The 56519-nt window shown below is 70.0% G+C and carries 51 protein-coding genes (2 of these 51 only partly in view); 34 read left to right on the top strand and 17 right to left on the bottom strand.

Annotation, left to right across the window (positions count from 1 at the left end):
- From BLW78_RS04265 to BLW78_RS04210, 12 genes are all read left to right on the top strand, one after another.
- Nucleotides 1-886: the 3' portion of a chlorophyllide a reductase iron protein subunit X gene (locus BLW78_RS04265; RefSeq protein ID WP_042669531.1), read on the top strand. 119 nt of this gene lie to the left of the window's left edge; only the last 886 of its 1005 coding nucleotides appear in the window; its start codon lies off the left edge, out of view; it ends in the stop codon at nucleotides 884-886.
- Between the two features lie 5 nt (nucleotides 887-891).
- The gene (bchY, locus tag BLW78_RS04260; RefSeq protein WP_091676923.1) at nucleotides 892-2421 is read left to right on the top strand and encodes a chlorophyllide a reductase subunit Y; all 1530 of its coding nucleotides are present in this window, start codon (nucleotides 892-894) and stop codon (nucleotides 2419-2421) included.
- Entirely contained in the window at nucleotides 2421-3887 is a 1467-nt protein-coding gene (bchZ, locus tag BLW78_RS04255; RefSeq protein WP_091676920.1) for a chlorophyllide a reductase subunit Z, read from the top strand. The genes bchY and bchZ overlap by 1 nt, the downstream gene beginning before the upstream one ends.
- 35 nt (nucleotides 3888-3922) lie before the next feature.
- Nucleotides 3923-4144, top strand: a complete 222-nt coding sequence (locus BLW78_RS04250; protein WP_026604760.1) for a hypothetical protein — start codon at nucleotides 3923-3925, stop codon at nucleotides 4142-4144.
- Nucleotides 4145-4271: 127 nt separating this feature from the next.
- On the top strand, nucleotides 4272-4508 hold the full coding sequence (gene pufB / locus BLW78_RS04245; protein WP_012319767.1) for a light-harvesting antenna LH1, beta subunit: 237 nt from the start codon (nucleotides 4272-4274) through the stop codon (nucleotides 4506-4508).
- 10 nt (nucleotides 4509-4518) lie between these two features.
- Nucleotides 4519-4710 (top strand): light-harvesting antenna LH1, alpha subunit, encoded by a 192-nt coding sequence (gene pufA, locus BLW78_RS04240; RefSeq protein ID WP_020091993.1) that lies wholly within the window; start codon nucleotides 4519-4521, stop codon nucleotides 4708-4710.
- Between the two features lie 80 nt (nucleotides 4711-4790).
- On the top strand, nucleotides 4791-5615 hold the full coding sequence (pufL, locus tag BLW78_RS04235; protein ID WP_020091994.1) for a photosynthetic reaction center subunit L: 825 nt from the start codon (nucleotides 4791-4793) through the stop codon (nucleotides 5613-5615).
- Nucleotides 5616-5695: 80 nt separating this feature from the next.
- On the top strand, nucleotides 5696-6676 hold the full coding sequence (gene pufM / locus BLW78_RS04230) for a photosynthetic reaction center subunit M (RefSeq protein WP_020091995.1): 981 nt from the start codon (nucleotides 5696-5698) through the stop codon (nucleotides 6674-6676).
- A 10-nt stretch (nucleotides 6677-6686) separates the two neighbouring features.
- The gene (pufC, locus tag BLW78_RS04225; RefSeq protein WP_056528659.1) at nucleotides 6687-7790 is read left to right on the top strand and encodes a photosynthetic reaction center cytochrome PufC; all 1104 of its coding nucleotides are present in this window, start codon (nucleotides 6687-6689) and stop codon (nucleotides 7788-7790) included.
- A 109-nt stretch (nucleotides 7791-7899) separates the two neighbouring features.
- The gene (locus BLW78_RS04220) at nucleotides 7900-8043 is read left to right on the top strand and encodes a DUF3096 domain-containing protein (RefSeq protein ID WP_012319762.1); all 144 of its coding nucleotides are present in this window, start codon (nucleotides 7900-7902) and stop codon (nucleotides 8041-8043) included.
- Between the two features lie 165 nt (nucleotides 8044-8208).
- Nucleotides 8209-10899, top strand: a complete 2691-nt coding sequence (gene ppdK, locus BLW78_RS04215; RefSeq protein WP_091676917.1) for a pyruvate, phosphate dikinase — start codon at nucleotides 8209-8211, stop codon at nucleotides 10897-10899.
- A gap of 192 nt (nucleotides 10900-11091) precedes the next feature.
- Nucleotides 11092-11343, top strand: coding sequence for a hypothetical protein (locus BLW78_RS04210; RefSeq protein WP_020091998.1), 252 nt, complete (start codon nucleotides 11092-11094; stop codon nucleotides 11341-11343).
- Between the two features lie 82 nt (nucleotides 11344-11425).
- On the opposite strand, the gene BLW78_RS04205 is transcribed toward BLW78_RS04210, so the two are convergent.
- The 3 genes from BLW78_RS04205 to BLW78_RS04195 form a co-directional block, all read right to left on the bottom strand.
- Nucleotides 11426-12940 (bottom strand): peptidoglycan L,D-endopeptidase MepK, encoded by a 1515-nt coding sequence (locus BLW78_RS04205; protein WP_091676914.1) that lies wholly within the window; start codon nucleotides 12938-12940, stop codon nucleotides 11426-11428.
- Nucleotides 12941-13082: 142 nt separating this feature from the next.
- Nucleotides 13083-15107 carry a L,D-transpeptidase family protein gene (locus BLW78_RS04200; RefSeq protein ID WP_091676912.1) on the bottom strand — a complete coding sequence of 675 codons (2025 nt, stop codon included), beginning with the start codon at nucleotides 15105-15107 and terminating at the stop codon, nucleotides 13083-13085.
- A gap of 246 nt (nucleotides 15108-15353) precedes the next feature.
- On the bottom strand, nucleotides 15354-16838 hold the full coding sequence (locus BLW78_RS04195) for a sigma-54-dependent transcriptional regulator (protein ID WP_020092001.1): 1485 nt from the start codon (nucleotides 16836-16838) through the stop codon (nucleotides 15354-15356).
- A gap of 250 nt (nucleotides 16839-17088) precedes the next feature.
- Between BLW78_RS04195 and BLW78_RS04190 the strand changes: the two genes are divergently transcribed.
- The 7 genes from BLW78_RS04190 (at nucleotide 17089) to recJ (ending at nucleotide 26115) form a co-directional block, all read left to right on the top strand.
- Entirely contained in the window at nucleotides 17089-18960 is a 1872-nt protein-coding gene (locus BLW78_RS04190) for a M3 family oligoendopeptidase (RefSeq protein ID WP_091676909.1), read from the top strand.
- Between the two features lie 109 nt (nucleotides 18961-19069).
- The gene (locus BLW78_RS04185; protein WP_020092003.1) at nucleotides 19070-20431 is read left to right on the top strand and encodes an ABC1 kinase family protein; all 1362 of its coding nucleotides are present in this window, start codon (nucleotides 19070-19072) and stop codon (nucleotides 20429-20431) included.
- A 122-nt stretch (nucleotides 20432-20553) separates the two neighbouring features.
- On the top strand, nucleotides 20554-20847 hold the full coding sequence (locus BLW78_RS04180) for an aa3-type cytochrome c oxidase subunit IV (RefSeq protein WP_020092004.1): 294 nt from the start codon (nucleotides 20554-20556) through the stop codon (nucleotides 20845-20847).
- Nucleotides 20848-21054: 207 nt separating this feature from the next.
- On the top strand, nucleotides 21055-22284 hold the full coding sequence (locus BLW78_RS04175) for a Re/Si-specific NAD(P)(+) transhydrogenase subunit alpha (protein ID WP_091676906.1): 1230 nt from the start codon (nucleotides 21055-21057) through the stop codon (nucleotides 22282-22284).
- Nucleotides 22285-22308: 24 nt separating this feature from the next.
- The gene (locus BLW78_RS04170) at nucleotides 22309-22764 is read left to right on the top strand and encodes a proton-translocating transhydrogenase family protein (RefSeq protein ID WP_020092006.1); all 456 of its coding nucleotides are present in this window, start codon (nucleotides 22309-22311) and stop codon (nucleotides 22762-22764) included.
- Between the two features lie 4 nt (nucleotides 22765-22768).
- Nucleotides 22769-24166, top strand: a complete 1398-nt coding sequence (locus BLW78_RS04165; protein WP_020092007.1) for an NAD(P)(+) transhydrogenase (Re/Si-specific) subunit beta — start codon at nucleotides 22769-22771, stop codon at nucleotides 24164-24166.
- A gap of 131 nt (nucleotides 24167-24297) precedes the next feature.
- Nucleotides 24298-26115 carry a single-stranded-DNA-specific exonuclease RecJ gene (gene recJ / locus BLW78_RS04160; protein ID WP_091677205.1) on the top strand — a complete coding sequence of 606 codons (1818 nt, stop codon included), beginning with the start codon at nucleotides 24298-24300 and terminating at the stop codon, nucleotides 26113-26115.
- A gap of 12 nt (nucleotides 26116-26127) precedes the next feature.
- On the opposite strand, the gene BLW78_RS04155 is transcribed toward recJ, so the two are convergent.
- The 4 genes from BLW78_RS04155 to BLW78_RS04145 form a co-directional block, all read right to left on the bottom strand.
- Complete coding sequence (locus tag BLW78_RS04155) at nucleotides 26128-26622, bottom strand: CAP domain-containing protein (protein WP_091676903.1); 495 nt, start codon at nucleotides 26620-26622, stop codon at nucleotides 26128-26130.
- Nucleotides 26623-26775: 153 nt separating this feature from the next.
- Complete coding sequence (locus BLW78_RS04150; RefSeq protein WP_091676900.1) at nucleotides 26776-27849, bottom strand: HD-GYP domain-containing protein; 1074 nt, start codon at nucleotides 27847-27849, stop codon at nucleotides 26776-26778.
- A 109-nt stretch (nucleotides 27850-27958) separates the two neighbouring features.
- Complete coding sequence (locus BLW78_RS31280) at nucleotides 27959-28105, bottom strand: hypothetical protein (protein WP_170855083.1); 147 nt, start codon at nucleotides 28103-28105, stop codon at nucleotides 27959-27961.
- A 398-nt stretch (nucleotides 28106-28503) separates the two neighbouring features.
- Nucleotides 28504-29196 (bottom strand): GntR family transcriptional regulator, encoded by a 693-nt coding sequence (locus BLW78_RS04145; RefSeq protein WP_020092012.1) that lies wholly within the window; start codon nucleotides 29194-29196, stop codon nucleotides 28504-28506.
- A gap of 478 nt (nucleotides 29197-29674) precedes the next feature.
- Between BLW78_RS04145 and oxlT the strand changes: the two genes are divergently transcribed.
- Complete coding sequence (gene oxlT, locus BLW78_RS04140) at nucleotides 29675-30952, top strand: oxalate/formate MFS antiporter (RefSeq protein ID WP_020092013.1); 1278 nt, start codon at nucleotides 29675-29677, stop codon at nucleotides 30950-30952.
- Nucleotides 30953-31065: 113 nt separating this feature from the next.
- A complete protein-coding gene (locus tag BLW78_RS04135) occupies nucleotides 31066-31737 on the top strand; it encodes a class II aldolase/adducin family protein (protein ID WP_091676897.1) in 672 nt (223 codons plus the stop codon).
- 12 nt (nucleotides 31738-31749) lie between these two features.
- Here BLW78_RS04135 and BLW78_RS04130 read toward each other — a convergent pair whose 3' ends face one another.
- Nucleotides 31750-32682 (bottom strand): methionyl-tRNA formyltransferase, encoded by a 933-nt coding sequence (locus BLW78_RS04130; RefSeq protein ID WP_091676894.1) that lies wholly within the window; start codon nucleotides 32680-32682, stop codon nucleotides 31750-31752.
- 189 nt (nucleotides 32683-32871) lie between these two features.
- Entirely contained in the window at nucleotides 32872-34149 is a 1278-nt protein-coding gene (frc, locus tag BLW78_RS04125) for a formyl-CoA transferase (protein WP_020092016.1), read from the bottom strand.
- 471 nt (nucleotides 34150-34620) lie between these two features.
- Between frc and BLW78_RS04120 the strand changes: the two genes are divergently transcribed.
- A complete protein-coding gene (locus BLW78_RS04120) occupies nucleotides 34621-34899 on the top strand; it encodes a hypothetical protein (protein ID WP_012319741.1) in 279 nt (92 codons plus the stop codon).
- Nucleotides 34900-34904: 5 nt separating this feature from the next.
- Here BLW78_RS04120 and BLW78_RS04115 read toward each other — a convergent pair whose 3' ends face one another.
- Nucleotides 34905-35597 (bottom strand): hypothetical protein, encoded by a 693-nt coding sequence (locus BLW78_RS04115; protein WP_091676891.1) that lies wholly within the window; start codon nucleotides 35595-35597, stop codon nucleotides 34905-34907.
- 438 nt (nucleotides 35598-36035) lie between these two features.
- Between BLW78_RS04115 and BLW78_RS04110 the strand changes: the two genes are divergently transcribed.
- Genes BLW78_RS04110 through BLW78_RS04100 form a run of 3 tightly spaced genes read left to right on the top strand, consistent with a single transcriptional unit; the run spans nucleotide 36036 to nucleotide 39429 of the window.
- The gene (locus tag BLW78_RS04110; RefSeq protein ID WP_091676888.1) at nucleotides 36036-37916 is read left to right on the top strand and encodes an MHYT domain-containing protein; all 1881 of its coding nucleotides are present in this window, start codon (nucleotides 36036-36038) and stop codon (nucleotides 37914-37916) included.
- The gene (locus BLW78_RS04105) at nucleotides 37916-38368 is read left to right on the top strand and encodes a response regulator (protein ID WP_020092019.1); all 453 of its coding nucleotides are present in this window, start codon (nucleotides 37916-37918) and stop codon (nucleotides 38366-38368) included. The genes BLW78_RS04110 and BLW78_RS04105 overlap by 1 nt, the downstream gene beginning before the upstream one ends.
- Nucleotides 38365-39429 carry a sensor histidine kinase gene (locus BLW78_RS04100; RefSeq protein ID WP_020092020.1) on the top strand — a complete coding sequence of 355 codons (1065 nt, stop codon included), beginning with the start codon at nucleotides 38365-38367 and terminating at the stop codon, nucleotides 39427-39429. Before BLW78_RS04105 ends, BLW78_RS04100 begins: the two co-directional genes overlap by 4 nt.
- Before the next feature lie 10 nt (nucleotides 39430-39439).
- On the opposite strand, the gene BLW78_RS04095 is transcribed toward BLW78_RS04100, so the two are convergent.
- On the bottom strand, nucleotides 39440-40003 hold the full coding sequence (locus BLW78_RS04095) for a TetR/AcrR family transcriptional regulator (RefSeq protein ID WP_020092021.1): 564 nt from the start codon (nucleotides 40001-40003) through the stop codon (nucleotides 39440-39442).
- A gap of 139 nt (nucleotides 40004-40142) precedes the next feature.
- Between BLW78_RS04095 and BLW78_RS04090 the strand changes: the two genes are divergently transcribed.
- From BLW78_RS04090 to BLW78_RS04075, 4 genes are all read left to right on the top strand, one after another.
- Entirely contained in the window at nucleotides 40143-41204 is a 1062-nt protein-coding gene (locus BLW78_RS04090; protein WP_244526765.1) for an efflux RND transporter periplasmic adaptor subunit, read from the top strand.
- On the top strand, nucleotides 41201-42298 hold the full coding sequence (locus BLW78_RS04085; RefSeq protein WP_091676883.1) for an efflux RND transporter periplasmic adaptor subunit: 1098 nt from the start codon (nucleotides 41201-41203) through the stop codon (nucleotides 42296-42298). The genes BLW78_RS04090 and BLW78_RS04085 overlap by 4 nt, the downstream gene beginning before the upstream one ends.
- Before the next feature lie 22 nt (nucleotides 42299-42320).
- Nucleotides 42321-45386 (top strand): efflux RND transporter permease subunit, encoded by a 3066-nt coding sequence (locus BLW78_RS04080; protein WP_020092024.1) that lies wholly within the window; start codon nucleotides 42321-42323, stop codon nucleotides 45384-45386.
- A gap of 178 nt (nucleotides 45387-45564) precedes the next feature.
- The gene (locus tag BLW78_RS04075) at nucleotides 45565-45786 is read left to right on the top strand and encodes a hypothetical protein (protein WP_012319732.1); all 222 of its coding nucleotides are present in this window, start codon (nucleotides 45565-45567) and stop codon (nucleotides 45784-45786) included.
- Nucleotides 45787-45801: 15 nt separating this feature from the next.
- Here the strand turns inward: BLW78_RS04075 and BLW78_RS04070 are convergent, their stop codons facing one another.
- Nucleotides 45802-46179, bottom strand: a complete 378-nt coding sequence (locus BLW78_RS04070; RefSeq protein WP_020092026.1) for a 4a-hydroxytetrahydrobiopterin dehydratase — start codon at nucleotides 46177-46179, stop codon at nucleotides 45802-45804.
- A gap of 184 nt (nucleotides 46180-46363) precedes the next feature.
- Here BLW78_RS04070 and BLW78_RS04065 point away from each other — a divergent pair, with 184 nt between their 5' ends.
- From BLW78_RS04065 to BLW78_RS04045, 5 genes are all read left to right on the top strand, one after another.
- Nucleotides 46364-47344, top strand: a complete 981-nt coding sequence (locus BLW78_RS04065; RefSeq protein WP_091676880.1) for an ABC transporter substrate-binding protein — start codon at nucleotides 46364-46366, stop codon at nucleotides 47342-47344.
- Between the two features lie 60 nt (nucleotides 47345-47404).
- Nucleotides 47405-48142, top strand: coding sequence for an ABC transporter permease (locus tag BLW78_RS04060; protein ID WP_056528723.1), 738 nt, complete (start codon nucleotides 47405-47407; stop codon nucleotides 48140-48142).
- On the top strand, nucleotides 48123-48857 hold the full coding sequence (locus BLW78_RS04055; protein ID WP_091676877.1) for an ABC transporter ATP-binding protein: 735 nt from the start codon (nucleotides 48123-48125) through the stop codon (nucleotides 48855-48857). Before BLW78_RS04060 ends, BLW78_RS04055 begins: the two co-directional genes overlap by 20 nt.
- Nucleotides 48858-49431: 574 nt before the next feature.
- Nucleotides 49432-50649 (top strand): MFS transporter, encoded by a 1218-nt coding sequence (locus BLW78_RS04050; RefSeq protein ID WP_091676874.1) that lies wholly within the window; start codon nucleotides 49432-49434, stop codon nucleotides 50647-50649.
- A gap of 34 nt (nucleotides 50650-50683) precedes the next feature.
- Nucleotides 50684-51571: a LysR family transcriptional regulator gene (locus BLW78_RS04045; protein WP_091676871.1), complete on the top strand. Its 888-nt coding sequence runs from the start codon at nucleotides 50684-50686 to the stop codon at nucleotides 51569-51571.
- A gap of 9 nt (nucleotides 51572-51580) precedes the next feature.
- Here BLW78_RS04045 and BLW78_RS04040 read toward each other — a convergent pair whose 3' ends face one another.
- The 5 genes from BLW78_RS04040 to BLW78_RS04020 form a co-directional block, all read right to left on the bottom strand.
- Entirely contained in the window at nucleotides 51581-51913 is a 333-nt protein-coding gene (locus BLW78_RS04040; RefSeq protein ID WP_091676868.1) for a sulfite:cytochrome C oxidoreductase subunit b precursor, read from the bottom strand.
- Nucleotides 51914-51924: 11 nt separating this feature from the next.
- A complete protein-coding gene (locus tag BLW78_RS04035) occupies nucleotides 51925-53142 on the bottom strand; it encodes a molybdopterin-dependent oxidoreductase (RefSeq protein WP_091676865.1) in 1218 nt (405 codons plus the stop codon).
- 495 nt (nucleotides 53143-53637) lie between these two features.
- Complete coding sequence (locus tag BLW78_RS04030; RefSeq protein WP_091676862.1) at nucleotides 53638-54153, bottom strand: DUF2165 family protein; 516 nt, start codon at nucleotides 54151-54153, stop codon at nucleotides 53638-53640.
- A gap of 71 nt (nucleotides 54154-54224) precedes the next feature.
- Complete coding sequence (locus BLW78_RS04025; RefSeq protein ID WP_091676859.1) at nucleotides 54225-56141, bottom strand: hypothetical protein; 1917 nt, start codon at nucleotides 56139-56141, stop codon at nucleotides 54225-54227.
- A gap of 145 nt (nucleotides 56142-56286) precedes the next feature.
- Nucleotides 56287-56519, bottom strand: partial view of a HesB/IscA family protein gene (locus BLW78_RS04020; protein ID WP_020092036.1) — the 3' portion only. 94 nt of this gene lie beyond the right edge of the window; 233 of the gene's 327 nt are visible here — the last part of the coding sequence; its start codon lies off the right edge, out of view; it ends in the stop codon at nucleotides 56287-56289.

Below are 56519 nucleotides of genomic sequence, written 5' to 3'. Positions count from 1 at the left end.
GATCTACGGCAAGGGCGGCATCGGCAAGTCGTTCACCCTCGCCAATCTCAGCTACATGATGGCCCAGCAGGGCAAGAAGGTCCTGCTGATCGGCTGCGACCCGAAGAGCGATACGACCTCGCTCCTCTTCGGCGGCAAGGCCTGCCCGACCATCATCGAGACGTCGACCAGGAAGAAGCTCGCGGGCGAGTCGGTCGCGATCGGCGACGTCTGCTTCAAGCGCGACGGCGTCTACGCCATGGAGCTCGGCGGTCCCGAAGTCGGGCGCGGCTGCGGCGGCCGCGGCATCATCCACGGCTTCGAGCTTCTGGAGAAGCTGGGCTTCCACGAGTGGGGCTTCGACTTCGTCCTCCTCGACTTCCTCGGCGACGTGGTCTGCGGCGGCTTCGGACTGCCGATCGCCCGGGACATGTGCCAGAAGGTCATCGTCGTCGGCTCGAACGACCTGCAGTCGCTCTACGTCGCCAACAACGTCTGCTCGGCGGTGGAGTATTTCCGCAAGCTCGGGGGCAATGTCGGCGTCGGCGGCCTCGTGATCAACAAGGACGACGGCACCGGCGAGGCCCAGGCCTTCGCGGAGGCGGCCGGCATCCCGGTCCTGGCCTCGATCCCGGCCGACGAGGACATCCGCCGCAAGAGCGCGAATTACGAGATCATCGGCAAGCCGGACGGGCGCTGGGGCACCCTGTTCGCGGAACTCGCCGCCAATGTCGCGGAGGCCGCGCCGCACCGCCCGACGCCGCTCTCGCAGGACGGGCTGCTCGGCCTGTTCTCCAGCGAGACCACCGGCCGCGACGTCGTGCTGGTTCCGGCGACCCACGAGGACATGTGCGGCGTCGCCCACGTGTCCAAGCCGTCCCTCGAAGTCGTGTACGACGAGGTCTGACGCGCATGGCCGTCTCCCTCGACATCGCCGATCTGCGGGCCCGCAAGGCGCCGGCCACCGTCGACCTCGCCGCGGCGCAGAGCGACGGCCTGGGTTGCCACGCCGGCAAGGACGCGATGGTGGCGGCCGCGGAAGCCGCCGGCCTATCGGAGACCCTGGCGCAGCTGCGCGAGGATTATCCCCAGGGCCCGCACGACCAGCCGCAGAGCATGTGCCCGGCCTTCGGCTCGCTGCGGGTCGGTCTGCGGATGCGCCGCACGGCGACGATCCTGTCGGGCTCGGCCTGCTGCGTGTACGGCCTGACCTTCACGTCGCATTTCTACGGGGCGCGGCGCAGCGTCGGCTACGTGCCGTTCAACTCCGAGACGCTCGTCACCGGCAAGCTGTTCGAGGACATCCGCGAGGCGGTCCACGCGACTGCGAAGCCGGAGGATTACGACGCCGTCGTCGTCATCAACCTCTGCGTCCCGACGGCCTCCGGCGTGCCGCTGCGCCTGCTGCCGAAGGCGATCGACGGCGTCCGGGTGATCGGCATCGACGTGCCGGGCTTCGGCGTCCCGACCCACGCGGAAGCGAAGGACGTGCTCGCCGGCGCCATGCTCAAGGTCGCCCGCGCGGAGGCCGAGCAGGGGCCCGTCGCCGCCCCCCGCGGCGGCCGTTCCGAGCGCCCGAGCGTCGCGCTGCTGGGCGAGGTCTTCCCGGCCGACCCGGTGGTGATCGGATCGCTCCTGGAGCCGCTGGGTTTGGCGGCCGGCCCGGTCGTGCCGACCCGGGAATGGCGCGAGCTCTACGCCGCCCTCGACTGCGCGGCGGTGGCGGCGATCCACCCGTTCTACACGGCGTCGATCCGCGAGTTCGAGGCGGCGGGCCGCCCGATCGTCGGCTCCGCTCCCGTGGGCGTCGACGGGACCGCCGACTGGCTCGACCGGATCGGCGAGGCCTGCGGCGTGCCCCGCGCCACCGTCGAGGCGGCCAAGAACCGGATCCTGCCCGGCATCCGCGGCGCGCTCGGCGCGATGCCGATCAAGGGGCGGATCACGCTCTCGGGCTACGAGGGATCGGAGCTGCTCGTGGCGCGCCTCCTCGTCGAGAGCGGCGCCGAGGTCCCCTATGTCGGCACCGCCTGCCCGCGCACGCCCTGGTCGGAGGCGGATCGCGACTGGCTCGAGTCTCGCGGAACGGAGGTCCGCTACCGGGCCTCCCTCGAGGATGATCTGTTCGCCTTCGAAGCGCTGAAGCCCGATCTCGCCATCGGCACGACGCCGGTGGTGCAGCGCGCCAAGGAGCGCGGCACGCCGGCGCTCTACTTCACCAACCTGATCTCGGCGCGCCCGCTGATGGGCGCGGCCGGCGCCGGGTCGCTCGCCACGGTGATCAACGCCGCCCTCGGCAACAGGGCGCGGTTCGACGCCATGCGCGACTTCTTCGAGGGCGTCGGCACCGGCCACGCCGCGGGTGTCTGGCAGGAGGTGCCGCAGAAGCGCCAGGGACCGAAGATCGAGGGCCCCAAGAAGCCGATCGGGGAGATGGCCTGATGCTCATCCTCGATCACGACAGGGCCGGCGGCTACTGGGGCGCGGTCTACGTCTTCACGGCGATCAAGGGCCTGCAGGTCGTCATCGACGGCCCCGTGGGCTGCGAGAACCTGCCGGTCACCTCGGTTCTGCACTACACCGACGCGCTGCCGCCGCACGAGCTGCCGATCGTGGTCACGGGCTTGGCCGAAGAGGAACTCGGCCGGCACGGGACCGAGGGCGCGATGAAGCGCGCCCACGCGACCCTCGATCCGGGTCAGCCGAGCGTGGTGGTCACCGGCTCGATCGCCGAGATGATCGGCGGTGGCGTGACCCCTGAGGGCACCGGCCTCCAGCGCTTCCTGCCGCGCACCATCGACGAGGACCAGTGGCAAGCGGCCGACCGCGCCATGCGCTGGCTCTGGCAGGAATACGGCGCCAAGAAATTCGCCAAGAAAGGCATCCCGGCCCGGCCCGAGAAGAAGCCCGGCGAGAAGCCGCGGGTGAACCTGATCGGCCCGGCCTACGGCACCTTCAACATGCCCTCCGACCTCGCCGAGATCCGGCGGTTGGTCGAGGGGATCGGCGCCGAGGTGAACCTCACCTTCCCGCTCGGTGCGCACCTCGCCGACGTGCCGAAGCTGGTCAACGCCGACGCCAATATCTGCCTCTACCGGGAGTTCGGGCGGCTGCTCTGCGAGGATCTGGAGCGCCCGTACCTGCAGGCGCCGATCGGCATCCTGTCCACGACCAAGTTCCTGCGCTCGCTCGGCGCGATCCTGGGCCTCGATCCCGAGCCGTTCATCGAGCGGGAGCGGCACACCACGATCAAGCCGGTCTGGGACCTCTGGCGCTCGGTGACGCAGGACTTCTTCGGGACCGCGAGCTTCGGCATCGTCGCGACCGAGACCTACGCGCGCGGCGTGCGCCACTTCCTCGAAGACGAGATGGGCCTGCCCTGCCACTTCGCCTTCGGGCGCTCGGCGGGTCTGAAGCCCGACAACGCGGCCGTCCGCGCCGCCGTCGCGGCCAAGCCGCCGCTGGTGCTGTTCGGCTCGTTCAACGAGCGGATGTACCTCGCCGAGTGCGGCGCCCGGGCGACCTACGTCCCGGCCTCGTTCCCAGGCGCGATCATCCGACGGCACACCGGCACGCCGTTCATGGGCTACGCCGGGGCGACCTACCTGGTCCAGGAGGTCTGCAACGCCCTGTTCGACACCCTCTTCCACATCCTGCCGCTCGCCCGCGACATGGACAAGGTCGAGGCCACTCCCACGCGGCGGCACGCCGAGCTGCCGTGGGACGAGGCCGCCCGGCAGGCACTCGACGCCCTCGTCGAGGCCCAGCCGGTGCTCGCCCGGATCTCCGCGGCCAAGCGCCTGCGCGACGCCGCCGAGCGGGCTGCCCGGGACACCGAGGCCGCCGCCGTAGCGCCCGCCCACGTGGCGCGGGCCCGGGCCGCCCTCGCGGGAGGAGTGCCCGCATGAGCCGCCTTTCCGTTTCACCCAGAGGAGACCTGACGATGCGAACGATGGTCCCGACCGGCCGCCAGCACCAGGAAGCGTTTCAGTTCCGGCTGATCCTGGCGGCGACCTACCCGTTCTTCCTCGCCGCCGCGGCGCTGAACCGGTTCCGGCCCAGCCGCGAGACGGCCCGCCCGGGCCTCGCGCCGGCGCGCCGCTCGGTCTTCGGCGAGGCCCGCGCCATGGCGGTTCAGGCGATCCCCTTCGCCTTCATGGGCTGAAACGCCCCTGAGCGAGACGCTTCCGTCCGGTCACGCGGGGGAAGTCGGGCCGTGACAGCCGAAAGGCATCGCGGCTGAACCCGTCGCGCCTCGCCAGAGGCGCGGCCAACACACGGAGGTCTGAACGATGGCGAGTGGACCCGTCACAACAGAAAGACCGAGCAGCCTGTCCGGGCTGACGGAACCGGAAGCCAAGGAGTTCCACGCGATCTTCCTGACGAGCTTCCTCATCTTCACGGCGATCGCCGTGGTCGCCCACATCCTCGTCTGGCTGTGGCGTCCGTGGCTCCCCGGACCGCAGGGCTACGCCTCTCTCGAGGGCGTTCGCGATGCGGCCCACGCCCTCGTCACGATGATCGGCTGAGGAGGATCGGATGCACAAGGTTTGGTTGCTCTTCGATCCGCGGCGCACGCTGGTGGCTCTGTTCACCTTCCTCTTTATCCTGGCGCTGCTGATCCACTTCATCCTGCTCTCGACCGACCGGTTCAACTGGCTGGACGGCCCGAGAAACAACAAGGCGGCCCAGAACACCATCACGCTCGCGCTGCCGCAGATGCCGGCCTGAGTGCCGGTCCGGACCGCGGCGCGCGAGGGCCGCGGTCCACCAACCTTCTTCTTCTCCGGCCTGACTGAGGAGCAGCCGCCATGGCGATGCTGAGCTTCGAGCGCAAATACAGGGTTCGCGGCGGCACCTTGCTCGGAGGCGACCTGTTCGACTTCTGGGTCGGGCCGTTCTTCGTCGGTTTCTTCGGCGTCGTCGGCATGTTCTTCACGGTGCTGGGCACCGCGCTCGTCATCTACGGCGCCGCGATCGGACCGACCTGGAACATCTGGCAGATCAACATCGCGCCGCCCGATGTCAGCTACGGCCTGAGACTCGCGCCGCTGAAGGATGGCGGGCTCTGGCAGATCATCACCATGTGCGCGCTCGGCTCGTTCGTCTCCTGGGCGCTGCGCGAGGTCGAGATCTGCCGCAAGCTCGGGATCGGCTACCACGTCCCCGCGGCCTTCGGGATGGCGATCTTCGCTTACTTCACCCTCGTGGTGATCCGGCCGCTGCTGATGGGCGCCTGGGGCTACGGCTTCCCGTACGGCATCCTCAGCCATCTCGATTGGGTGTCCAACACCGGATACCAGTATCTCCACTTCCACTATAATCCGGCCCACATGCTGGCCGTGACGTTCTTCTTCACGACGACGCTGGCCCTGGCGATGCACGGCGGCCTGATCCTGTCGGCGACCAACCCGAAGAAGGGCGAGACCGTCAAGACGCCCGAGCACGAGGACACCTTCTTCCGCGACACGATCGGCTACTCGATCGGCACGCTCGGCATCCACCGCCTCGGCCTGTTCCTGGCTCTCTCTGCAGGGTTCTGGAGCGCGGTCTGCATCGTCATCAGCGGGCCGTTCTGGACGCAGGGCTGGCCGCAATGGTGGGGCTGGTGGCTCAACCTGCCGGTCTGGCGGTGACAGGTCGGACGCGATCGGAACGAGGGGACTAACGCGGGTCGCCGCCGCCCAGCGCGCGGCACTCCGGGGGAGGGCAGGCCATGGCCTATTACCAGAACATCTTCACGCAGGTTCAGGTGCGCCCGCTCGTGCCGGATCAGGGCGTTCCGGTCGCGGTCGACGAGCGGGTCGGCAAGCCGTTCAACAGCTACCTGTTCGGGCTGATCGGCAACAGCCAGGTCGGGCCGATCTACATCGGCTACATCGCGGCCCTGTCGATCACCTGCGGGGTGATCGCCTTCGAGATCATCGGGCTCAATATGTGGGCCTCGGTGAACTGGGATCCGGTCCAGTTCGTGCGGCAATTGCCGTGGCTCGCCCTCGAGCCCCCCCTCCCGAAGTACGGCCTGAAGGTCCTTCCGCCCCTGAACGAGGGCGGGTGGTGGCTCATCGCGGGCTTCTTCCTGACGGCCTCGATCCTGCTGTGGTGGGTCCATCTCTACAAGCGGGCGCGGGCGCTCGGCCTCGGCCTGCACGTGCCGTGGGCCTTCGCGTCGGCGATCTGGCTCTACCTCGTCCTCGGCTTCATCCGGCCGGTGCTGATGGGTTCGTGGTCGGAAGCCGTGCCGTTCGGCATCTTCCCGCACCTCGACTGGACCGCCGCCTTCTCGCTCCGCTACGGGAACCTGTTCTACAACCCGTTCCACATGCTCTCGATCACGTTCCTCTACGGGTCGACGCTGCTGTTCGCGATGCACGGGGGCACGATCCTGGCCTGCTCGCGCTACGGCGCGGAGCGCGAGATCGACCAGATCGTCGACCGCGGCACGGCCACCGAGCGCGCCGCCCTGTTCTGGCGCTGGACCATGGGCTTCAACGCCACGATGGAATCTGTCCACCGCTGGGCGTGGTGGTTCGCCGTGCTGACGACGCTGACCGGTGGCATCGGCATCCTGCTCACCGGGACCGTGGTCGACAACTGGTACCTCTGGGCGGTCAAGCACGGCGTCGCGCCCTCGTACCCGCAGGTCTACGGCCCGATCGTGGATCCCGCCCATCTCGCACCCGGCATGAAGCCGTGAGGAGGCCGTCATGAAGACGATTCTGGCGGTGGCCGGCGGCGCACTGGCCCTCTTCCTCACCATCGCGATGTTCGGCGGCGCCGGCTGGACCCACCCGCCGATGGCGAACAAGCAGACCGGCTTCCGCGGGACGGGCATGGACCTGATCCGCACCCGCGCCGGCAACGAGGCGCTGGCCGCCGCGAACGTCGCCCCGACCCCGGCCGATCCGGCCGATGCGGGCGGCGACAAGGCCTCGGCCGTCTACCAGAACGTCCAGGTTCTGGGCGATCTCTCGGCCGAGCAGTTCAACCGGCTGATGGTGTCGATCACCGAGTGGGTGGCCCCGCAGCAGGGCTGCACCTACTGCCACAGCACCGAGAACATGGCGTCCGACGAGCTCTACCAGAAGCGCGTCGCCCGGCGGATGCTCCAGATGACCCAGTACATCAACTCGTCCTGGAAGGAGAACCACGTCCATCAGGCGGGCGTGACCTGCTACACCTGCCACCGCGGCAATCCGGTGCCGGCCAATATCTGGTTCGATCATCCGGTCCAGGGAGCGGGGCGCTTCATCCCGCGCAACAACAGCCAGAACCTCGCCTCCGCGGAGGTCGGCAACACCTCGCTGCCCTACGACGTCTATCAGGCCTTCTATCAGCACAAGGAGACGTCTGAGGATGCGGTCCGGGTCAACGCCACGACGGCGCTACCAGAGACCAAGGGCAAGCCGATCCAGGACGCCGAGAAGACCTTCGCGATCATGATCAGCATGTCGCAGTCTCTCGGGGTCAACTGCACCTTCTGCCACAACACCCGGTCGGTGGCGCAGTGGGACACCAGCACGCCCAACCGTGTCCATGCCTGGTACGGCATCCGGATGGTTCGTGACCTGAACCAGGATTATATGGAGCCGCTGAAATCGACATTCCCGCGGAACCGGCTCGGGATCCTGGGCGACGTGCCGAAGATCAACTGCGCCACCTGTCACAACGGCGCCAACAAGCCGCTCAACGGCGCCAACGTGATCGAGCCCTATCCGGAGCTGTCGCACCCGACGATCGCCGTGAGCCTGCCGACCGGCGAGGCCAAGGACCCGATCCCCGGGACCGAGACCCCGACGCCGAAGCCCTGATCCGCCCCGGGGCGGCCGGACCGCCGGCCGCCCCGCCCAAGCTACAGGGAACCTCCGTGGGGTAGAGGCGTCGATACCGGCGGCCAAGCTCGGCCCTCAGGAGGCGTCCGTGACCATCACCATCTCGAACCTCCAGCCGCTGATCGCGATCCTCGCCGGAATCCTGATCCTGGTGATGCCGCGGCTGCTCAACTACATCGTCGCGATCTACCTGATCGTCGTCGGCGTGATCGGGCTCGGAATCCTGCATTGACGGGCCGCGCCCGCGCCGCGGCGGCGCGGACCTGACAGACCGCTCGAGCCGTCAGTCGCGCACGCACAGGGCCATCGCGCGTTCATCTTGCGTTGCGCTGCGGGATGGTCCAACCCCGCCCATCAGCTCGGCCGGCGCCGGGCACCAGATACGGACGGGATCGACATGGCGACCGGCAGCGCGAAGTGGGTCTATGCCTTCGGCGACGGCAAGGCGGAGGGCAAGTCGCAGATGCGCGACCTGCTCGGCGGCAAGGGCGCCAACCTCGCCGAAATGTCCAACCTGGGCCTGCCGGTCCCGCCGGGCTTCACGATCACCACCGAGGTCTGCACCTACTTCTACGATCACGGCAAATCCTATCCGCCGGAGCTCAAGGATCAGGTGGCCGAAGCGCTCGCCCAGGTGGGCAAGCTCACCGGCCGCAAGTTCGGCGACGCGACGAACCCGCTGCTCGTGTCGGTCCGCTCGGGTGCGCGCGCCTCAATGCCCGGCATGATGGACACGGTCCTCAATCTCGGCCTCAACGACGAGACCGTCCTGGCCCTCGCCAAGGAGGCCGACGACGAGCGCTTCGCCTACGATTCGTACCGCCGGTTCATCACGATGTACTCGAACGTGGTGCTCGGCGTTGAGCACCACGCCTTCGAGGAGGCGCTGGAGCAGTACAAGGAGGGCAAGGGCTTCGACCTCGACACCGAGCTCGGCGCCGGCGACTGGAAGACCCTCATCCAGACCTACAAGAAGATCGTGCGCGACGAGCACGGCTCGGACTTCCCGCAGGGCGCGGACGACCAGCTCTGGGGTGCGATCGGCGCTGTGTTCAATTCGTGGATGATCCCCCGCGCGAAGAAGTACCGGGAGCTGAACAACATCCCGGAGAGCTGGGGCACGGCCGTCAACGTGCAGGCCATGGTGTTCGGCAACATGGGCGACACGTCGGCCACCGGCGTCGCCTTCACCCGCAACCCCTCCACCGGTGAGAAGGCGCTCTACGGCGAGTTCCTGATCAACGCGCAGGGCGAGGATGTTGTGGCGGGCATCCGCACCCCGCAGAACATCACCGAGAAGGCGCGAGAAGAGGCGGAGAGCGACAAGCCTTCCATGGAGAAGGCCATGCCCGAGAGCTTCGCGGAGCTGACCCGGATCTACGGGATCCTGGAGTCGCACTACCGCGACATGCAAGACATGGAATTCACTATCGAGAAGGGGAAGCTCTGGATGCTCCAGACCCGCAACGGCAAGCGCACGGCCAAGGCCGCCCTGCGCATCGCCGTTGATCTGGCGGGCGAGGGGCTGATCTCCCGCGAGGAGGCGATCGGCCGCGTCGAGCCCGGCGCCCTCGACCAACTCCTGCACCCGACCATCGACCCGAAGGCCGACCGCAAGGTGATCGCCTCCGGCCTGCCGGCCTCGCCCGGCGCGGCGACCGGCGAGATCGTGTTCAATTCCGAGGACGCGGAGGCGCACCGCAAAGCCGAGCGCAAGTGCATCCTGGTGCGGATCGAGACCTCGCCCGAGGACATCCACGGCATGCACGCCGCCGAGGGCATCCTCACCACCCGCGGCGGCATGACCAGCCACGCGGCCGTGGTGGCCCGCGGCATGGGCAAGCCCTGCGTCTCCGGCGTCGGCTCGATCCGGATCGACTACAAGGCGCAGACCCTGACGGTCGGCGGCACGACGCTGAAGGCCGGCGACCGGATCACCATCGACGGCTCTACCGGCCAGGTGATCCAGGGCGAGGTGAAGATGCTGGAGCCCGAGCTGTCGGGCGACTTCGCCACGCTGATGGAGTGGGCCGACGCGATCCGCGGCATGAAGGTCCGGGCCAACGCCGACACGCCGACCGACGCCCGCACCGCGCGCAACTTCGGCGCCGAGGGCATCGGCCTCTGCCGCACCGAGCACATGTTCTTCGAGGGTGACCGCATCATCGCGGTCCGCGAGATGATCCTCGCCGACGACGCCGAGGGCCGACGGACGGCGCTGGCGAAGATCCTGCCCTACCAGCGGCAGGACTTCCTCGAGCTGTTCACGATCATGTCCGGCCTGCCGGTCACGATCCGCCTGCTCGACCCGCCGCTCCACGAGTTCCTGCCGCACACCGACGCCGAGGTCGCCGAGGTCGTGAAGGCGACGGGCGTCTCCGAGGAGAAAATCCGGCACCGGACGCGCGAGCTGTCCGAGCACAACCCGATGCTCGGCTTCCGCGGCTGCCGCCTCGCGATCGCCTTCCCGGAGATCGCCGAGATGCAGGCCCGCGCGATCTTCGAGGCCGCGGTCCAGGCGGCCGCCGATACCGGCAAGGCGGTGACGCCCGAGGTGATGGTGCCGCTGGTCTTCACCCGCGCCGAGTTCGACATCGTGAAGGCCCGGATCGACGCCATGGCGAAGGCCGTGGCCGAGGAGAAGGGCGCGACCCTCGACTATCAGGTCGGCACGATGATCGAGCTGCCGCGCGCGGCCCTCAAGGCCAATGAGATCGCCGAGACCGCGGAGTTCTTCTCCTTCGGCACCAACGACCTCACCCAGACGGCGCTGGGCATCTCCCGCGACGACGCCGCCACCTTCCTGGGCCCCTACACCCAGAAGGGCATCCTGCCGGCCGACCCGTTCATCACGATCGATCAGGAAGGCGTGGGCGAGTTGGTGCGCATCGGCGTCGAGCGCGGCCGCAAGACCCGGCCGGACATCAAGCTCGGCATCTGCGGCGAGCACGGGGGCGATCCCGCCTCGGTCGGCTTCTGCCAGGAGGTGGGGCTCGATTACGTGTCCTGCTCGCCCTACCGGGTGCCGATTGCCCGACTGGCGGCCGCCCAGGCGGCGCTCGGCAAGGTCGCCGGCAAGGAAGGCTGAGACCGGTCCGGGGGACGCCGAGCGCGTCCCCCTTTCGGCTATCAACCGTCCGTATGAGGATCAGTGGAAAAATTCGCCTTTCGGTCGAACTCGCCTCTTTCTGAGGCGTTCTTCGATTGAACGGGTACGTCCGACGTGCGCCTAATCGGCCCGCGTCGGGTTCAGCATCGCCCGTCAGAAGCGGCCGCCACCATGTCCCACAGCCCATCGCCGCTGTGCCTCGCCGAGACCGAAGCGGTCGCGGCTGTCCCGAGCGTCGCCGTCCGCGCCTATCTCGCTCTCGTCGCCGGTCTCGGCGGTGTCGTCACGGCCGTGATGCTGATGATGTCGGTCGCGGCCAACAGCGGCAGCGAGGCGGAGCGCATCTCGGCGACGCAGGAAGACAGCTACGCGACCACGCTGGTCGGCGCGCTGGCGGTCAACCTGTCCAAGCCTCTGCGCTGAGCGCGTATCCGGCGTCGACCGCCCCGGGTGGCCCGGCCCACTGCGCGGCTCCGATGCGGACGTCCTGACGACGACGGTCGAATCACCGCGCCCCCGACACGGCCCGTGCGGCCGAGCCGGTGAAACGGGTCGGCAGGTCGTCGCCGGGGCTGCGGGGGCTGAAGCGCGTGGTGACCCGATCGGGCGCGGCGCCGACCACCGCGTCGGGCGCGGCACCGCGCAGGCGCGTGGCGGCCACGTGCACGGGCGTGGCGCGGCTCGCCGGGGCAGCGCCCGGGCCGGCCGATACGGAGTCGAACAGGGCGCGCAGTTGCGCCTTGGCATCCGCGTCCGGAGCCACGAGGGAGCGGGCGCGAGCCGGAACCGCCGCCGCCGGCTTGTCGAGGGCGCGGATCTCGGCCGCCGGCGCGAGGTTGGCCATCCCGCGCTCCAGCGCCGCGAACTGCACAGGGCGGGGCGGCGGCAGGGGCATGTTCAGGCTCGCCGCGACGGCGGCCATATCGGCGGGGCGCCGCGGCGGGAGCGGTGCCGTGACGGCGGTCACGGTATCGTCGACGGCGACCGGCTGACTGGCGGTCAGGAGCGCCTTGGCGTCGGCGGGCCTGGTGTCGGAGGGCTTGGTCTCGGCGCCTTTCGCCTGCGCCCGCTCGGCCAGCGAGCCGCGCAGGGCGTCGTCGGCCGCGGGCGCCGCGTAGGCGAGGGCCGCGCGCGCGCCCGCCGGATCCTGCGGATCGGCGCTCGCCACGGCGACGACGGGCGCGCGCCGCGATTTCCGCGCCGTCTCCACCGGAGCCGGCGCCGGCGCGGGCTCCGGTGCCGAGCGCCCGCCGCCGAACAGGCTGGCCAGGAAGCCGAACAGGCCGGGCCCGTCCTCCTCCTCGCCGCTGGCCATCTGCGTCGTGAGGCCCGCCACGGTACCGCCGCGGGCCAGGATCTCGGCCTTGGCCTCCTCGTAGCGGGGAAAGGGGCGGTTGTCGCTCGGGAGCAGGACGGTCTTGCCGTCCGGGAAGAGGCGGGCGAGCTGGTCGTGGGTCATGCGCGGCCACATCCGCACCGAACCCACGTCGAGGTGCACGAACGGCGTTCCGGCATGGGGGTACCAGCCGACGCCGCCCCGCTGCATCCGGAGGCCGACCTCTCGGATCCGGTCGATCGACACGTCCGGCAGGAAGAAGTCCATCGCCTTGCCGAGCATGTGCTGGCTGTACTCGGCCACCATCCTGGAGCGGCGGCGCAGCATCGCGTTGGTGCCCGGGGAGCGGTAGGCCGACACGACGTGGATCGGCTGCGTCGCGCCGACCTGGCGATAAGCCTCCCAGACCGTATCGAACAGCCGCGGGTCCATCTTGGTCGGCTCGTTGACCCGCCAGTCGCGCAGGAGCCAGTTCAGCTGCTCGAGGGCCGCGCGGTCGTAGCGACCATCGCGCTTGAACGTGATGGTCGCGCTCTCCTGCGTGTGGGTGTGGTAGATCGACAGGGACCGGGTGTCGCCGTTGGCGACCGCGTCCTCGGTCTCGGCCGTCCCGGCGATCAGTCCGAGCGCGAGGCCGGACAGGGCGAGGGTGACGTGGCGAAGGGCGCGCGGGAGACTGGGCACGACGGTCCTGATCCTCTCCCGACAGCCTGACCCGACGCCTGTTGAACCGGGTTCGCGACCGAAACGGCTAAGGCTCGACCGTGGCGAAATCGTGCCCGGCTGTGCGGCCGCGCACCTGAAAGTTGCTGGTGGCGCGGGTGGGCTACCACCACCCGCGCGGCGCCGCCTGCTGCGGCGCGGGCGTCCAGAGGCCGGGCTCGCCGTATTCCGGCGCGCTGTCGGCACGGGCGGCGCGACGCTGGGCGCGGCGCGGCGTCTCCGCCTCCTCGTAGCGCCCGCCCGGCCACGCGTCGGCATCCGCGACCGGCCGCTCGGGCGCGCGGCGATGGACGGTCCGGGGCGCGGGCAGCTTCGGGGCGCGCTCGGCCTTGCGCCGCGGCGGCTCGTCCGGGAGCCGCGCGATCGCCGGCCCGCCGCCGGCGGGCAGCCCGAGGGCCGCGCGCATCGGCGCGTCGTAGCCGTAGAGATCCGGAAGGGTGCGGTAGGCGCCGCCGTCGTCCACGAAGGCGGTGAAGTAGGCGAGGTGGACTGGCAGCTTCTCCGGCAGCCGGATGGTGCGCTCGCCCTTGCCGATCAGCTTCTTCAGCCGATCCGCGGACCAGTTCGGCAGCACCGCGTCGGCGAGGCGGAACGGGTCGTCGACGCGGACGCAGCCGTGGCTGAAATCGCGCTTCGCGGCGGAGAACAGCGAGCGGTTCGGCGTGTCGTGCAGGTAGACCGCGTGCTGGTTCGGGAACATGAACTTGATGAAGCCGAGCGCGTTGCGCTCCCCCGGGGGCTGACGCAGCGAGATGTGCCCGCCGCGACGGACGACCTCGTAGCCGCCCCAGGTCTTGCCGCCGTAGCCGGCGAGCTTCGGCGCCATCGTCTTCAGGATCGACGGCGGGACGTACCAGGACGGGTTGACGACCGCGTACTCCATCATCCCGGAGAACAGCGGCGTGCGCGATTCCGGCTTGCCGACGATGACCCGCGCCTCGTCGCGCATTACACCGCCCCGGTAGGCGCGCAGGCGATATTCCGGCACGTTGACGAGGATGTAATCCGGTCCCAGATCGCCCGGAAGCCAGCGCCACCGCTCCATGTTGACGATGAGTTCGGCCTCACCGCCCGTCGGGCGCGCCGTGCGGCCGGCATCGGCGAGGGCGAGCACCGTCTGGACGTTCAGGACGCCGTTCCCAGGTAGGCCGCGGCCGCGCTGGAACTTGGCCACCGCGTCGGCGACCACGGAATCGTACTCCTCCGGCTCGCCGGGCCCCTTGTCCAGGGTCGCGGCCGGACGGCTCTCGAGGTTGAAATGTGCCCGCAGCAGCGGGACGCGGGCATCGCGCATGCCGACGCGCAGGGCCGGCCCGGCCGGGAGGCGCAGCGGCTTCACCGCGGTCGGCGCGGGTCCCCGCAGGGTGGCGAGCCGCGCCTTCAGCGCGAGATAGCCCGGAGTCGCCGGGTTGTAGGCCTGCAGTGCCTCGCCGGCCTTCGCGCCGGCCTCGTCGAGCTTCGCCAGGACATCGTTGCCGGCCGGCAGATCGAGGTGCGGGGTGATCAGCCGCGAGATCGAGGCCAGGTTGATCCGGCCGCCGCGGGCGTCCCGGGCATAGAGAACCGCCGCCGCGGACAGGCGCAGATCGGCGTCGGCGACCGCCTTCTCGTCCGGTTTGTCGGCGAGCGCCGGGACCGTGTAGGCGCGGGGGTCGAGCCCGTCCTCGGCGGCGGCCGCCAGCCGCGCCGACACCGCCTTCGCGGCGTCGGTCCAGGCCCCGCCGGAGATCCAGAGCGGCTTGAAGCTGCGGGCCTCGTAGAAGCTCCGGATCGCGTCGCGGTCCTTGCCGGCGAGGCGGAGCAGCAGGGGCGCGGCATCCGCGAACCGGGCGAAGATTGCGGCGCCGAGCGGGTCCGTCGGGGCGACCGGGGCCGCCGCGGCGGGAGCCGGGGACGGCTCGGCCGCCGGCGCCTCAGGCTTGTAGTCGGGAAGGGCGGTCGCGGCGGGCGCCGACGGGTCCGCCGGCGCGGGCGCCGCCGGCCCCGGCGCGGCAGCGGGCGGGGTCGCGGGGACATCGGTGGCCGGCTGGTCCAGCGCGGCCGTCGCGGCGCGGAGGGAGCCGGCCGGTGCCAGCGTGCCGCCGAGAAGGGCGGCCAGCGCGATGAGGCTGGAGCGCGGGACGCGCATCGTGATCTCCCGGGGCGCGGCGGCAGGACCGCACGCTCAGATTGTGATTATCCGCGCAAGCGTGGCTTTGAGCAACCGCAGTTATCGCGAATAGAGGCTCGGTCCTGCAGATGAATGTGTCATTTCTAATGCTGCTCAGCTTACGATCCGCTCAATCATCTGCCGGCGCGATGCAGCAGGGCCGAGAATTTCAGCGACCGTGGCCGAAACGAATGCGCGCGGTGCGCTAGCGCACGCCGCGCTCGATCAGGCCGCGTCCTCGGTTTTATCGTCCTCCTCCAGCCCCAGATCCTTGAGCTTGCGGTAGAGGGTGGAGCGTCCGATGCCGAGGCGGCGCGAGACCTCGGACATCCGCTGCCGGTAGAATTGGAGCGCGAAGCGGATAATCTCCGCCTCCAGGACGTCCATCGGCTTCATCTCGCCGGTCTCCTCGGCGACGAGCGACATGGCGTGCGGGTCGCGGACCTCGACGCGGACGATCTCCCGCACCGGTTCGGGGGCGTAGGCCGGCATCTGCGGCTGGACCGGCGCTGCCGGGATCCGCACGTCGAAGCCCTCGACCTGCGCGGCGATCTGGGGGAATTCGGAGACCGTCAGCTCGTCGCCGTCCGCCAGCACGACGGCGCGGAACAGGGCGTTCTCCAGCTGCCGGACGTTACCCGGCCAGGGATAGCGCGTGAGCAGGGCCATGGCCTCCGGGCTGATCGCCCGAACGCGCTTGCCTTCCTCGGCCGAGAACCGCGCGCAGAACGAGCGGACGAGGTCCGGGATGTCCTCGCGGCGCGCCCGCAGGGGCGGCAGCGTCATCGGGAAGACGTTCAGGCGGTAGTAGAGATCCTCGCGGAACTTACCCTGCTTCACGAGGTCGAGCAGCGACCGGTTCGTCGCCGAGACGAGCCGGATGTCCACCCGCACCGAGCGCTTGCCGCCGACGGGATCGACCTCGCCCTCCTGGAGGGCCCGGAGCAGCTTCACCTGCGCGTCGAGGGGCAACTCACCGATCTCGTCCAGGAACAGGGTCCCGCCCGAGGCCTCGACGAACTTGCCGGCGTGCTTCTCGGTGGCGCCGGTGAACGCCCCCTTCTCGTGGCCGAACAGGGTGGATTCCACCAGGTTCTCCGGGATCGCCCCGCAATTGACGGTCACGAACGGCTTGCCGCGCCGGTCGCCGGACCCCTGGATCGCCCGGGCCAGGACCTCCTTGCCGACGCCGGACTCGCCCTCGATCAGAACGGGGATGTTCGACTTCGCCGCCCGCTCGGCGAGGCGAATCACCCGCTCCATGTCGGGGCTCTTCGAGGTGAGATCCTTGAAGGTGAGCGCCCCGGAGGCGCGGCGGCGCATGCGGCGCACCTCCTCCTCGAGCGTGTCGACCCGCAGGGCATTCTTGATTGAGACCTGGAGCCGCTCCGCGCCCGCCGGTTTGACCACGAAATCCACGGCACCGGCCCGCATGGCGCTGACCACCGTGTCGATGGAGCCGTTGGAGGTCTGGACGATGACCGGCGTGGCGAGGCCGCTCTTGCGCATCTCGGCCAGGACACCGAGCCCGTCGAGCCCCGGCATCACGAGGTCGAGGAGCACGACATCCGCACCCTCGGATCGCAGCAGGGTCAGCGCGTCCGCACCGGTCTCGGCGATCCGCGCCTCGAAGCCGAAACGGCGCACGGCCGCCTCGGCCAGGCGCCGCTGGACCGGATCGTCATCCACGATGAGCACGGTGGCGGACATGGCGGCTCCCTGAACGGCGCGCGAAGGCCGGACACGCGACGCGGGCTCGACCCGGTCGCGGCCTTCCGATTCGGCGACTGTTTCGTTTCGAGCCGTAGGGTGACCGACAGTCGTAAAGTGCCGCTTAACGACGTTTGCGCCGCGTCGTCACCGATCGCGCGCCGGTCCGACGGTCCCTCCGCGTTGAACGCGTGGCGGCACGCTCGATATCAGGGTACGGGGCCGGAGCCCTTGGAGAGGATCGCACACCATGATGCCGAGCCACACCGCCTCGCCGGTGACTGTCCGCCTGCCGGAGGGCGTGAGTGCCGCGCGCGCCGCCGCGAAGGCTGCCGACCTCGGCCATCTTCCGGAATGGGACCTCACGGATCTCTATTCCGGCCTCGATGATCCGAACTTCTCCGGCGACATGACCCGCGCCGAGGAGGAGTGCCGCCGCTTCTCCGAGACCTACGCCGGCCGGATCGCGGAGCTCGCCGCGGGCCCGGACGCGTCCGCGCGGCTGGCCGAGGCGGTGCGCGCCTACGAAGGCATCGAGGACCTGCTGGGCAAGCTCATGTCCTTCGCGGGTCTCGTCTATTCCGGCGACACCACCGACGAGGCGCGCGCCAAGTTCTACGGCGACACCCGCGAGCGGCTGACCAGCGCCTCGGCGGATCTCCTCTTCTTCGCCCTGGAGCTGAACCGCGTCGACGATACGGCCATGAACGCCGCGATGGCCGAAGGGCCGCTCGCCCACTACGCCCCGTGGATCGAGGACCTGCGGCGGGAGAAGCCGCACCAGCTCGACGATCGCACCGAGAAGCTGTTCCTCGAGAAGTCGGTCACGTCGAACGCCGCCTGGGACCGGCTGTTCAACGAAACGATCGCCGCGCTGCGCTTCACCGTGCAGGGCGAGGAGATGCCGCTGGAGCCGACGCTCAACAAGCTTCAGGATCCGGACGGCGCGGTCCGCAAGGAGGCGGCCGGCGCGATCAGCGCGGTCCTGCGCGGTCAGCTGCGGGTGTTCACGCTCATCACCAACACGCTGGCGAAGGACAAGGAGATCAGCGACCGCTGGCGCGGGTTCAAGGACGTCGCGGACGCGCGCCACCTGTCGAACCGGGTCGAGCCCGAGGTGGTGGAAGCCCTCGTCGACGCCGTGCGGGCGGCCTATCCCCGCCTGTCCCACCGCTACTACACGCTCAAGGCGAAGTGGTTCGGGCAGGAGGCGCTGCCCTACTGGGACCGCAACGCGCCGCTGCCCCGCGTCGAGCAGCGCACGATCCCGTGGACGGAGGCCCGCGACACGGTGCTGTCCGCCTACGACGCCTTCTCTCCGAAGATGGCGGGGATCGCGCGGCGCTTCTTCGACGAGCGCTGGATCGACGCGCCGACCCGTCCCGGCAAGGCGCCGGGCGCCTTCGCGCATCCGACCGTGCCCTCCGTCCACCCCTATGTGCTGGTCAACTACCAGGGCAAGCCGCGGGACGTGATGACGCTGGCGCACGAGTTGGGCCACGGCGTCCACCAGGTGCTCGCCGGGCCGAACGGCGCCCTCATGGCGCCGACGCCCCTGACGCTGGCCGAGACGGCGAGCGTCTTCGGCGAGATGCTGACCTTCCGTCGGCTCCTGGCCGCGACCACGGACACGACCCAGCGCCGGGCCATGCTCGCCGCCAAGGTCGAGGACATGATCAACACGGTGGTGCGCCAGATCGCCTTCTACTCGTTCGAGCGGAAGGTCCATCTCGCCCGCGCCAAGGGCGAGCTGACCACCGATCAGATCAACGCGCTGTGGCTGTCCGTCCAGGCAGAATCGCTCGGTCCGGCGATCACGCTGGATTCCGGCTACGAGCCGTTCTGGGCCTACATCCCGCACTTCATCCACTCGCCGTTCTACGTCTACGCCTACGCGTTCGGCGACTGCCTGGTGAACTCGCTCTACGGCGTCTACGCCCGGGCGGAGGACGGCTTCGTGGACCGCTACTTCGCTTTGCTCGCGGCCGGTGGCTCGAAGCCATACGGCGAGCTGCTCGCGCCCTTCGGCCTCGACGCCAAGGACCCAGGCTTCTGGCAGATCGGGCTCGGCATGATCGAGAGCATGATCGTCGAGCTCGAGAGCATGGAAGGACAGGCCTGAGCCGAGCGCCGCGGACCCCGTCGACCCCCGCGGCGCAGGGACCCACGCCCCTGGTTCGCGGCCGGGGGCGGCTTATCTGCGCATCATCGTCAGACAAGCAGATCGAGTGATGGCCGAGACCGACCGCGAAGCCAACCGCTTTTCCGCCCGCGCCGGGCGCTACGCCAGCGTGGGCGCCAACGTCGGCGGCGTCGCCGCCCGGATGGCCGTGGCACGGCTGTTCGGAAAGGAGGGCACCACCAACGCCGCCGCTCTGGCGCAGGCGCTGGGCGGCCTGAAGGGCCCGATCATGAAGGTGGCCCAGCTGCTGGCCACCGTTCCGGACCTGCTCCCGCCCGAATACGCGACCGAGCTGCAGAAGCTTCAGGCGGACGCCCCGCCGATGGGCGCGGCCTTCGTCCGGCGCCGGATGCAGTCGGAGCTCGGCGCCGGCTGGCAGGAGCGCTTCGGCAGCTTCGACCTCAAACCCGCGGCGGCGGCCTCGCTGGGCCAAGTCCATCGCGCGACCACCAAGGACGGCGAACGTCTCGCCTGCAAGCTCCAGTACCCGGACATGCAGTCGGCCGTGGAGGCCGACCTGAAGCAGCTGGAGGTCGCGTTCGCGCTGCACCGCCGGATGAACACGTGGCTCGACACGCGCGAGATCGCGAAGGAGATCGGCGCCCGGGTGCGCGAGGAGCTCGACTACGAGCGCGAGGCCAAGCACGCGGCGCTCTACGGGGCCGTGCTGAAGGACATCGCGGCGGTGCGCGTGCCGCGCGTCTTTCCGGAGCTCTCGACGAAGCGTCTGCTCACGCTCGGCTGGCTCGACGGGGACAAGATCCTGGGCTTCGCCGACGAGCCGGTCGAGGTGCGCAACCGGATCGCCCAGGCGATGTTCAAGGCATGGTGGCACCCGTTCAGCCGGGCAGCGGTGATCCACGGCGACCCGCATCTGGGCAATTACACCGTGTTCTCGGACGCCGGCGAGGCCGCGGGAATCAACCTGCTGGACTACGGCTGCGTCCGGATCTTCCATCCGCGCTTCGTCGGCGGCGTCGTGGATCTCTACCGCGGCCTGTTGGAGAACGACGATGCCCGCATCGTCCACGCCTACGAGGTCTGGGGATTCAAGGATCTCGACAAGGAGAAAATCGAGATCCTGAACATCTGGGCCCGCTTCATCTACGGGCCGCTGCTCGAAGACCGTACCCGCACCGTCGCCGACGGCGTGAAGCCGGGGGAGTACGGTCGCCGACAGGCCTTCCAGGTCCATCAGGCCCTGAAGGAGCGCGGGCCCGTGACTGTCCCGCAGGAATTCGTCTTCATGGATCGCGCGGCCGTAGGGCTGGGCGCCGTGTTCCTCCACCTCAGATCTGAGCTCAACTACCACCGGTTGTTCGAGGCCGAGATCGAGCATTTCTCGCTCGACGAACTCACGAAACGCCAGGGCCGGGCACTCACCGAAGCCGGTCTGCCGAAACCGGCCTGATTCGACGCGAAGATCCACCGGGAGAGCGATCAACTTGCGTGCGTCCGATTGCGGCAGGTAAACGCTTGAGCTACATCCGACCGCGACCGCAAGAAGTCGCGTCTTAGGGAAACGAGCGCACGATGGCCGAGAGTGACACGGTGGCCGGGCACACCTACAGCCCGGCGATGGACGCGACGACGCACGAGCAGACCTATCGCGGATTTGTCCGGTTCGTCGAAATCGCCACTGGCGTCGTCATCTGCTGGGTGCTGGCCCTCGCCATCGGCGGGATCCGCGAGGCGTGGCTGCTGGCCATCGTCGGCGTGATCGCCTCCGGAGCCGCGGGTGCGGTGGGCGCCCTCGCGCCGGCCGTGGGGTGGAAGGCCCCGCTGGTCGTCGGCATTCTCCTGGTCCTCTACCTGTTCTTCGCCTGAGAGGGCCGTGGGCGGCGGCGTCGAGCGTCGCCGCGGATGACGAACCCGCTCGCGTTCGCCGAGCGGGACGCTGACACATTGTTGGCAATTAAATTGGGCGCAAGTTACATTCCTGCCGCATCCATCGCGGTATCGTAGATCCGCCTCTCGAAAAGCTGCGCCGGTTCGCGCATTCGAAAGGCCGAGCTTTTCCAGGGGAACCCTCGCATGCGCATTGCTGTGCTGTCCGAGACGGACTCCGCGGAGCCGCGCGTCGCCGCGGTTCCTGAGACCGTCAAGAAGTTCAAGACTCTCGGTGCCGAAGTCGTGGTGCAGTCCGGGGCCGGTCAGAAGGCCGGAATCCTGGACTCCGAGTACGAGGCCGCCGGCGCTAGCATCGCTGGGAGCGCCGCCGATGCTGCCGGGGATGCCGACCTCGTGCTCAAGGTGAGGCGCCCGAGCGCCGAGGAGCTGCCGCAGCTGAAGCGCGGCGCCACCGTGATCGCGATCATGGACCCCTACGGCAACGAGGACGCCCTCAAGGCGATGGCCGAGGCCGGGATCGACGGCTTCGCCATGGAGCTGATGCCCCGCATCACCCGCGCGCAGGTGATGGACGTCCTGTCCTCGCAGGCCAATCTCGCCGGCTACCGCGCGGTCGTCGACGGCGCCGCCGAGTACGGGCGGGCCATGCCGATGATGATGACCGCCGCCGGCACCGTGCCGGCCGCCCGCGTCTTCGTCATGGGCGTCGGCGTGGCCGGCCTCCAGGCCATCGCGACAGCCCGCCGGCTCGGCGCGGTCGTCACCGCCACCGACGTCCGGCCCGCCACCAAGGAGCAGGTCGAATCGCTCGGCGCCAAATTCGTCGCCGTCGAGGACGACGAATTCAAGCAGGCCGAGACGGCCGGCGGTTACGCCAAGGAGATGTCGGCCGAGTACCAGAAGAAGCAGGCGGAGCTGGTCAAGGGCCACATCGCCAAGCAGGACATCGTCATCACCACCGCGCTGATCCCGGGCCGGCCGGCGCCGAAGCTCGTCTCCGAGGAGATGGTGGCGTCGATGAAGCCGGGTTCGGTCCTCGTCGATCTCGCGGTGGAACGCGGCGGCAACGTCGCCGGCGCCAAGGCCGGCGAGGTCGTCACGAACGATCGCGGCGTGAAGATCGTCGGCCACGTCAACGTGCCGGGGCGGCTCGCCGCCACCTCGTCGAGCCTCTACGCGCGCAACCTCTACGCCTTCGTCGAGACCCTGATCGACAAGGAATCGAAGGCGCTGGCCATCAACTGGGACGACGAGCTGGTGAAGGCCACGAACCTCACCCGCGACGGCTCGGTCGTCCACGCATCCTTCCAGCCCAAGACCGATGGCGCAGCCTCGGAAGCCGCCTCCGTGGGGCTGGCCAAGTCGGAGGCCAGCAAGGCGTCCGGTGCGGCCACCCCGGAAGGCGCGCAGTGAAGCCTGGCCGAGAGGAGTAGCAGAATGGCAAACGTCATCGTCCCTCCCGATCAGGCGGCCGATCAGGCCCGCGTGCTAGCCGACGCCGCGCGCGCCGCGGCCGCGGTGGCGCGCAACGCCGCCGACCAGGCGCAGGTCATCGCCGACGGCATGGGCCACGGGCTCAGCGCCGCCACCGGCGGCGCGGTCGATCCGACCGTGTTCCGGCTCGCGATCTTCGTGCTGGCGATCTTCGTCGGCTACTACGTGGTCTGGTCGGTGACCCCGGCCCTGCACACCCCGCTCATGTCGGTGACCAACGCGATCTCGTCGGTGATCATCGTCGGCGCGATCCTGGCGGTCGGCGTTCCGCTGATCGAGAAGGGCACGGGCCTCGCCCGGTTCTTCGGCTTCATCGGCATCGTACTCGCCAGCGTGAACATCTTCGGCGGCTTCCTCGTCACGCAGCGCATGCTCGGCATGTACAAGAAGAAGGGCTGAGCCGGTGTCAGAGAACGTCTCCTCTCTTCTCTATATCGTCGCCGGCGTCCTGTTCATCATGGCGCTGCGGGGGCTCTCGCACCCCACGACCTCCCGGCAGGGCAACCTGTACGGCATGGTCGGCATGGGGCTCGCCATCCTGACCACGCTGGTCGGCCACCCGCCGGCGGGTGCCGGCGCCTGGATCCTCGTCCTGCTGGGCTTAGGGCTCGGCGGCGGCGCCGGCGCGGTGATCGCCAAGCGCGTGCCGATGACCGCGATGCCGCAGCTCGTGGCGGCCTTCCACTCGCTGGTCGGCCTCGCGGCCGTCTTCGTGGCCGCGGGCGCCCTCTACGCACCGCAGGCGTTCGGCATCATCGAGAACGGGCACTTCCACAAGCAGTCGCTGTTCGAGATGGGTCTCGGCGTGGCCATCGGCGCCATCACCTTCACCGGCTCGGTGATCGCCTTCGCCAAGCTCGACGGGCGCATGTCCGGCAAGCCGATCATGCTGCCTCAGCGCCACCTCATCAACGCGCTGCTGGCCGCCGGCCTCGTGCTGCTGATCGCCCTGTTCATCGGCACCGAGTCGAAGGCGATCTTCTGGCTGATCGTCATCGCCTCGCTGGTGCTCGGCGGCCTGATCATCATCCCGATCGGCGGCGCCGACATGCCGGTGGTCGTGTCGATGCTCAACTCGTACTCGGGCTGGGCGGCGGCCGGGATCGGCTTCACCCTGGGCAACCTCGCGCTGATCATCACCGGCTCGCTGGTCGGGTCCTCGGGCGCGATCCTGTCCTACATCATGTGCCACGCGATGAACCGGTCGTTCATCTCGGTGATCCTCGGCGGCTTCGGTGGCGACACCGCCGCGGCCGGCACCGGCCAGGTCGAGACCCGGCCCGTGAAGCAGGGTTCGGCCGACGACGCGGCCTACATCATGAAGAACGCCGAGCGGGTCATCATCGTCCCGGGCTACGGCATGGCGGTCGCCCAGGCGCAGCACTCCCTGCGCGAGATGGCCGACATGCTGAAGAAGGAGGGCGTCGACGTGAAGTACGCCATCCACCCGGTGGCGGGCCGCATGCCGGGCCACATGAACGTGCTGCTCGCCGAGGCCAACGTGCCCTACGACGAGGTCTTCGAACTGGAGGACATCAACGGTGAGTTCCCGCAGGCGGACGTCGCCTTCGTGATCGGCGCCAACGACGTCACCAACCCGGCCGCCAAGACCGACAAGGCCTCGCCGATCTACGGCATGCCGATCCTCGACGTGGAGAAGGCCAAGACCGTGCTGTTCATCAAGCGCGGCATGGGCTCCGGCTACGCGGGTGTCGAGAACGAGGTGTTCTTCCGCGACAACACCATGATGCTGTTCGGCGACGCCAAGAAGGTCGTGGACAGCGTGCTGAAGTCGCTCTGAGACCCAGGTCTCCGGCAGCGTCGAGGGGCGGGCAGCGATGCCCGCCCTTTCTCGTTGTGGCGATCGGGTTCGCCGTCGCTGTTGCGGCGGGGCGCAAGATTCCCCGCGCCGGCCGGTGTAGAGTGGCGCCCGTGTCGTCCGCTCCACTCCTCGCCGAATTGCCGCCCTTCCTGGGTGTGGCCGCCTCCGTGACCGGCCGGCGCTGGCAGGAGCGCTGCGGCGGCGCGGCCGTCCAGAATCACATCGCCAAGATGGTCCAGGCCCACGGCCTGCCGGAACTGCTGGCCCGGGTGCTCGCGGGACGCGGGATCGTACCGGAGGCGGCGCCCCGCCACCTCGCGCCGCGCCTGCGGGACCTGATGCCGGATCCGGACACGCTGCTCGACATGGAGGCAGCCGTCCGCCGACTCGTTCGGGCGGTGAAGCGCGGGGAGACCGTGGCGGTCTTCGGCGATTACGACGTCGACGGCGCCGCAAGCGCGGCCCTGCTCGCCGGATACCTCCGCGAGCTGGGTTTGCGCGCGCCGATCCACATTCCCGACCGGATCACCGAGGGCTACGGACCCAACATCGCGGCGATCACCGCGCTCGCGGCCGAGGGCGCGACGCTCCTCGTCTGCGTCGATTGTGGGACGAGCGGCCACGCGCCCCTGGAGGAGGCCGAGAAATCCGGCCTGGACGTGATCGTCCTCGACCACCACGCGGCCTCCGAGGTGCTCCCGCCGGCTCGCGCCGTGGTCAACCCGAATCGCCTCGACGACCTCTCGGGCCTCGGCCATCTCTGCGCCGCCGGCATCGTGTTCCTGACCCTGGTCGCGCTGAACCGCGCCCTGCGGCAGGACGGCTTCTTCGGCGGCCATCGTCCCGAACCGCAGCTCACCGACGCCCTCGATCTCGTCGCCCTGGCGACCGTTGCCGACGTCGTGCCCCTCACGGGCCTCAACCGGGCCTTCGTGACCCAGGGCCTCACGGTGATGCGCCATCGCGGCCGCACCGGGCTCGCGGCGCTGCTGGACGCCGCCTCGCTCGGCGAGCCGCCGGAAGCCTGGCACCTCGGCTTCGTCCTCGGGCCGCGCATCAATGCCGGGGGCCGCATCGGCGATTCGGCACTGGGCGCCCGCCTGCTGACCACGGCGGACCCGAGCGAGGCGGCCCGGATCGCCGCCGACCTCGATCGGCTGAACCGCGAGCGCCAGGCGATCGAGGCGCAGGCCGTCCAGGAGGCCGAGGCCGAGATGGACCGGGCGCTGACGCTGGATCCGGCCCGCACCGTGCTGGTGACCGCCAGCGCCGAGTGGCACCCCGGCATCGTCGGCCTCATCGCCTCGCGGTTGAAGGAGCGCTTCAACCGCCCGGCCTTCGCGTTCGCGATCCGCCCGGACGGCACCGCCACGGGCTCTGGGCGCTCGATCCCGGGCGCGGATCTCGGGCTCGCGGTCCGCGCCTGCGTCGAGGCCCGGCTCGCCAGCAAGGGCGGCGGCCACGCCATGGCGGCCGGCGTCACCGTGCGGGCCGATGACATCCCGCGCTTCGAGGCGCACCTGGCGATACTGCTCGGGGCGAGCGTCGCGGTGGCCCGCGCGGCCGACGCCCTGCTGATCGACGGCGGCCTCAGCGCCGGCGGCGCCACCGCGGAGGCAGTCCGGCTGCTGCAGCAGGCCGGCCCGTTCGGCCAGGGCGCGCCCGAGCCGCTCTTCGCGCTGGGCCGGCATCGCCTCGTCGATGCCGGCGTGGTCGGCTCGAACCATGTCAGGGCGCGACTGCGCAGCCGCGACGGTCAGGTGGTCGGGGCGATCTGCTTCCGCGCGGCCGAACGGCCGCTCGGCCTCGCCCTCCTGAACGGGATCGGCCGGGAGATGCACGTGGCCGGGACCCTGTCCTGCGACCGCTGGCGCGGCGCCGAGCGGGCCCAGCTCCGGATCGTTGATCTCGCGCCGTCCGAACCCTGAGACGCCCCGGCGTCAGGTCCCGGCCATCACGAGCGCCCAGAAGCGCTTGTACCGCGTCGTGGGTGCATCGACCCGGGCGATCCCGATCCTGCGGATCTGCGGGAGCAGCATGTTCTTGTTGTGCTCGGGGCTCGCCTTCCAGCGGGCGAGCACCTGTTCCAGGGTCTCGGAGCCGGCGCTGAGATTCTCGGCTGCCCAGGATCTCGCGAGACCGGCCGACGCCATGCGCGAGGTGAAGCTGCCGCCGACATCGTGGCTGAGCTGGCCGCGGCGGGCGTTGTTACCGGCCTGGAAGGCCGCCGCCTTCACGAGAGCCGGATCGACCACGACCGGGCTCAGGCCGTGCTGGACCCGGTAGGCCGAGATCGCCGCGGCGGCCGCGACCTCGTCGAGCACGGCGGTGTGCGTCGCGTTCTCGCCAGAGGACTCGGGCAGGACGGAGAGACCGCCGCACCCGGCGAGGGCCAGCAGGAGGGCGGCGGCGATGGCGCGACTGAGTTTGGGCACGGTCCGAACGGCGTTGCGTGAGACGGGATCGCTTCCCTCCGGCGCGGTTGCGGCGAAAGCGCGGCGCGCGGCGCGCCGGCAGGATCCCGCCGACCGGCGTGGCGCCAGAGCCACGCCCGGCCGCGGATCAGGCCGCGAATTCAAGCTGCGGATTCAGGCCGCCAGGGCGCTGCCTTTGAGCATGGAGGGCGCGAAGGCCCGCAGGAGATCCGGATCCAGATGCCCGGCGCTGTCCGTCATGATCGACAGCGCCTCGGCGGGCGAGGCGGGCTGCCGATAGGTCCGCCGCTCGGTCAGCGCGGAGAACACGTCGCAGATTGTCACGATGCGCACGAGGTCGGAGATCGCGGGGCCGGACAGCCGATCGGGATATCCTTTCCCGTCCAGACGCTCGTGGTGGTGGCGGACCACGTCGATCACCGCGTCCTCGAAATCGCCGTGCGCCCGGAGCAGATCGGCGCCGATGTCGGGATGGCGCTGCATCAGCCGCAATTCCTCGGCGTTGAGCGGCCCCGGCTTGTTGAGGATCTCCACGGGGATGCGCGCCTTGCCGATGTCGTGCAGGAGCGCCGACCGCACCAGCAGTGCGAGATCGGTCTGACCGAGCCCGATCTGCGAGCCGAACGTGGCGGCATGGCCCGCGACGCCGAGGGTGTGCTGATAGACGCCGATCTCGTGGCGCCAGACCTCGGCAAGCCACTCGGAGATCTCGACCTCGGAGATGGCCGCCAGAACGAGTTCGGTCCCGCGATCCGCGTCGGCGCGCTGCAGCCGGGCCCCGAGGGCGGCGCTGTCGAAGATCTCGGCGACGACGGCGGTCGCGCCCGAGACGCGCTCCAGGAGCCGGCGCTGCCGCAGCTCTGCGGACCGCGTCGCCTCCTCGATCATGGCGAAGACGTTCGCCAGAACGAGTTGCCGGGGCGAGGCGGCCGGCAGCTGACGCAGATAGCGGGTAGCCGGCATGGGTTCGCCGCGCACGAGGACGAGGCGCGGAACCGGCGGTCCGTGGTGGGGGAGGGTCGACTGCACTCTGGCGGTATGGGCCGGCGGCAGGTCGAGGATGACGAGGTGCGGGCGGCCTGACGGTAGCGGCGCGCCGGGCGGGATCGCCCAGCAGTTCATCACGAGCGCGATGGCACGCTCAAGGGCCGATCGTTCGGACGGGCGGTCCGATACGAGGAGGACGAAGGGGCCGTCCGAGAAAACCGAGGCTGCGCCGAGGGCCAACGCGGTAGCTCCTCGCCCGCACGGTCAACGATCGGTTCACCCTACGCGTAAAATTTGAGGAAAGCGTTACCCCTACGCACTCTCTGGTATCGCGGATCCAGCACTGACTTCAGGCGAGCTTTGCGTTCGCGACGTCGGCGGTCGGCTCGACAGTGTCTCGGGCACGGTCGGCGGAGAGGAAGTCCGCGAACTTGACGGTGAGCAGCGCCTGGCAGGCGGCGAAGGCGACAAAGATGGCGAGGAAGCTGGCGATCATCGGATTCTCCGGCGCGGTCTGGAACCGCCTCATGTTGCGACGCAATGCGTGCCATGCTGCTGCGCAACTTGGTATGCCAGATTACGAATACCGATTATGTCGGACATGCATAGGGCGCGCAGATCGAGCCCACAAAGTTCGGACTGATGCCCAGTCATGCATAGAAATGCACAACTGACCGGCTTCGCAAGGTCGTGGCCTCGCCGAAAATGTTCTGCAGCGCATCAACGCTTGCGCGCGATTTATATTCAGGCGCGCGCTGAGCTCGCGTGATAGCCGGCGCGGCGATGGAGAGGTCTTCCCGAGCGCCGCTCGCGCCCTTGGCCCATCATCATGCCGCAGAGGCACGAGGTGTCGTCCGCGCCGGACGATCCGTCAGGCGAGGACTGAACGGTCGCTCAATCCAGATAATCGCCGTAGGTGTCGACGTGCTGCGCGAGGCCCAGACCGTGCTCGCGCACGAGTCTCTCGGCCAGATCGGCATCACGGGCTTCGAGCGCCGAGATGATGGCGACGTGCTCCCGGATGGAGCGCTCCGCCCGATCGCCCTGCCGGAGCGCGGTGCTGCGGATGCCGCGCACGTGCATGAGCAAATTGCTGGTCAGATCGGCGATCGCCTCGCAGTGACCCAGCGCGATGATCCGCTGATGGAATCGGATGTTCGCGTCCGAATACTCGTCCATGTGTTCGGACGGCTGGCCCTCGAAGAACTCGGGGAAAGATTCGCGCAGTGAGCGGAGCTGGCCGTCGGTGGCGCGCGCGCAGGCGAGTCGTGCCGCCATGCTCTCCAGCGCCGTCCAGGCGTGGATCATGCTGACGATCTCGCGCTTGTTCTTCTTGATCACGAAGACGCCGCGCCGGGCCTCGGAGCGGACGAAGCCTTCCTGCTCCAGAACCGTCAGGGCCTCCCGCACCGGGGTGCGGCTGACACCGAGATCCTGCGACAGCTTGCGCTCGTCGAGTCGCACCTCGTCCGGACGCCCGTAGATGTCCATGTTGGTGATGGCCGTCTTGAGCGCCTCGTAGGCCAATGTCCGGAGACTGGAGCTGGCGACGATGGGCTTCACGCTCAGCGGTTCGGAATTCGACATCCCTCGTCCAGTCAGCTCACACGCATGATGTCTCGCACGCATTCTCTGTCGTGCGCTCTCAAACGACCTAACCCAAACCTTTGCGAGATCCTAGTCGATCGCGGAGCGGTCCCACAGACCTGTGACCATTGCCGGCGCTCGGCACCTGAAAAATTGGCCGCGGCGCGGCCATCACCCGTCGCCTAGCGAGATACGTTCGGGAAGGCGATTTAATCCCCGGTCGCAAACCTGTGTTTTTTTGCAGGTTTGATTGACACCCCGGGATTAAATCAGCACCATCTTGCTGGCATACCGTCGACCATCGGACATCAAGGCCGACTCGGCGACGGATGCTGCTGTACTGCAGAGATTATTTGCCTGCGGGCCAAGAATTTTTCGAAGAATTCCGATCACGTTGTTCTGACAAGCTGCGCCGTGGCAGGGCATAAGCCCGGCTCGAGCGCGAACGCCGACAAGAATACTGCCAAGAGGGAACGGTATGTCCGAGATCGTCAAACCGGTTGGGCGCGGCCGCTGGCTGCAACTCGCCTTCGGCGTCGTCTGCATGTGCATGATTGCAAACATGCAGTACGGCTGGACCTTCTTCGTGAGCCCGATGCAGGAGCGGCACGGCTGGGATCGCGCGGCGATCCAGGTGGCGTTCACGCTGTTCGTCGTCACCGAGACGTGGCTGGTCCCGATCGAGGGCTGGTTCGTGGACAAGTACGGCCCGCGCATCGTCACGCTGTTCGGCGGCCTGCTCTGCGCCGTCGCGTGGGTGATCAATTCCTACGCGGACTCGCTCACCGTGCTCTACATCGCGGCCGCGATCGGCGGCACCGGTGCAGGCGCGGTTTACGGTACCTGCGTGGGCAACTCGCTGAAGTGGTTCCCCGACCGCCGCGGCCTGGCCGCCGGCATCACCGCCATGGGCTTCGGCGCGGGTTCGGCACTCACGGTCGTGCCGATCCAGGCGATGATCAAGTCCCAGGGCTACGAGGCGGCCTTCTTCTACTTCGGGATCGGGCAGGGCGTGATCGTCATGCTGATCGCCCTGTTCCTGCGCGCGCCGGCCAAGGGCCAGGTTCCGGAAGTCGCCCGGGTCAGCCAGTCGAAGCGGGACTACAAGCCCTCCGAGATGGTCCGCACCCCGATCTTCTGGGTCATGTACGCGATGTTCGTCATGATGGCCGCCGGCGGCCTGATGGCCACCGCGCAGCTCGGCCCGATCGCCAAGGACTTCAAGATCGCCGACGTCCCGGTCTCGCTCCTGGGGATCACGCTGCCGGCGCTGACCTTCGCGGCCACGCTCGACCGGGTTCTCAACGGCGTGACGCGTCCGTTCTTCGGCTGGGTCTCCGACCATATCGGCCGCGAGAACACGATGTTCCTGTCCTTCGCGATCGAGGGCCTGGGCATCTACGCGCTGAGCCAGTTCGGCCAGAATCCGATCGCCTTCGTGCTGCTGACCGGTCTCGTGTTCTTCGCGTGGGGCGAGATCTACTCGCTGTTCCCGGCGACCTGCGGCGACACGTTCGGCTCGAAGTACGCGGCGACCAATGCCGGGCTGCTCTACACGGCCAAGGGCACCGCGGCGCTGATCGTTCCCTACACCAGCGTGCTCACGACCATGACCGGAAGCTGGCACACGGTATTCCTCGCGGCCGCGGCCCTCAACATCCTCGCGGCCCTGCTGGCGCTGTTCGTCCTCAAGCCGATGCGCGCCGCCTACACCAAGAAGCCCGAGGCGGGCCTCGCGCCGGTGCTGGCGCAGTAGCAGGCCCCGATCGCTCGGCGCCGCGGCGCCGAACCGAAGCGAATGAGCCCGGCGCCGTCTTTACGGCGCCGGGCTTCCTGCATACCGGGAACCGGGCCTTCCGGAGATCGGGCATGGACAGGGACGAGCGGATCGCGCGCGAGGGCGTCGTGGCGGCGGCGCGGGCACTCGACGCACAGGGGCTGAACCGCGGCACGTCGGGCAATGTCTCGGTGCGCTTCCGCGACGGGCTCCTGATCACCCCGTCGGGCGTGCCCACGGATCGGATCGAACCGGACGACGTGGTCCGGATGGGTCTCGACGGCACCCACGCGCCGGATCGGAAGCCGTCATCGGAATGGCGCTTCCACCGGGACATCCTCGCGTCCCGTCCGGAATTCCACGCGGTGGTCCACGCGCATCCGGTCTACTGCACCGCCTTCGCGATCTGCGGAGAGGCCATCCCGGCGGTCCACTACATGATCGCGGCCTTCGGCGGCCCGACGGTACGCTGCGCGCCCTACGCGCCCTACGGCACCGCGGAACTCTCGGACCTCGCCCTCGCGGCGCTCGTCGACCGCAACGTCTGCCTCCTCGCCAATCACGGCATGATCGCGGCCGGGGCGAGCCTGGAGAAGGCCCTGTGGCTCGCCGTCGAGCTGGAGACGCTCTGCCAGCAATACGCCGTCGCGCGGCAGATCGGGACGCCGATCATCCTGTCCGACGACGAGATCGGCACGACGGTCGAGCGCTTCCGCGGCTACGGTCTGAATGCGGCGCGGCCGACCGCGCCGGTGACGACCTGACGCGCGGGTGACCTAGCGCCCGAGAAACTGACCGACCGCCAGCCCGGCCTCCCGGGCGTACTCGGCGGCCGCGACCTTCTTGCCGCCCTCCGCCTTGACCTTGCGGATCTCGAGCCGCCCGCCCTGCGCGCAGACGCTGAAGCCCTCGGCGTCGACGGCGATCACCTCGCCGGGCTTGCCGACGACGTCGGCGAGCTTGCGGATCCGATGCAGGCCGCAGTCGAAGATCTGGAGCTTCTTGCCGTCGTGCGTGGTCCAGGCACCGGGCGCCGGGTTCGCCGCGCGGATCAGGTTGTAGATCTGCTCGGCGTGGGCCGACCAGTGGATCTCCGCCTCGGCGCCGCGGAACCAGCCCTCGTAGCTCGCGGCGTCCTCGTCCTGATCGATCTCGACATGCTGGCCGGCCACGACGAGGTCGGCCGCCTCGAGCATGGCCTCGACGCCCATCGGGAACAGGTTGTCGAAGTAGACGTCGCCCAGGGTCGCGTCGGCGCCGATCGGGCAGGATTTCTGCAGGATCACCGGCCCCTCGTCGAGGCCGTCGGTGGGCCGGAAGATCGTCAGGCCGGTCTGCAACTCGCCCCGGGCGATCGGCCAGTTGATCGAGGAGGGGCCCCGGTAACGCGGCAGCAGGCTCGGATGATACTGGATGGTGCCGTGCTTCGGGATGTTGACGAAGCTCTGCGGCGCGAACTGGAGCACGTAGGCCATGATGCCGATATCGGCGTTCAGGCCGCGCATCGCGTCCTCGGCCTCGGGGCTCTTCAGGCTGGGGAACTGGAAGACCGTCAGCCCCTTCTCGACGGCCGCCGTCTTGAGGACATCCGGCTTGGCGCCGGGCTTCTCAGGCGCGCAGAACACCGCCGCAACCTCATCGCCTCGTTTGAGGAACGCCTCCAGGACCGCTTTTCCGAAATCCTGTTGACCGATGAAGGCGATGCGCATGCAGGCTCCTGGGTGTCATCCGGACCCTGAGCGGGGCCGGGGAGAAACAAACCGAACGCGGGCTCGGCGGCGCGACCGTGCCCCGGCTGTCGAACGGCGTCACCCGGAATCCGGGGCCGCGCTTCACGCACGCCCCCGGATTGTAACATCGGCGCTCCGGGATCTCGCCCCAGGATCGCCGGAGACCGATCACTCCGCCGCGATCTTCTGGACCGCGCCGATCGCGCCGGACTCGGCGATCTCACCGACCTCGGCCTCGGAGTAGCCGAGCACGGAGCGCAGGATCTCGTCGGTGTGCTCACCGAGGAGCGGCGAGCGGGTGACCTCGCTCGGGCTCGCCGACAGCTTGATGGGGTTGCCGACCGTCAAATACTTGCCGCGGGTCGGGTGATCGACCTCCACGATGGTGCCGGTCTTCCGCAGGGACTCGTCCTCGGCGATCTCCTTCATCGACAGGATCGGGCCGCAGGGGATGTCGTACTTATTCAGGGTGTCCATCACCTCGAACTTCGACACCTTCATCGTCCAGGCCTCGATCCGCGTGAAGATCTCGTTGAGATGCGGCAGGCGGGCCTTCGGGGTCGCGTAGTTCGGATCGGTCTTCCAATCCGGCTCACCGATGATGTCGCAGATCGGCTCCCAGACGGCGGCCTGGGTGATGACGTAGATGTAGGAGTTCGGGTCCTGCTCCCAGCCCTTGCAGCGCAGGATCCGGCCCGGCTGGCCGCCACCGGAATCGTTGCCCGCACGCGGGGTCGCCTCGCCGAACGGGATGCCCTCACCGAACTGGCTGTACTCCCTGAGAGGCCCGTGCGCGAGACGCTGCTGGTCGCGCAGCTTGACCCGGCAGAGGTTGAGCACGCCGTCCTGCATGGCACAGTCGACCTTCTGGCCGAGGCCGCTCTGGGTCCGGTGGTAGAGCGCCGTGACGATGCCGAGGGCGAGGTGCAGGCCGGTGCCGGAATCGCCGATCTGCGCGCCCGTCACCATCGGGATTCCGTCGCGGAAGCCCGTCGTCGACGCGGAGCCGCCGGCGCACTGCGCGACGTTCTCGTAGACCTTGCAATCCTCGTAGCGGCCCGGACCGAAGCCCTTCACGGAGGCCAGGATCATCCGCGGGTTGACCTCGTGGATCTTCTCCCAGGTCAGGCCCATGCGGGCGAGGGCGCCGGGCGCGAAATTCTCGACCAGGACGTCGCATTCCTTGATCAGCCGCCAGAGAACCTCTTTGCCCTTCGGGTTCTTCGAGTCGAGCGTGATCGACCGCTTGTTGTGGTTCAGCATCGTGAAATAGAGGCTGTCCACGTCCGGGATGTCCTGAAGCTGCTGACGCGTGGCGTCCCCCGCGCCCGGCCGCTCGACCTTGATGACGTCGGCGCCGAACCAAGCCAGGAGCTGCGTACAGGTCGGGCCGGATTGAACGTGGGTGAAGTCCAGGATGCGGACGCCTTCGAGGGCCTTGGTCATGATCGGTCTCGGAGCTGGAGTCGATTTGGGGATGTCGGAGGGCGGCTCAGGCCGCGCGGGATATCGGTTCGATGCCTGCACGGGCCCGTGTCGCGCGTGCCGCGACTGAGGAGCAGAGGCCTTCCATCCTCGAACGGATCATGTCTGTTCTCCCTCCCACAGCGCGGTCCCGTCGTATCGCGACACCGTCACGCGGACCCGGGGTGACGAGTCCGCCAATTTGTATACCACATGCCATTTGCCGGATGCGAGTGCCTATTGTGGACACCTCCGGCACCGGCCGATGGCCGACCGTAAGCCGGTGCGGGCTCGCGCTCAACACGCTGCACAGCGTGCATGGGGTCCGGGGCGGCGACCCCTTGGCATTCGCCGACAGGCGGTCCATGATTTCGCCAAAATTGCCCCAGCCGCGGGATGAAAAACGCGTCGCGGCCGTGGGTGAAACGATGTAACGCTGCACGAGGAACGCCCATGCTCGCCAGCACCAGCCTGATCAAGTCGTCCTGGATCGCCGTCGACGTCGCCCACGACCGCGCCGAGCGCGTCCTGGTGGTCGAGACCTACATCGCCGTCAGCCCGCTCGAACCGAATTACGACGCCGCGCAGTACGAGCGGGTGCTCGCCTGCGTTCAGAAAGTGCTCAAGACGCACCCGGAGATCGACCGCGCGTCGATCCTGAGCATGCATCGCGGCTCCGGCTGTACGGCTCTGTTCCGCGACACGCCCGCGAAGCAGCCCGCGGCGGCCTGAGGCGTTCAGGCCTCGCCGCCCTCGGTCGGTCGGGACAGGTCCGGCAGCTCGAGGGCGACGCGGGCCGCGTGGAACCACCAGAGCGGGATGTCGCGATTGGCCTTCGCCAGTTCCGACGCCCATCCCTCCTTGGGCATGACATCGGCCCGGTCGGCGAATAGGCGCAGCGCCGCCTCCGCGCGTTCCCGTCGGCACCGCTCCTCGATCGCCCGCCGCTCGGCCTCGGCGCGGGCGTCGGTCTGCTCGATGAGGCGCCGGGTCGCGAGATCGTCGGCGTCGAAGGCGAATTGCTGCCAGAACGCCTCGGCTTCCCGCGCGACATCCCGCTCGCGGCGCAGCGTCGCGAGCGCTTCCTCCGCGGTGTGCCGCGCCGTCTCGGCGGCCTCGGCGCGGGCGACGAGGCGGTTATTCGCTTCAAGCAGCTCCCGCTCGCGCTCGGGCGACATCCGTTGCCGGCGCAGCACCCGCAGCTCCTCCTCGTCGGCATGGCGGGCGGCCATCAGGTCCGCGAGCGGACCGGCCGCCAGGGCGTCGGCGGATCGGCGATAGCGCTCGCGCAGGCCCGGGTGGCGGGCCTCAAGGTCCGTGTCGGTCCAGGCGGCGCGATCCTCCCCGTCCGTCCGCTCGCAATCGTACAGAGCCTGCGCCAGGGCTTCGCGCAGGTCGTCCGGAAATCGTGCCGCGGCGTGTCCGTTCATGAACCTGCATTCGCGTTGAGCGATCGACAGAACCTAGAACGCGCGCGACCGCCGGGAGAGACCGTCGCTGTGTGACGAACGCGTTTTTTTTCGACGTGGCTCGGCCGCGCGGCGGCGGCGATACGCGCCTGTCCACCGAGGCATTCCGGCCGGGATGACAGCGTCCCCGTCATCCAGCCTCTGGCGCGCATCCTGTCTGCCGGTCTCGTCTGACCGGGGTCGCGGAGGATCATCGCTGACCCTGCTTGCCTGAGCCTGTGTGGTGCGCACCGGGATGCCGATCGCGGTGGCCGATCCGTTCTGGTCCCGGCACCGGTCTCGGTGCTCGCCGACGCGGCTCGATGTTCGGGAGCTTCATGCGTCTCGGAATCGCGATAGCGCCGACGGATGAGCCGGGATACATCGCGAGGAGGTTCCTTCACGCGTCGATCGCAGTCGATGGTCCATACTGGCTACAATCCGGCGCTGGTCGCCCTGTCGATCGGCCTCGCGGTCTTCGCGTCCTACACCGCGCTGGACCTGGGCGCGCGGATCCGTGGGCCCGTCTCGGGACCGCGCTGGCCGTGGATCGCCGGCGCCGCCCTCGCCATGGGCGGGGGCATCTGGTCGATGCACTTCATCGGCATGCTGGCCTTCGAGATGTGCCTGCCGGCCGCCTACGATACCGGGCTCACGCTCCTGTCCCTCGCGATCGCCGTCGCGGCGACCGGCGCCGCCTTCCTGTGGGTTGCGCGCGTCGGCGAGGGGACCGGCAGCCTTCTCGTCGCCGGCCCGCTGATGGGCCTGGGCGTTGCCGGCATGCACTACACCGGCATGGCGGCGCTGCGGATCCCCGGCGACCTCGCCTATAGCCCGGCGATCATCGCGCTCTCGGTGGCGATCGCCGTGACCGCTGCGACCGCCGCCCTGTGGCTCTCCTTCCGGCAACACGGCGTCTGGCAGAAGCTCGTCGCGGCCTGCGTGATGGGCCTCGCGGTGGCGGGCATGCACTACACCGGCATGGCGGCGGCGACGATCACCGCCGAGGCGGGCAGCGCACACGCCGCCCACGCGGTGACCGGTGCCGCGGCTCAGCAGAACCTCGCCCTCTACGTCGCCGGTGCCACGTTCCTCATCCTGTTCCTGGCGATGCTCGCCTCGTCGCTGGACCAGCAGCGCGTGCAGCGCGAGCTCCAGGCGAGCGAGGCGCGGTTCCGGGCCGCCGTGCAGGCCGTGCGCGGCGTGCTCTGGACCAACGATGCGACGGGCCGGATGCTCGGCGAGCAGCCGGGCTGGAGCGCGATCACCGGTCAGACGCGGGCGGAGTATCAGGGCTACGGCTGGGCCGACGCGGTCCATCCCGACGACATGGAGGCCTCCGTCAAGACGTGGAACGCGACCGTCCGGGCGCGGCGCACCTACGTCCACGAGCACCGGGTCCGGGTCCGCGACGGGACGTGGCGACACTTCGCGATCCGCGCCATCCCAGTCCTCGACGCGCGCGGCGAGATCCGCGAGTGGGTCGGCGTCCACACGGACATCACCGAGCAGCGTCAGGCCGAAGCCGACCTGCGCGAGTCCAACGAGGAGATCCAGCGCTACGCCTACATCGTCAGCCACGACCTGCGCGCGCCGCTGGTCAACGTGATGGGATTCACGAGCGAGCTGGAGGCGACCCGGACCGAGGTCGCCGCGGCTCTCCGGGATCACCCGGCTGCAGAGCGGCTCGACGCCGATTTCGGCGAGGCGCTCGGCTTCATCAAGGCGGCGGTGAACCGGATGGAGGGGCTGATCGCCGCCATCCTCAAGCTCTCGCGAGAGGGCCGGCGACAATTCTCGCCCGAGGCCCTCGACATGACGAGCGTGCTCCGCGGCGTGGCCGATGCCCAGCGGCATCAGGCGGAGGCGGTCGGGGCCACGGTGACGATCGCCCGCGACCTGCCCGAGATCGTCGCCGACCGGCTCGCGATCGAGCAGGTCTTCGGCAACCTGCTGGACAACGCCGTGAAGTACCTCGACCCGAGCCGGCCCGGACGGATCACCGTCACGGCCAAGGCCGTGGGCGAACGCGGCGTCTGCTTCTCCGTCGCCGACAACGGCCGGGGGATCGCCGCGCGGGACCATGCCCGCGTCTTCGAACTCTTCCGCCGATCGGGCGCCCAGGACCGCCCGGGCGAGGGGATCGGTCTCGCCCACGTGAAGGCGCTGGTGCGCTCGTTCGGTGGCCGGATCGAGATCCGTTCAGAACTCGGTGTGGGCACGACGTTCGACGTGACCTTGCCGCACGGGACAGCTACAGCGGTCCGGATCGACCCCGAACCGGCGCCCATCGCCGCCTAATGAGCGTGGAGCGGCCCGTGCACCCCGTCAGCATCGTGATGATCGAGGATGACGAGGGCCATGCGCGCCTGATCGAGCGCAACATCCGACGCGCCGGCGTCAACAACGACATCGTGCCGTTCCGCAACGGCACTTCGGCGCTGGACTATCTGCTCGGACCGGACGGCTCCGGCGAGGCGAGCGCCCGACGGCACCTGCTGATCCTGCTCGACCTCAACCTGCCGGACATGACCGGCCTCGACATCCTCGAGAAGGTGAAGGCGAACCCGCACACGCGTCGGTCCCCGGTGGTGGTCCTGACCACGACGGACGACAGCCGCGAGATCCAGCGCTGCTACGACCTCGGGGCCAACGTCTACATCACCAAGCCGGTGAGCTACGACGGCTTCGCGAACGCGATCCGCCAGCTCGGGCTGTTCTTCTCGGTCATGCAGGTTCCGCAGAACCCATGACTGCTCGGCGTGCCAGCGGGGACGGCACCGCCGCGGCGGCACGCATCCTCTACATCGACGACGATCCCGGCCTCGGCCGCCTGGTCCGGCGCGCCCTCGAGGCGCGCGGCTACGCGGTCGAGCTCTGTCCCGACGGCGCGGCGGGGCTGGCGCGGCTCGCCCAGGGCGGGATCGACGCCGTCGCCCTCGACCACCACATGCCGGGACAGACGGGCCTGGACCTGCTGCCCGAGATCCGCGCGCTGCCCGAGGCGCCGCCGGTCATCTACGTGACCGGCTCCGAGGACAGCCGCGTCGCCGTGGCGGCCCTGAAGGCCGGAGCGGTGGACTACGTCTGGAAGGACGTCCAGGGTCAGTTCCGCGAGCTGCTCGGCGAGGCCGTCGCCACCGCCCTCCGGCAGGAGAGCCTGCGGCGCGACAAGGAGCGGGCCGAGGCCGAGATGCGCGAGGCGCGCGACCGCGCCGAGCTGCTGCTGCGCGAGGTCAACCACCGCGTGGCCAACTCCCTGGCCCTCGTCGCCGCCCTGGCGCACATGCAGCGCAACGCCGTCACAGACCCGGCCGCCAAGGCGGCGCTCGACGAGATGCAGGCCCGGATCTCGGCGATCGCCGGCATCCACCGCCGCCTCTACACGTCCGACGACGTCGAATCCGTCGAGCTCGACGCCTACCTGCAGAGCCTGGTCGAGGAGTTGCAGGCCGCCATGCGGGCGAGCGGGCGCGACCACGCGATCCGCCTTCGTGCCGCGCCGGTGCGGCTCTCGACCGACAAGGCCGTGTCGGTCGGCGTGGTCGTGACCGAACTCGTGACCAACGCCTACAAGTACGCCTACCCGGTCGGCACGTCGGGCGAGATCCGCGTCGCGGTCGAGCGGGACGCCGCCGACACCGTGCTGCTCGCCGTCGAGGATGACGGTATCGGCTGGACCGGGGAGGGCGAGGTCCGCGGCACCGGTCTCGGGTCGCGCATCGTGCGCGCCATGGCGTCGAACCTGCGCTCGGCCCTGTCGTACGCCCCCCGAAGCGCCGGGACGCGCGCCGTCCTCGCGTTCCAGGCCTGAGCGTCCGGATCTAGCCGCCGGCTCGCCCGGCGATGCGGTCGAGGGCCTCGAGCATCGGCGCCAGGGCGTCCTCGTCGAGTTGCTGGAAGCCCAGCGCCCGGCTCATGAACAGACCGAGGATGGCGAAGTACAGGACGGAGCCCTCGCCCGGGGGAGCGCCCTCGATCCGTCCGAGCTGGTCCAGCTGATCCGCGACGAACGCCTGGAAGTCTTTCTGCGCCTCCGGTGACTCCATCGATGCCAGCAGGAGTGCGCGCGCCGCTTCGTTGTCGTCGCAGTAGTGCCCGCGGATATGCGCCACCATCGCCCTGGGAAGCTGCGACGGGCCGGCCGGTATCTCCCGCGCGCAGGCGTCGATCTCCGCGCGCACGTCCGCGAGCTTGCGGGCGACCAGCGCGCCCACCAGGGCGTCCTTCGACGCGTAATGGTGCAGGACGCCGCCTTTGCTCAGCCCGGCCTCGGCCGCGACCGCGTCGATGGTCAGCCCGCGGACGCCTCCCTTCAGGAGAACGGCCGCGGCCGCCTCCAGGATGATCTCGGGGCGCGCCGCCAGTCGCTGTCGCTTCGCCTGCATCACGGACCTGCACTAAAAACCGTCTGGACGGTATGTAACGGATGGCGTAGGAACGCGCCACGCAATTCGCACGAGTCGCGCCGACACGGTCGATCGCATGAACCGCATCGCCTTCCTTCCATCGGCATCCGCGCTGCTGATGTTAACCGCGCTCGCGTCGATCGGGTGCGCCCAGGCCGCGCCCGAGACGGCGCTCGACTCCGCCGTGGCGCGCGTGCGGGTCGTGCAGGCGCGTCGCACACCGATGGCGCTCGACGTGGTGGTGACCGGCGATGTCCAGGCCCAGGCGCAGGTCAACGTCTCGTTCCGGACGAACGGGAAGGTCGCCGAGCGGCGCGTCGAGGTCGGCGACCACGTCACGGCCAATCAGGTTCTCGCCGTCCTCGAACCCCTGACGCAGCAGGCGAATCTCGACAACGCCAAGGCCGCCCTGGCTTCGGCCGAGGCGCTGCTGACGCAGGCGAAGATGTCGTACGAGCGCCAGAAGCAGCTCCTGGCCGGCGGCTTCACGACCCGCTCGACCTACGACAACGCCGAGCAGGAGCTGCGCACCACGCAGGCGGCGGTCGACTCGGCCAAGGCGGCGCTGGGAACCGCGCAGGAGCAGTTCTCCTATACCGAGCTGCGCGCGGGCGTGTCCGGCGTGGTGACGAGCCGCAGCTTCGAGGTCGGCCAAGTGGTCCAGTCGGGCCAGACCGTGCTGGTCGTCGCGCAGGACGGGCCCCGCGACGCGGTCTTCAACGTCTACGAATCGCTGCTGGCCCAGCCGCCGGCCGGCGACACCGTCGCGGTGGCGCTGCAGTCGGACCCGTCCGTCACCGCGGTCGGGACCGTGCGGGAGATTTCTCCCACCGTGGATGCCGCCAGCGGCACGGTGCGGGTCAAGATCGGCCTTAAGTCGACGCCCGCCGCCATGGGGCTCGGCGCCGTCGTGATCGGCCGCGGGCGCTTCGCGCCGCACGAATCGGTGATCCTGCCCTGGTCGGCGCTCTACCGCTACGACGGGAAGCCCTCGGTGTGGGTCTACGATCCGGACCGGAAGACCGTCTCGGTCCGCGCGGTGGAGATCGATCGCTTCGGCCCCGATATCATCGCGCTGAAGCGCGGCGTCGAGCCGGGCGAGCGCGTGGTCGTCGCCGGCATCCAGTTCCTGCGTCCCGGCCAGACGGTCGCGGCCGCCGAGATCGGAGACCGCCCATGACGGCGCGCGCGTATCTCGTCCTGGGCCTCCTCGCGACGGCACTGGCCGGGTGCAACGGTCACGGCGAGGAGGGGGGCGAGGCCGCGGCGGCCCCGGTCCGTCCGGTGCTGACGCAGGTTGTCGTACCGAGCGACACCGTCACGTTCGGGCCGTTCGCCGGCACGATCGAGCCGCGCTACCAGGCGCAGCTCGGCTTCCAGATCCCCGGGCGCATGGTCGCGCGGGACGTGACGATCGGCGACCTCGTCACCCGCGGCCAGCGCCTCGCGGCCCTCGACACCATCGTGACCCGTTTCGACCTGACCCGCGCCGAGGCCGACCTAGCCGACGCGAAGGCGCAGGCCGAGAACGCCGAGGCCGCGGAGTCGCGGACCCGGCGCCTGATGATTGGCAACGCCGTCTCCCAGGCGACGCTCGATCAGGCTGTCGCCAAGCGCGAGACCGCCCGGGCCCGGGTGGATCAGGCGATGGCGAGCCTCCAGAAGGCCCGCGACCAGATGGGCTACACTGAGCTGAAGGCCGAGTTCGACGGTGTCGTGACCCAGCGCCTCGCCGAGGTCGGCCAAGTGCTCAGCGCCGGCCAGGGCGTCGTGACCGTGGCGCGGCCCGACGTCCGCGAGGCGGTGGTCGACATTCCCGAGGCCCATGTCGGGGCTCTGCCGTCGGACGGCGTGTTCACCGTCGCGCTCCAGAGCGCGCCGGAGCTGACGGCGCGCGGGCGCGTCCGCGAGATCGCGCCCCTCGCCGAGTCGGGGACGCGGTCCAAGCGCATCCGGATCACCCTGGACGATCCCGGCCCGGCCTTCCGGCTCGGCGCGACCATCAACGTGTCGCTCATGCGCAAGGTCGCGCCCACCGCCCTTCTGCCCGCCTCGGCGCTGCTCGAGGACGGTGACCGCCGCTCGGTCTGGGTCGTCTCGCCCGACGGGAAGTCGGTAGCGCGCCGCGACGTCACCGTGGCGGCGCGGGACAACGCCGAGGACGGCCGCGTCGCGGTCGTCGCCGGCCTGAAGGCCGGCGAGCGCGTCGTGGTCGCGGGCGTCCACGTCATCAAGGAAGGCCAGGCCGTGCGCCTGACCGACGGCGCCGTCTGATCCGGCCGCACGGGGTTTTCGCGTGAAGGACTTCAACCTTTCCGACTGGGCGCTCGGGCACCGCTCGTTCGTCTGGTTCCTCATGCTGGTCTCGCTGATCGCGGGCCTGATGGCCTACACCCGCCTCGGCCGTGAGGAGGATCCGCCCTTCACCATCAAGACCATGGTGGTGCAGACCACGTGGCCGGGCGCGACCATCAAGGACACCCTCGATCAGGTCACCGACCGGGTCGAGAAGGAGCTCCAGCAGCTCAACGGCCTCGACTTCGTCCGCAGCTACACGACGCCCGGATCGTCGACAGTCTTCGTCCAGTTCCGCGACACGCTCAAGAAGAACGAGATCCAGCCGGCCTTCTACCAGGTCCGCAAGCGGCTCGGGGACATCAAGGGTCAGTTCCCGGAGGGCGTGCAGGGTCCGTTCTTCAACGACGAGTTCGGCGACGTCTACGGCAATATCTACGCGTTCACGGCCGACGGCCTGACGCACCGGCAGCTGCGCGACTACGTCGAGGGCATCCGCACCGAGGTCCTGCGGGTGCCCAATATCGGCAAGACCCAGCTGATCGGCACGCAGGACGAGACGATCTACCTCGACTTCTCCACCCGGAAGCTCGCCGGCTACGGCATCGATTTCCAGGCCCTGATCAAGGCCCTGCAGGCGCAGAACGCGGTCTCGGCCTCCGGCGTGGTGCAGGCCGGGCCGGAGCGCATCTCGCTGCGGGTCAGCGGCTCCTTCGCCTCCGAGGCCTCGCTCCAGGACTTCAACCTGCGGGTCAATGACCGTTTCTTCCGCCTCGCCGACATCGCCGAGATCAGCCGCGGCTACGAGGATCCGCCCGCACCGCTGTTCCGGGTGGACGGCAAGCCCGCGATCGGCCTCGCCATCGCGATGCGTCCGGGCGCCAACCTGCTGCATTTCGGAGAGGCGCTGAAGGAGCGCATGCGCGCCATCGAGGCCACCCTGCCGCTCGGTGTCGGCGTCCATCTCGTGTCGGACCAGCCCAAGCAGGTCGAGCACGCGGTCGGCGGCTTCACCCAGGCGCTGGTCGAGGCCGTCATCATCGTGCTGGGCGTGAGCTTCGTGAGCCTCGGCGTCCGGGCCGGCCTCGTCGTCTCCGTGTCGATCCCGCTCGTGCTGGCGATCGTCTTCGTCGTCATGCAGATCATGGACGTCACGCTCCAGCGCATCTCCCTCGGCGCGCTGATCATCGCGCTCGGCCTCCTCGTCGACGACGCCATGATCACCGTCGAGATGATGGTGGCCCGCCTGGAGCGGGGCGACACGCTGCGGAAGGCCGCCACCTTCGCGTACACGTCGACGGCGTTCCCGATGCTGACCGGGACGCTCGTGACGGTGGCGGGTTTCCTGCCGATCGGCTTCAACGGCTCCGGCGCCGGCGAGTACACCTACTCGCTGTTCGTTGTGATCGCGGCCTCGCTGCTGGTCTCCTGGGTCGTGGCGGTCCTGTTCGCGCCGCTCGTCGGCGTCACGCTCCTGCCGAAGACCATGAAGCACCACACGGAGAAGGAGGGGATCTTCACGCGCCTGTTCGTCTGGGCGCTGCGGCTCGCCATGCGCTGGCACTGGACGACGGTGGTTGTCTGCCTCGGGTTGATGGCGGCGGCCATCGTCGGGATGGGGCACGTGCAGCAGCAGTTCTTCCCGTCCTCGGACCGGTCCGAGGTGCTGGTGGACCTGACCCTTCCGCAGAACGCCACCATCGCCGAGACCCGGGCGCAGATGGACCGGTTCGAGGCGAACCTGAAGGACGATCCGGACGTGACGAGTTGGTCGTCCTACGTCGGCGAGGGCGCGGTGCGCTTCTACCTCCCGCTCGATCAGCAGCTCGCCAACGCCTTCTTCGGCCAGATCGTCATCGTCACGAAGTCGCTGGAGGTGCGCGACCGCGTGATGGCGCGCCTGCAGACGATCGGCCTGCGCGACTTCGTCGGCACCGACGTGCTGGTGCAGCCCCTGAGCCTCGGGCCGCCCGTGGGTCGGCCGGTGCAGTACCGCCTCAGCGGCCCGAACATGGAGACGGTGCGCCGCCTGTCGCTCGACCTCGCCAACGTGGTGGCGGCCGACAAGCGCCTCGACGTGCCGACCTTCGACTGGAACGAGCCCGGCAAGGTCCTGCGCGTCGAGATCCTCCAGGACAAGGCGCGCCAGCTCGGCGTGACCAGCCAGGACGTCGCCGGCATCCTGAACGGGATCGAGGGCGGGCAGGCGATCACGCAGGTCCGGGACTCGATCTACCTCGTCAACGTCGTCGGCCGCGCCCGCGCCGCCGAGCGGTCGTCGCTGGACACCCTGCAGTCGCTGCAGGTCGGTCTCGCCAACGGCACGGTGGTGCCGGTGCTCGCCTTCGCGCGGATCGGCTACGATCTCGAGCAGCCGATCGTCTGGCGCCGGGACCGCCTCCCGACCGTGACGGTGCGCGCCACGATCCACGACGCGACCCAGCCGGCCACCATCGTGGCCGCCCTGCAGCCCGGTCTCGACGCCTTCATCAAGGCGCTCCCGGAGGGCTACACGGTCCAGACCGGCGGCGCCGTCGAGGAATCCGCCAAGGGCCAGGGCCCGATCGCGGCCGTGGTCCCGGTCATGCTGCTGGCCATGGCGTTCCTGCTGATGATGCAGCTCCAGAGCTTCGGCCGGATGCTCCTCGTCTTCACCGTGGCACCGCTCGGCCTGATCGGCGTGGTGCCGGCGCTGCTCCTGTTCGACAAGCCGATGGGCTTCGTCGCCATCCTGGGCATCCTGGCGCTCATCGGGATCATCATCCGCAACGCGGTGATCCTGGTGAGCCAGATCGAGGAGTTCCGGGCCGAGGGGATGGCGCCCTGGCAGGCGGTCTTCGAGGCGACCCACCACCGCATGCGGCCGATCCTCCTGACCGCCGCCGCGGCGAGCCTGGGCCTGATCCCCATCGCCCGGGAGGTGTTCTGGGGGCCGATGGCCTTCGCGATGATCGGCGGGATCCTGGCGGCGACCTTCCTGACGCTCCTGTTCCTGCCCGCGCTCTACGTCGGCTGCTACCGTATCCGCCCGGAGACGGGCGGCGCGCCGGCGGCCCACGCCGGCTGATCGGCCGGCTCACGCGATCGCGGCGCCCGCGGGCGCTGCGAGAAACGGTCGGCCCGCCCCTCCGCCCCCTCAGGGCGGGCCGACCGTGACGATATTTCACGCGAGCGGGGCCACACCGCCGGAAACCCGGCGGTACTCCCGCGCGTAGGGTGCGACGGAACCGAGGACCGTCTTGCCCATGAACGCCTTCATCGCCGTCGTCCTGGTCTGCGCCAACGGGATCGCCCAGGATTCCTGCACGGACGCCCAGGCGCTCGAAGTCCGCAAGGTCCGGGTCGCCAACGAACTCGGCTGCGCCACCGGCTGGCAGGAGATCATCGCCCGCACCGAGCTGCGCGAAGAGATCGGCAAGACCGCCTACCTGAAGACCGAGTGCCGCCGAGTGAAGGAGCCGCGGTGACGCACGCGGCGACCGCTACTTCTCGTACTTGATGTAGGCGAAGCGCGGATCGGTCGGGGTGCCCTCGAGCCCCTGTCCCTCGAGGCCCGGCTGCCAGGAGACGACCTCCTCGATCTTCCGGGCGAGGGCGAAATCCTTGTCGGTGATGCCCTTGGCCGCGTGGTTCATCAGCCGGACCTCGACCCAGGCGTAGGACGCCGTGATGTCGGGATGGTGCCAGGCCGCCTCGGCCAGGTGCCCGACGGTGTTGATCACCATCAGTGTGCTCTTCCAGCCGGATGTCTTGTAGGTGCGCCGGATCCACCCGTCTTCCAGGCGCCATGCGGGCAGCTCGGCCTTCAGCCGCGCCTCCACGGTCGCGTCGTCCAGTGCGCCCTCGCGTCGCTCGCTCATGATCCATCTCCGATGAAACCGTCGCGGCCGAGGGTGCCGCCGCGGCCGGTTGCGCGCAAGCGTGTTTGCCGCGGTGGACGGAAACCGGTGTGAGCCCTATGACCTTTTGGCAATGGCGTCCGGCTCGATCGGCACTCCAGTCTGCCGCCGCTGAAGACTGCGCAATACGATGGGAGAAGGCGTGATGCTGTCACGGCGCGCGATGCTCGCCGGGGGCCTGCTCGGTGGCCTCGGCCTGCGGGCGGCGCGCGCCGACGTGCCGACGATCCGCCTCGGCAGCCTGCCCTTCGGCACGTCCACCTGGGAGGCGGCGGTGATCAAGGCCCGCGAACTCGACACGGCCAACGGTTTCGAGCTGGACGCGGTCAAGCTCGCCGGCAACGACGCGGCCCGGATCAGCTTCATCGGCGGGCAGGTCGACACGATCATCGGCGACCTGCTCTGGGCTGCCCGCCTCGGCAACGACGGCCAGGCGGTCCGCTTCATCCCGTACTCGACCTCCGAGGGCGGCGTGATGGTGCCGGGCGGCAGCCCGGTGAAGAACCTCAAGGATCTCGCGGGCAAGCGCCTCGGGGTGGCGGGCGGCCCCCTGGACAAGAACTGGCTCCTCCTCCGGGCACAGGCCAAGGACGCGGCCGGCATCGACCTCGAGCAGGCCGCCGAGATCGCCTACGGCGCCCCGCCGCTGATCACGCTGAAGCTGGAGCAGGGCGCCCTCGACGCGGCGTTGACCTACTGGACCTACTGCGCCCGCCTCAAGGCCAAGGGCTATCGGCAGCTGGTCGGGGCCGAGGACATCATGCACGCCCTGGGGGTTCCGGGCGACGTGGCGCTGATCGGCTACCTGTTCCAGGACGCCACCGTGAAGGAGAAGCCCGCGGCCGTGGCGGCCTTCGCCCGGGCCTCGCGGGCCGCCAAGGACATGCTCGCCTCCGACCCGAGCACGTGGGAGATCGTGCGCCCGCTGATGGCGGCGGAGGACGAGGCGACCTTCGAGGCCCTGAAGCACGATTTCCTGGCCGGCATTCCGCGCCGCTCCATCGCGGAGGAGCGCGCCGACGCCGAGAAGCTCTACGCGGTGATGGCGCGGCTCGGCGGCGCCCGCCTCGTCGGAAAGGGCAACGCGCTCCCGCCGGACCTCTACTACACCGGCCGCAATGGTTGAGGCGGCCGCCCGGCGGGCGCGCGTGTCGACCGTCAAGACTATCAGGATCATCGGGACCGCATGGGCGCGCTGACCCGTATCGCGTCCCTGGCCGTGCTGCTCGCCGCCTGGCAGTTCGCCGCGATGGAGGCGGGCTCGCGCCTGCTGCCGGCGCCCCTCGCGGTGCTGCGCTTCATCGTTCAGGAGGCGGAGCGCGGCGACCTCGCGCACAACGTGGGCATGACGCTGCTCCGCGTGGCGATCTCCTTCACCGTGGCGATGGTCCTCGGCGTCCTCCTCGGCGTCGCGCTCGGACGGTCCAAGGCCGCCGACCTCACCCTCGACACGCCGCTGCTCGTCCTCCTGAACACGCCCGCCCTGGTGATCACGGTCCTGGCCTATGTCTGGGTCGGCCTCACCGAGACCGCCGCGATCCTGGCGGTGGTGCTCAACAAGCTGCCGAACGTCGCGGTGATCGTGCGCGAGGGCGCGCGGAATCTCGATCCCGGGCTCGACGAGATGGCCCGCGCCTACCGTCTCGACCGGCGCAGCTGGGCCCGCGACATCCTGATCCCGCAGCTCCAGCCCTACATGGTCACGGCGGCGCGGTCGGGCCTCTCGCTCGCCTGGAAGATCGTGCTGGTCGTGGAGCTGCTCGGGCGCCCGGACGGGGTCGGCTTCGCGATCAACTACTACTTCGTCCAGAGTACCGACGTGGCGGCCATCATCGGCTACAGCCTCGTCTTCATGGCCGTGATGATCGGCATCGACGTCCTCCTCCTCCAGCGGCTCGAGGCCTATGTCCGTCGCTGGCGCTGAGCCCGTCCTCCAGGTCGCGATCGCGTCGAAATGGTACCGGCCCGCCCGGGCCGAGCCGGTCGAGGCCGTCCGGAACCTGACCTTCGGTGTCGGCGCCGGGGAGATCGTCTGCCTGATCGGGCCGTCGGGCGCCGGCAAGACCACCACCCTGCGGATCCTGCTCGGCCTCGACACCGCGTTCGAGGGCCGCGTCTCCGGCGCGGACCGGGCGGGCATCGTGTTCCAGGAGCCGCGGCTGCTGCCCTGGCGCAGCGTCGAGCACAACGTCCGCCTCGGCCTGCCCCGGGCACGGCGCGGGCGCGATCTCGACGACCTGTTCGCGCGGCTCGGCCTGACGGCGTGGCGGACGCGCTACCCGAAGGCCCTGTCGCTGGGCATGCAGCGGCGCGTGGCGCTGGCGCGCGCCCTGGCCGACGGCCCGCGCGTCCTCGTCCTCGACGAACCGTTCGTGTCCCTCGACGACGCCGCCGCCGCGGAGCTGCGCGGCCTCGTGGTGGACACGGTGGACCGGGCCGGCATGAGCGTGCTGATGGTGACGCACAACGTCGCCGAGGCGATCGGGATCGCAGACCGGCTGCTCCTCGTGTCGCGGCGCCCGGCCAGTCTCATCGCCGACGTCCGCCTCGACCGGCCGCGCCGGGAACGCGACCGCGCCTGGGCCGAGGCGACGCGGGCGAACCTCGCCGCGCAGCATCCGGAGATCATCGCGCAGTGACGCGTGTCGCGCCGGCCGTTCGGCCGATGCCATCGGTCCAGATCGGCCACTGCGTTCAGCGCGCCTCCCGAACGGATCGTTGAACCTCCCTCCATCTCAACCTCGGATGATCCCCGGCCAGGCAGGCCATTTCCCCGCGGGATCCGAGCGGCGTAGGGTCGCTTGAAAGAGGTGCGGATCAGCGTCGGCGGGTCGTTCGCGCGGGCGGCCCTCGGCGGTCTCGCGCGCGCGGCGCGGGAGGTGCTGGAACGCGGCACCTTCAGCGACGCGGCGGAGGCCGTGTCGGGCAGCGGGGCGAAAGCCTACAGGGCGGAAGAGCCGCGGCAGGCGCGACCGCTCGGGATCGCTGCCGCACGGTGGGCGATCTTGCGGCGAGCGGGCGCCGTTCGGCTCGGATACGCGAGTCGCGGCGAAGGACCGGGCGGCACGGTTTGTCATCGCGTCGCGATACGGACGGGAACGCCACCGCTATACCGGTGCCCTCGTCGAATCGGCTCAGACCGTGGTCGGCCCCGCGCCGCGACGAACGCCGGTACGGCCGGCCGCGCACCTCTATCGAATCCAGAGCGTCCCGATGTCCCGCACCTCCCCCTCGGCCATCGACCGCGCGCCCGTCGCCGACCGGTCGAGCACCGGCAACGTGGTCAGGCTAGCCGTCGCGCAGGCCCTCGCCGGCGCGAACTCGACCGTCGTGTTCGCGACGGGCGCGGTCGTCGGCAACATGCTCGCGCCCAGCAAGGTCCTGGCCACATTGCCGATCTCGATCTTCGTGGTCGGGATGGCCGCCTGCGCCCTTCCGACCGGCAGCATCGCCAGGCGCCACGGGCGCCGCACCGCCTTCATGGTCGGCACCGGGTGCGGCGTGCTCGTCGGCCTGCTCTCGGCCTGGGCGATCGTCGCGGCCAGTTTCTGGCTGTTCTGCGCGGCGATGTTCCTCGGGGGCGCCTACGCGGCCGTGGTCTTCTCGTTCCGCTTCGCCGCCGCGGACTGCGTTCCGGCCGAGCGCCGCCCACGGGCGCTGTCGGCCGTCATGGCCGGCGGCGTCTTCGGCGGGGTGATCGGGCCGCAGCTCGTCACCCACACCATGAACCTGTGGCCACCCTACCTGTTCGCCGCCACCTTCCTGGCCCAGGCCGCCGTCGCCGCCGCGGCCGCCCTGATCCTGGCGGGCGTTCGCCTGCCGCGGCCGGCCGCCGGGTCAGTCTCGGGCGGGCGACCGCTGGCCGTCATCCTCGCGCAGCCGCGCTTCGTGATCGCGGTGATCTGCGGGGCCGTGTCCTACCTCCTGATGAACTTCGTCATGACGGCCGCCCCGCTGGCCATGCGCCTGTGCGGCCACGCGCAGGAGGATGCCAATCTGGGCCTGCAGTGGCACGTCATCGCCATGTACGGCCCGAGCTTCTTCACCGGGCGGCTGATCACGCGCTTCGGCGCGTCCCGCGTGGTTGCGACCGGCCTCACCTTGACGGGTGCAGCCGCGCTCGTCGGACTCGCGGGCGCGGACGTCGGGCATTTCTGGCTGTCCCTCATCCTCCTCGGCGTCGGATGGAACTTCGGCTTCGTCGGCGCCTCCGCGATGGTGCTGGACTGTCATCGCCCGGAGGAGCGGACGCGGGTGCAGTCGATCAACGACTTCATCGTGTTCGGAATGGTGGCGGTCGGTTCGTTCTCGTCGGGGGGCCTGCTGACGAGCTACGGCTGGGACACGGTTCTCTGGGTGTCCTTCGCGCCCTTGGCGCTGGCCGCGACGGCGCTCGCGCTCACGACAGGGCGCGGCGCGAAGGCGTGGTAGCCTGGATCGTCCCTCGCGGTCGCAGAGCCCGTCGATGACCCTCGATCAGTTGCGCATCTTCGTGGCGGTCGCCGAGCGTCAGCACGTCACCCGCGCGGCCGAGGCCTTGAACATCGTGCAGTCCGCAGTCAGCGCCGCGGTGTCCGGGCTGGAAGAGCGCCACGCGGTGAAGCTGTTCCACCGGGTCGGCCGCGGGATCGAGCTGACCGATGCCGGTCGCATCTTCCTCGAAGAGGCCCGCGCGGTCCTCGCCCGCGCCGAGGCGGCCGAGCGGGTCTTGGCCGACCTGAGCGGCCTGCGGCGGGGAAGCCTGCGCGTTCACGCGAGCCAGACCATCGCCAGCCACTGGCTGCCCCGCCATCTCGTCGCGTTCCGGGCCGCCCATCCGGACATCACGATCCGGCTCGCCGTGGGCAACACCGCGGAGGTGGCGCGGGCGGTCGCCGATGGTTCGGCCGAACTCGGCTTCGTCGAGGGCGAGGTCGAGGATCCGGTCCTGGCGAGCGCGGCGGTCGCGCAGGATCGGCTCGTGCTCGTCGTGCCGGCCGGCCACCCCTTCTCGGCCCGGGAGACCCTGACGGCCGCCGATCTCGCGGGCCACCCGTGGGTGCTGCGCGAGGCGGGTTCCGGAACGCGCTCCGACTTCGAGGCGGCGCTCGCGGTGGCGGGGCTGGCGCTCGCGGATGTGGCGGTGTCGCTCGAGCTGCCCTCCAACGAGGCCGTGCTCGCCGCGATCGAGGCCGGGGCCGGTGCGAGCGTCCTGTCGGAGGCGGTCGTGGCGAGCAAGCTGGCCGCCGGCGCGCTCGTCGCGCCGCCGTTCCCGTTGCCGGCACGGACCTTCCGGATGCTGCGCCATAGGGAGCGGTACAGGAGCCGCGCCGCGGACGCCCTGCTCGGCCTGATCCGAGACGGGGCGCCGTGAGCGGCGCAGTCAGGGCCGCGGCTTCAGCGCGGCGAGATAGTCGATGATGGCCTGCCGGTCGGCGGGATCCACGCTGGCCTTGTAGCTGTGAATCATCTTGTCGACGATCCCGCTCCACTGCGCCTTCGACAGGGCGGGCTGCGTGAGGATCATCCCGGCCGAGTGACAGGCGAGGCAGGTGTTGCTGATCGCCTCGGCGCCCGGTCCCGCCGGGAAGACCTGATCGGACGTGGGCCATTCGACCTGCTGCGACGTGAAGCGCATCGGCTCCGGCGCGGCGGCCGCGGAGACGGGGATCAGGGCGAGCGCGGCCAGGCAGCGCGCTATTGGCGTCAGGGACATGAAACTCCTCCTCAGGCGACCTGGAGCGTCACGGTTTCGACGCCGTTCTGCATGAAGCCCGCGCCGTTCCAGACGGGGTCCATCGGCTGCGCGAGTCCGTTCGTGTTGGTGCAGCGGACCTTGACGGCGCGGGTGCCGGTCGCGAGGGCCGGCAAGCCGACGTCGAAGCGGCGGAAACTGTAGGCGCCCGCGTCGGCCCCGAGCCGCGTCGGCGCCCAAGACGCGCCGCCGTCGGTCGAGATCTCCACAGACCTGACCCCGCAATCGCCCCCGAAGGCGATGCCGCGCACGGCCACCGGCGCGCCGGCCGCGACCCGGGCGCCGTCCTGCAGGTTCGTCACGAAGGCGCGCGGCACCATGCGGTCGATCGGCACCGTCTTGAAGCCGGTCTGGCCGGGCCGGACGTTGGCTCCCGGCACGTCCGGGATGCGGTAGGCCGTCTCCATCCAGTACTGATCGTCGGGCCTGTCCAGAACCTCGATGTCCGACAGCATCTTGACCCAGTAGGTCGAGTACCGGCCCGGAACGACGAGGCGCAGCGGGAAGCCGTTCAGCAGCGGCAACTGCGCGCCATTCATCGCGTAGGCGATCATCACCTCGCCGTCGCGGGCATGGTCAAGGGCGAGGGATTTCCGGAAGTGCGGCGCGTCGCTCACGACCGGCTCGTCGAGGCCGGCGAAGCGCACCTGTACGGCCCCGGCCCTCACGCCCGCGCGGTCGAGCACGTCCTTCAGGCGCACGCCGGTCCAGAGGGCGTTCCCCATCGCGCCGTTGGCCCACTGCGCGCCGGGGACCCGCGGCACGAACAGGCCCCGCGAATTGCCCGAGCACTGGTTGACCGCCGCGATCTCGAATCGCGGCATGCCGGCGAGTGCGTCGAGGGACAGCGACAGGGCCGTCTCGACGTGGCCGCGCACTGTCAGACGGAAGGACGGCACGTCGATCGCGGTCGGGATCTCGGCCCAGTGCCAGCGCACGTAGAAGCGGTCGTTGGGGGTGAACACGCCCTGGTCGAACACCGCGAAGGGTGTCTCCAGCAGTGGCGGCCGGGTGCGCTGCAGGATCATCGCGCCCTTCCCGGGGAAGGCGGTCGTGACCGCGCGCTGGTCGGGACCGCCGGGCAGGGGGAGTCTGACCGTGCCGGCGGCCCAAGCCGGGGCGGCCGCAGCGAGGCCTCCGAGGCCGAGGCCGGCCAGCACGGCACGGCGGGGAAGGGCGGATTGGCTCACGGCAATGTCTCCTCAACGGCGTGGGGTAACTCGATGACCGTTGCTCTGCGGTTTGCAGATCGCGGTTCCGCGGTCCGATCTCTCTCCTGACGCTCCTCGAACCGGGCCCGGGCATCACGCGATGCCGAGAAGGCGGATCAGGTGGAGGCTGACGGCGGTGGGCGCGGCGAGCGAGGGTGCAGGTCCAGGACCCGGCCGACGATCGCGACCTCGACCACCTCGGGCCGACGGCTCCGAGGCTGACCGCGAGGAGGGAGCCAAGCCTGGCTACGGAACCGCGGATGCGGCACGCGATCGAAAGAGGGTTGGTCCTGCGCGACACGGCTCGGCTCCGGAACAGGGAGCCACCATCCCTCTCGCCAAGCGTTCAATCCAACAGAATTTATGGAACGAACTGATCGCGATTCCCGATCGTTCCGGGTGGCGGTGCGGCGAACTCCGAGAACGCGGTCGGCACGACAGCCCCCGCGTCGGGGCAGCGCTGGCCGCGCGATCTCAGCCTCTGCGGCCCGCCTCCGGATCCTCGGCCTCGGGCAGGGCGACGTAGATCATCACGCCGAGGACCGTCATGGCGAAGCGGAAGGCGGATTGCTGGCCGTTCCAGACCTTCGACATCCACATGCCGAACCACTCGGCGCCGATGCCCAGGAAGCCCGCCTGCCAGACCAGGAAGCCGACGCTCAGGCCGGCGATCGCCCAGGTCTTGGCCCGGTCGAAGTCGCCGCGCGGGGCCCGCAGCCGCGCGAGCATCAGCGCGACGCCGATCCAGAGCAGGAGCGCCGTGACAGCCTCCCCGGCGACGATCATCGCGAAGGCGCCGCGCTGCAGTGTCGGATCGGTGATCGCGCGGTCGGCGATGCCCGAATCCGGCAGGATCGTGTCCATCGACAGCACGTGCTGCACGAAGGCGAGGTTCACAGCCGGCTCCGTGACGTTGCCGTACACGACCAGCGTGCAGGTCAGGGCCAGGGCGCCGACGAGGGCGGCCTTCGAGAGGCGGACGGCGAGCATGGGCGGCCCTTCCAGATATGCGGGCGTCGCCTTCGGAGCCGGGCCATGGCCTCGGCCGATCGCGGCGCCCCTCAGTTCGCCTTCGCCTCGACCTCGAGCCGGTCGAGGACGGCGGCCGGTGAGCGCGCCGCGCCCAGGTCGATGAAGCCGATCCCCGCCGGCTCCTTGGACTTGGCGTGCACCACGAGCTTGCCGGGTTTCATCACGAACTGGCCCATGGCGGCGCCGATCCCCTTGGCGGCCGCGCTGTTGCCCAGGATGATCGGCACGCCGAGCAGGCTGGCGGTGACGTATTCCTTGCGCAGCTCGTCCGGCTTGAGGCTGAGATCCTTCGACTGCGCGGCCAGGAAGCGCTCGAACAGGCCGGCATTCTCGACCGTAAGGTTCAGGGTCTTGGCGCTGCCCGAGAACATCACCATGGTCGCCGCCGGCAGGGTGCCGGAGAACAGTTCGGGCCCGATGCCTCCGAGCGTGCCGGACAGGCGGACGGTGCCGATGTCCCGCCCGGAGATCGTGACCTCGCGCAGGGCGAGGTCGCGGGCCTTCTCGTCCAGGCTCGCGTCGGCCACGAGGTCGAGGTCGAGGTCCCGGTAGCCGTAGGCCGGCAGCAGGCCGAGGAGCGGCGCGCCCGCGAGCAGGTCGGCGGGCAGGCTCAGGCCGGTGAGGCTGATGCGGGTCGCGCTGGGCACGCCGTCGGTCAGCGGGCCGAAGGCCAGGGCCGCCTCGCGCAGCGCGACGCGGGGGAACGGCCGCGGCGACACCGTGACCGCCAGGGGATCCGCGGTCCTGTCGGCCGGCCTGGGCTCGGGTGTCCGCGCCGACCGGCCCGGCTCGGGCAGGGTGCCGCGGGCCGGGGGCCGGACGTCGCGGGGGGCCGCCCGCTCGGCCTCCGCCTCGGGCGGCAGGTCGATCGACAGGTCGGTGAGGGTGAGCGTGCCGAGCTTCGGCGTCAGGCGACGCATCTCGACGTCGGAGAATCCGGCGCCGCCCGTCGGCTCGGCGGCGATGCCCTGGAGGGTCGCGACGGTCGGCGCCAGGGAGGTCCCCAGCGCGGCCACGCGGCCGACATGGATCCGCAGCGCGCCGCGGGTCATCGACAGGTTGTCCAGGGTGGTGCCGCCGTCGGAGCCCGAGGAGGTGTAGGCGGCCCGGCCGATCTCGAACAGCACCGGCCCCTTCGGATCGGTGTCGCTGACGCTCAGGCCCTGTATCTCCAGGCTGCCGACCGAGGTGGCGTCGATGAGATCGGCGGCGGCCGCGGCCAGGGGGCGGCGGTCGCTGGCGCCGTCGAAGCCGTTCGCCACGATGGCGAAGGCGCCGCTCCAGCCGTCCGGGACCTGCCGGCCGCCGAGATCGCGGCCGTCGAGGCGGGCGATCTTCACGGTGGTGCCGCGCGCGTCCGAGTAGGTGACGTCCGAGACCTGGATGGTGCCGTAGACGCGCTGGACCGGTCCCTTGCCGTCGCCGGGCACCGTGTAGAGCCGGCTGAGCGCGGCGAGATCCAGGTCCGTGGCGCGCACCTGACCGTAGGTCCCGGACCCGCGGTTCGGGCCCGCGACGGAGCTGACCGTCGCGCCGGCCGCCGTCAGCTCGCCGACGCGGCCGGCCCGGATGTCGCGGGCGACCACATCGCGGTAGGTGACGGTCTGCCGGTTCTCGCCGGGACCCGCGTTCTCGGAGACGAGGACCGGGACGGTCAGGCTGCCGGCGTCGAGCCGGGCGAGGCGCTGCTCCCAGGGCACGTTGGAATCCGGGCGCAGGATCGCCGCGAGATCCTCCTTGGAGAGGCGGGTGCCGCTGGCCGTCAGCTTCGGGGCCTTCAGCAGCGTGCCGCCCAGCGGGATCACTACGTCGTTGACCGTCACGTCCTGGACGGCGGCGGCGCCCTCCTGCGCGGCGAGCGGCGCGGGCGCGAGGCCGAGAAGGGCCAGCGTGACGGCCGCCGCCCAGGCCGACCGGAGGCGGAGACGGGCCTTCGGGTGGTTCATGGCAGCGTCCGGACCAGGGCTCTCGCGGGGATGCCCTAGCCGTGCCGTGTTTTGCCGGGCGAGGCAATCGCGCGCGCCGGCCCGGGCGATCGAGCCGGGAAAGGTGTCGTACGGACGCAACGGCGCGGCGGCGCCGGGCCGGGCGCTACAACGAGAAGGAGGTGCCGCAGCCGCAGGAGGCGGTGGCGAGCGGGTTCTCGATCTTGAAGGACTGCCCGATCAGGTCGTTCACGAAATCGATGGTCGAGCCGCTCATGTACTCAAGCGAGACCGGATCGACGATCACGGTGGCGCCGTCGCGCTCGATCGCGACGTCCTGCGCCTCGCGGGCGCGGGTGATGTCGAAGGCGTAGGAGAAGCCCGAGCAGCCGCCACCGT

Origin of the sequence: Methylobacterium sp. 275MFSha3.1, from assembly GCF_900108435.1 — a bacterium.
In the GTDB taxonomy this organism is placed as follows: domain Bacteria; phylum Pseudomonadota; class Alphaproteobacteria; order Rhizobiales; family Beijerinckiaceae; genus Methylobacterium.
Note: the sequence above shows the minus strand (reverse complement) of the source record. Positions and strands in the feature narration are given on the sequence as shown.

Excerpts from the sequence above, each read along its gene's own strand:
- BLW78_RS04085 (WP_091676883.1), top strand. The coding sequence starts at position 41,201 with ATGACGGCGCGCGCGTATCTCGTCCTGGGCCTCCTCGCGACGGCACTG.
- BLW78_RS04130 (WP_091676894.1), bottom strand. The coding sequence starts at position 32,682 with ATGCGCATCGCCTTCATCGGTCAACAGGATTTCGGAAAAGCGGTCCTG.
- BLW78_RS04210 (WP_020091998.1), top strand. The coding sequence starts at position 11,092 with ATGTCCCACAGCCCATCGCCGCTGTGCCTCGCCGAGACCGAAGCGGTC.
- BLW78_RS04170 (WP_020092006.1), top strand. The coding sequence starts at position 22,309 with ATGGCAAACGTCATCGTCCCTCCCGATCAGGCGGCCGATCAGGCCCGC.
- pufL (WP_020091994.1), top strand. The coding sequence starts at position 4,791 with ATGGCGATGCTGAGCTTCGAGCGCAAATACAGGGTTCGCGGCGGCACC.
- BLW78_RS04175 (WP_091676906.1), top strand. The coding sequence starts at position 21,055 with ATGCGCATTGCTGTGCTGTCCGAGACGGACTCCGCGGAGCCGCGCGTC.
- pufA (WP_020091993.1), top strand. The coding sequence starts at position 4,519 with ATGCACAAGGTTTGGTTGCTCTTCGATCCGCGGCGCACGCTGGTGGCT.
- bchZ (WP_091676920.1), top strand. The coding sequence starts at position 2,421 with ATGCTCATCCTCGATCACGACAGGGCCGGCGGCTACTGGGGCGCGGTC.
- BLW78_RS04190 (WP_091676909.1), top strand. The coding sequence starts at position 17,089 with ATGATGCCGAGCCACACCGCCTCGCCGGTGACTGTCCGCCTGCCGGAG.
- BLW78_RS04040 (WP_091676868.1), bottom strand. The coding sequence starts at position 51,913 with ATGTCCCTGACGCCAATAGCGCGCTGCCTGGCCGCGCTCGCCCTGATC.
- BLW78_RS04120 (WP_012319741.1), top strand. The coding sequence starts at position 34,621 with ATGCTCGCCAGCACCAGCCTGATCAAGTCGTCCTGGATCGCCGTCGAC.
- BLW78_RS04045 (WP_091676871.1), top strand. The coding sequence starts at position 50,684 with ATGACCCTCGATCAGTTGCGCATCTTCGTGGCGGTCGCCGAGCGTCAG.
- BLW78_RS04090 (WP_244526765.1), top strand. The coding sequence starts at position 40,143 with ATGTTAACCGCGCTCGCGTCGATCGGGTGCGCCCAGGCCGCGCCCGAG.
- BLW78_RS04195 (WP_020092001.1), bottom strand. The coding sequence starts at position 16,838 with ATGTCCGCCACCGTGCTCATCGTGGATGACGATCCGGTCCAGCGGCGC.
- frc (WP_020092016.1), bottom strand. The coding sequence starts at position 34,149 with ATGACCAAGGCCCTCGAAGGCGTCCGCATCCTGGACTTCACCCACGTT.
- bchY (WP_091676923.1), top strand. The coding sequence starts at position 892 with ATGGCCGTCTCCCTCGACATCGCCGATCTGCGGGCCCGCAAGGCGCCG.
- BLW78_RS04060 (WP_056528723.1), top strand. The coding sequence starts at position 47,405 with ATGGGCGCGCTGACCCGTATCGCGTCCCTGGCCGTGCTGCTCGCCGCC.
- BLW78_RS04200 (WP_091676912.1), bottom strand. The coding sequence starts at position 15,107 with ATGCGCGTCCCGCGCTCCAGCCTCATCGCGCTGGCCGCCCTTCTCGGC.
- pufB (WP_012319767.1), top strand. The coding sequence starts at position 4,272 with ATGGCGAGTGGACCCGTCACAACAGAAAGACCGAGCAGCCTGTCCGGG.
- BLW78_RS04110 (WP_091676888.1), top strand. The coding sequence starts at position 36,036 with ATGGTCCATACTGGCTACAATCCGGCGCTGGTCGCCCTGTCGATCGGC.
- oxlT (WP_020092013.1), top strand. The coding sequence starts at position 29,675 with ATGTCCGAGATCGTCAAACCGGTTGGGCGCGGCCGCTGGCTGCAACTC.
- ppdK (WP_091676917.1), top strand. The coding sequence starts at position 8,209 with ATGGCGACCGGCAGCGCGAAGTGGGTCTATGCCTTCGGCGACGGCAAG.
- BLW78_RS04025 (WP_091676859.1), bottom strand. The coding sequence starts at position 56,141 with ATGAACCACCCGAAGGCCCGTCTCCGCCTCCGGTCGGCCTGGGCGGCG.
- BLW78_RS04055 (WP_091676877.1), top strand. The coding sequence starts at position 48,123 with ATGTCCGTCGCTGGCGCTGAGCCCGTCCTCCAGGTCGCGATCGCGTCG.
- BLW78_RS04075 (WP_012319732.1), top strand. The coding sequence starts at position 45,565 with ATGAACGCCTTCATCGCCGTCGTCCTGGTCTGCGCCAACGGGATCGCC.
- BLW78_RS04070 (WP_020092026.1), bottom strand. The coding sequence starts at position 46,179 with ATGAGCGAGCGACGCGAGGGCGCACTGGACGACGCGACCGTGGAGGCG.
- BLW78_RS04095 (WP_020092021.1), bottom strand. The coding sequence starts at position 40,003 with ATGCAGGCGAAGCGACAGCGACTGGCGGCGCGCCCCGAGATCATCCTG.
- BLW78_RS04145 (WP_020092012.1), bottom strand. The coding sequence starts at position 29,196 with ATGTCGAATTCCGAACCGCTGAGCGTGAAGCCCATCGTCGCCAGCTCC.
- BLW78_RS04030 (WP_091676862.1), bottom strand. The coding sequence starts at position 54,153 with ATGCTCGCCGTCCGCCTCTCGAAGGCCGCCCTCGTCGGCGCCCTGGCC.
- BLW78_RS04100 (WP_020092020.1), top strand. The coding sequence starts at position 38,365 with ATGACTGCTCGGCGTGCCAGCGGGGACGGCACCGCCGCGGCGGCACGC.
- BLW78_RS04180 (WP_020092004.1), top strand. The coding sequence starts at position 20,554 with ATGGCCGAGAGTGACACGGTGGCCGGGCACACCTACAGCCCGGCGATG.
- BLW78_RS31280 (WP_170855083.1), bottom strand. The coding sequence starts at position 28,105 with ATGATCGCCAGCTTCCTCGCCATCTTTGTCGCCTTCGCCGCCTGCCAG.
- BLW78_RS04115 (WP_091676891.1), bottom strand. The coding sequence starts at position 35,597 with ATGAACGGACACGCCGCGGCACGATTTCCGGACGACCTGCGCGAAGCC.
- pufC (WP_056528659.1), top strand. The coding sequence starts at position 6,687 with ATGAAGACGATTCTGGCGGTGGCCGGCGGCGCACTGGCCCTCTTCCTC.
- pufM (WP_020091995.1), top strand. The coding sequence starts at position 5,696 with ATGGCCTATTACCAGAACATCTTCACGCAGGTTCAGGTGCGCCCGCTC.
- BLW78_RS04135 (WP_091676897.1), top strand. The coding sequence starts at position 31,066 with ATGGACAGGGACGAGCGGATCGCGCGCGAGGGCGTCGTGGCGGCGGCG.
- BLW78_RS04065 (WP_091676880.1), top strand. The coding sequence starts at position 46,364 with ATGCTGTCACGGCGCGCGATGCTCGCCGGGGGCCTGCTCGGTGGCCTC.
- BLW78_RS04185 (WP_020092003.1), top strand. The coding sequence starts at position 19,070 with ATGGCCGAGACCGACCGCGAAGCCAACCGCTTTTCCGCCCGCGCCGGG.
- BLW78_RS04050 (WP_091676874.1), top strand. The coding sequence starts at position 49,432 with ATGTCCCGCACCTCCCCCTCGGCCATCGACCGCGCGCCCGTCGCCGAC.
- BLW78_RS04250 (WP_026604760.1), top strand. The coding sequence starts at position 3,923 with ATGCGAACGATGGTCCCGACCGGCCGCCAGCACCAGGAAGCGTTTCAG.
- BLW78_RS04105 (WP_020092019.1), top strand. The coding sequence starts at position 37,916 with ATGAGCGTGGAGCGGCCCGTGCACCCCGTCAGCATCGTGATGATCGAG.